Raw genomic sequence first — 57,671 nt, forward strand, 5'->3', positions numbered from 1 at the left:
AAGAAGCCCGTTCCGCTGCGCACCATCGTCGCCGTCTATTCCAGCCCGGTCCATGTCGTGACCATCGCCGGCACCGGCATCGAGAAATTCGCCGATCTGAAAGGCAAGCGCATTTCCGGCGGCGCGCCGGGCAGCGCCACCGAGGCGCAGACCTTCCGCCTGCTCGAAGCCGCAGGCCTCGACAAGGACAAGGACGTCAAGCGCGAACGTCTGTCGGTGGCGGAATCCGCGTCCGCGCTCAAGGATCGCAAGATCGATGCCTTCTTCTGGGGCGGCGGTGTGCCGACGGCCGCGGTGGTCGATCTCGCGGCTACGCCGGGCGTCACCATCAAGCTGATCGATATCGACTACCTGTTAGAGCCGATCGTGAAGAAATACGGCCAGATCTTCGCGCCCAGCGTGATCAAGGCCGGCAGCTATCCGGGCCAGACCACCGACAGCCGTGGCTTCGCCGCCTGGAACCAGATCATGGCCACCGACAAGATGTCGGACGAGACGGCCTATGCGATCACGAAGACGATCTTCGAGAACAAGGCCGATCTCGTCGCCGTCCATAAGGAGGCCGAGAACATCAATCTCGCCACGCAGACACCCGCGCAGTCGCCGGCGCCCTATCACCCCGGCACGCTGAAATATCTCAAGGAAGTCGGCGCGGTGAAATAGTCACCGCGACATCACAGGAAAACTGGAGGAGAGGACAACCATGTTCAAGCGTTTCAGAAAGACATCGATTGCCGTGGCGCTGGTCGCCACGGCAGGCCTTGCAGGCGCGGCCATCGCGCAGCAGAAGACCATGGCGATCGGCACCGGCGGCACCGGCGGCGTGTATTATCCGCTCGGCGGCGCTATCGCCAACGTGCTGTCGAAGGCGCTGCCGAACACGCAGGCCACAGCGGAAGTCACCGGCGGGTCGGTCGATAACCTCAAGCTGATCGCCTCGGGCCAGAGCGAGCTCGGCTTCAGCATGGCCGACGCCGCGCTCGACGCGCTAAACGGCCAGGACAAGTTCAAGAGCGGCAAGGTCCCGCTGCAGACCCTGCTCGTGGTCTATCCGAACCGCATGCATATCGTGACCATTGAGGGCGCCGGCATCGAGAAGATGTCGGATCTCAAGGGCAAGCGCGTCTCCACAGGCTCGCCGGGCGGTGCCACCGAAGTGATGGCGTTCCGCGTCATCGAGGCCGCCGGTCTCGACAAGGACAAGGACATGAAGCGCGAGCGTCTCGGCGTCGCTGAGTCCGTCAACGCCATCAAGGACCGCAAGATCGATGCCTTCTTCTGGGTCGGCGGCGTCCCCACCGCCGCCGTCACCGATCTCGCCGCCACGCCCGGCATGAAGATCAAGTTCGTCGACCACGCCGACCTCGCTGCCAAGATGAACGAGAAATACGGCAAGCTGTATTCGCCCTCGACCATCAGCAAGAGCATCTATCCCGGCATGGACAAGGACAATGCCAATACCGAAGTCTGGAACATCATCGTCACCGGCAACAAGATGAGCGACGACGACGCCTACAACATCGTCAAGACGCTGGTGGAGAAGAAGGCCGACATCGTCGCCGTGCACAAGGAGGCCGAGAGCTTCTCGCTCGACAACCAGGTGCAGGAGCGCTCCCCGGTGCCGTTCCATCCGGGCGCGCTGAAATACTTCAAGGAAAAGGGCATCGGGAAGTAAGACCAGCCCGCCACAAGACCCGACTTAAGGCCGCGCACTCAGGTGTCGCGGCCTTCTTCATGATGTCACAGGTTTAGTCCGCGCTGTGCACTAAGCTGCCTCGGAAGGCCTCTGCCGCGCCACGGCGAGGTCATAGCTCGATTGCAGGTTCATCCAGAACTCACCGGGCATGCCCAGGCGCTTCTCAAGCAACACCGCGGTTTCGGCCGTCATGGCGCGCTTGCCATTGATGATCCCTGTGATGCGGTTTGGCGGCACGCCCAGATCGCGCGCGAGCGCACGTGCCGAGAGATCGTTGGGGAGCATGAATTCCTTGAGCAACATCTCTCCCGGCGCAGTCGGAAGACGGCGCATCTGAACCTTTCTGCGTCGGATGCTCATCAAACTTCCCAATTGGGTGCTTAGCCTAACGTAACCCACCTGCCTGCCAGCGCGGCATCGATAATGTCTCGAATATAAACTTCCCGCGCGAGGTCATCCCGCGGAATCGTCCCGAACCTCCATTTATACGCAACACGCCTGGCGGCGCGCCAAATAATCATCGGAACCTCCCACGGCCAGACTCCCTCGCTGCCGAACCGGGCGCCAAAATCAATGCCGGACATGTCTATGGGAAAAGTTTTTAATATCTCCAAGAAAACAATATCGGCGTCGTCCCCTGTGATGCCGAGGTCGAATATCAACCCTGTGTCCGGGTCAATCGCATCCTCCGAATGCCCCGACAAGCGACCCACGATTTTAATAATGCGGCGCTGGACGTCATCCCGCTGGAGCTGCGTGAAGGTGTCATTGTCAGAAGGCGCGATAGTCACAGCAGGTCCCTCAACGATTGGTGCTCCCACCATTAGCAAAATATACCGCGGAACCGGCGCGCCTTCGCGCCGTTGCCTGCCGGGGCACTGCCGTGCCGTGAGGGCCGCGCGTGCACGACGACGCCAACAGGATCAAGCATCCGCTCGACGCGCTGAACTTCTTTCTTGCCGATGTCCGCGACGGGCTCGGGCCCTATCTCGCGATCTATCTCCTCACGGTCCAGAAATGGGATGAAGCCTCCATCGGCATCGTGATGTCGGTCGCCGCCCTCGCTGGTATCGTCGCGCAGACCCCTGCCGGCGCCCTGATCGACAAGACCGCGGCCAAGCGCGCCATCGTCATTCTTGCCGCCGTCATCGTCACACTCGGCTCGATCGTGCTGCCGCTGTATCCGGGCTTCGTCTTCGTCGCCATGACACAGGCACTGACCGGTGTCGCCGCAGCCGTCTTCGCACCGGCACTGGCGGCGATCACACTCGGCATTGTCGGCCCCAAAGCCTTTGCCCGCCGGATCGGCCGCAACGAGGCGTTCAACCATGCCGGCAATGCGACGGCGGCGACATTGGCCGGCATCTTCGCCTATGCCTTCGGGCCGATCGTCGTGTTCTGGCTGATGGCCGCGATGGCTGTGGCGAGCATCCTCGCGACGCTGGCGATCCCCGCTAATGCCATCGATCATCAAATGGCCCGCGGTCTCGGCGATCTCGACGACACGCACGATCACGATGCCGCCGACCGGCCATCCGGCTTTCAGGTGCTGCTGACCTGCAAGCCGCTCCTGATATTTGCCGCCGCCACCGTGCTGTTTCATTTCTCCAATGCGGCGATGCTGCCGCTGGTCGGCCAGAAACTCGCACTGGTGAACAGCGAGCTTAGCACCACGTTGATGTCGGTCTGCATCGTCGCGGCACAAGTGGTGATGGTGCCGGTCGCCATGCTGGTCGGCCGCAAGGCCGATGTCTGGGGCCGCAAACCGATCTTCGCCTGCGCGCTCGCTGTGCTGGCGCTGCGCGGCGCGCTGTATCCGCTCTCCGATAATCCCTATTGGCTGGTCGGCGTGCAGACCCTCGACGGCATCGGCGCCGGAATCTTCGGCGCGATCTTTCCGCTGGTGGTCGCAGACCTCACTTATGGCACCGGCCACTTCAATATCAGCCAGGGCGCAATCGCCACCGCCGCGGGATTGGGCGGCGCGCTCAGCACGGCCATTGCCGGCGTGATCGTCGTGAAGGCCGGCTACAGCGCGGCATTTCTGACGCTGGCCGCTTTGGCGGGGATCGGCCTCATCCTGTTCATTGTCGCCATGCCGGAGACGCGACCTTCCGACGCACGTCATCAGCCGTTAGTACCGAATGCTTAAGGATGGTATTGCATTGCGGTAGCAACTCGCAGTGCAGCATAGTACCATTCACCCAGTACGTTTCCATGCATGTTGTCCATGGAAACGCCTGATCGGGAGAAGCTGGAAAGACCTGCCGGTTGCGCAGATGAGTCGCAGGAGCGGACCGTCTTCGGGTTCGTTGTACCAGCCGTGCCGGTTCCCACTTGATCCCGGCCTCCCGTCAATGTCTTAAACACCCTCAATCAGATCGCGCGTCGCAGCCGCGCGGCCTGTCCGACATGCAAAAGGACTCTTCGAGATGTCATCATCGATCCGCTTCCCGTCCCGCCGCTCCGTGATCCTCGGCGGCGCGGCTGCCCTCGGCACCCTGCCGATCCTGTCGCGCCGCGCCAGCGCCGCAGAGTGGCCCACCAAGCCGGTGAAGTTCATCGTTCCGTTCGCGGCCGGCGGCACCACCGACATTCTGGCGCGCGTCGTCGCGCAGAAGATGTCCGAAGAGATGGGCCAGCAGTTCATCGTCGAGAACAAGGCCGGCGCCGGCGGCAACATCGCCGCTGACTTCGTCGCCAAGGCCGAAGGCGACGGCTACACCTTCCTGGTCGGCACGCCCGGCACCCACGCGATCAACAAGTTCGTGTTCAAGAACATGACCTATGATCCGGTGAAGGATCTGGCCTCGGTGATCGTGATCGCCAAGGTGCCGAACCTGTTCTCGGTGACCAACTCGCTGCCGGCCAAGAGCGTCAAGGAATTCATCGAACTCGCCAAGGCCAAGCCGGATGAATATTTCTACGGCACGCCGGGTCTCGGTTCGACCGCGCATCTGTCGACCGAACTGTTCAAGTCGATGACCGGCGTGAAGCTGACCCACGTGCCCTACAAGGGCAGCGCCCCCGCGCTCACCGACCTGATCGGCGGCCGCGTCCATGTGATGATCGACAACCTGCCGGCGGCGCAGCCTTTCGCGGAGAGCAACCAGATCCGTGCACTCGCCGTCTCCACCAGCAAGCGTTGGGAGCCGATGAAGGACATTCCGACCATCGCGGAATCCGGCGTCGACGGCTACGACGCCGCCTCCTGGTTCACCATCGCAGCCCCGGCGAAGACGCCGAAGGAGATCATCGCCAAGCTCAATGCCTCGACCGACAAGTTCATCAAGTCGACCGACGGCACTGCCCGCCTGATCAAGCTCGGCGCCGATCCGACCGGCGGTTCGCCGGCCGATATGGATGCCTATGTGCAGTCCGAAATCGAGAAGTGGGGCAAGGTCGCCCAGTTCGCCGGCATCAAGCCGGAGTAAGGGCAGCGCAGGGTTGGCAGGGCGTTAGACGCGCCTGCCTGTCTTGCTCTCTTCTTCAGCTCAACACATCAAGGGCACGCGCTGAAGCGCGTGCCCTTTTTGTCTTTTTGGGTGGTTGGCGCCTGCTTCACATTCGTCATTCCGGGGCAGGACGGACCGCGTAGCGGGCCGGACTGAGCCCGGAATCTCGAAGTGTTTGGCGCTGAACAGGTCGAGATTCCGGGTTCGCGTCCGGCAAGTGCCGCCCGCGCCCCGGAATGACAGCTTGGGGTGGCAAGGCAGGCGCCTAAACATTTTTTCCTATCCTCCGTTGACAGCATCCCCATCAGGTTTATATTCCCCTTCGTCCTGCCCCACCGAGAGGGGCGATCGCGATCGTCACGTTCGCGGGGTGGGATGCGGTGGACGCCGGAGATGCGGCGTCACGCGGTTCATGGGGGAACGTCTGTCTTCGGGCAGGACGGATCTGCGCCAGCACTGCCACTGGCAAGGAGACGGCCGGCCTTCAGATGGACAGACCCTTGGACAGTGTGACGGACGACCAAATCGAAACGTGTCCGGCTTACTCGCTTGAGGCTCCCTTCCCATCGCCTTGGGACTTTAATTCGCGATCGGAGCGTTCGTCGAGACAAAGTGCAAGCAACCGAAAAAACACCGCAGGCGGAACGCTGGGCAATCGCTCGTGCTTCCGAAAGTCCTGATGCATTACCCCATGCGGAAGACCGCATTCGCATCAGGCCCAAGGGTGCAACGGGCACCCGGCGTTCCGCACGCCCTCTCACAGGGGGCAGGGAATGCAGCAGCCGACGGCGCCCCCGCGCCGCAAACAATGGGGGCGATGACGCATGTCTGAAGAGCAGTGATTGTTTGACAGTTGAATCAGCAACGGCGCGACGTAGAAGTCTTGGCGACAAACGAAGGCGTGGATGGCCGGAACAAGTCCGGCCATGACGATCCATAATGAGCGCGCAGGTTCGCCCCGTCCTGAAATTCGCCTACTCGAACTTCATGTCGATGCAGCGCGACACGTCCGAGCCGAGGCCCGAGGGAATCGTGACACAGCCACGAATTTTCTGCTGGGTGTTGTCGCTGACCCACATGGCAAAACCACCATTGCCGAAGAACGAATTGGTGTTCGGCGGCTCGGTTTCCGTGGCATCGAAGGAATAGCTGGAGTCGGTGTCGAACACGCGCGGCTTCTTCACGCAGGCACCATCGCTCTGGACGTTGATGACTTCCTTGGCATCACGCGTCATCGATAGCGACACCGAGCAACGGAAATATTCCGAGGTCTTCGCATTGAACAGATAGGCATAAGAGCGGCAGGTCGCTGTACTCAGCTTGCCTGCGGCAAGCCCACGCCCGCAGGAGATACGCTGGTTGTTGCTGAGCTTGAAATCATCCGCCGCAGCAAGACCGGGCGCCAATACCACCGCGCCAACAACCAAAAGACTTTTCACGATCGCTCGCATTGTCGAATCATCCCCATCGCCGCATTCATCGTGGACCGGCTTAGCCCGAAAGCGAAAGATAGTCGCCAGACCGCGCTTGCGAAATAACAAACTCTGTCGCGACCGCATGTCGTATTGACGGGCTGTCACCGTTCGTGATTTGTTCAAGACAACCGCGCAGCCGCGATGTACTTTCAAAAACACGTTTCGGAGAATTTGGGATGACCGCTCGAGCCTTTACGATGCTGTGCGCCGCCGCACTGATGACATCGGCCCTTGCCGGCCCTGCTCTGGCTCAGGCGCCGACGCCCTGGGTGCTCTCGCCCGACATGGGCTATGGCTACGACGCGTCAGGCAAGACCTTCGCGTACAAGATGGGCACCAACAATGCCAAATTCCTGCTGAAGGGCGCCAAGAAAGTGCCGAAGAACACACTCTTCTTTATCGGCGAGAACGGCCAGCTCTATATGCGCAGCGGTCCGTTCCTCGAAAATGATGGGAAGTTCAAGTTCGGCCCGGGCTAGTCCCGGTTTCGGACAGGATCATGCGCAACCGGACGGGTGCCGCATGACGGAGACATGACATTGCTCCCTTCGCCATGAAGCCCTCTCCCACCACGGTGGCAGAGGTGATACAGAGCGCTTCATCTTTTTACGAAAGCTGAAAGCACTCATGGCCAAGTCGCTGCCCGTCTCCCCCCTCGCCCCGACCGCTGTTCCCGAACTGCCCGCGATTGCAGGCGTGCGCCTCGCCACGGCCGCTGCCGGCATCCGCTATACCGGCCGCACCGATGTGCTGCTCGCGGTGATGGACAAGGGCACGACGGCCGCCGGCGTCTTCACCACGTCGAAGTGTCCGTCCGCTCCGGTGGAATGGTGCCGCGCCGTGCTGAAGGGCGGCAAGGCGCAGGCGCTCGTGGTCAATTCCGGCAATGCCAATGCCTTCACCGGCAAGACCGGCAAGGCATCGACCAAGCTGACCGGCGACATCGCGTCCAAGGCCGTCGGCTGCAAGCCGAACGAGATCTTCCTCGCCTCGACCGGCGTGATCGGCGAGCCGCTCGACGCCACCAAGTTCGACGGCGTTCTCGCCACGCTGGCCGATAGCGCGACGCCCGAGGGCTGGATGGACGCCGCCAAGGCGATCATGACCACCGACACCTTCCCGAAGGTCGCGACGGCCACCGTGAAACTCGGCAAGGCCAAAGTCACCATCAACGGCATCGCCAAGGGCTCGGGCATGATCGCACCGGACATGGCGACCATGCTGTCCTTCGTCTTCACCGACGCGCCGATCAGCGCGCCGGCCTTGCAGGCGCTGCTCAAGGCGGGCGTCGATGACACGTTCAATGCCGTGACGGTCGATGGCGACACTTCGACCTCCGACACCCTGATGATGTTCGCCACCGGTGCCGCCGCGGCCCAGGGCGCACCGAAGATCACCAAGGCCAGCGACGTCAGGCTAAAGCCATTCGTGAAGGCGCTGCAGACGCTGCTCGCCGACCTCGCCGAACAGGTCGCCTGTGACGGCGAAGGCGCCCGCAAGCTGATCGAGATCATCGTTGAAGGCGCAACCACCAAGGCCTCGGCCCGCAAGATCGCCATGTCGATCGCCAATTCGCCGCTGGTGAAGACTGCCGTTGCCGGTGAAGACGCCAATTGGGGACGCGTGGTGATGGCCGTCGGCAAGGCCGGCCAGCCGGCCAATCGCGACAAGCTGTCGATCTCGTTCAACGGCATCCGCGTCGCCAAGTCCGGCGCGCGCGACCCGTCCTATAACGAGGCCGAGGTCTCGAAGACGATGAAAGAGCAGAAAATCCAGATCAAGGTGGCGCTCGGCCTCGGCAAAGCGCGCGACCGCGTGCTGACCTGCGACCTCACCAAGGAATATATCGCGATCAACGGCGATTATCGGTCGTGAAGAGGATCGCCGCGGGCATCGGTCTGGCGGCGATCGTCTTTTCGACGGAGGCCTTGGCCAAGGACCTGCCGGTCGGGCGCATGCGGCGCGCGACCGAGAGCAACAAGGAAGTCGGCATCGGCATTGGCGCACGCTGGAACAATGCCTGCAAGAGCGTCGGCATCCCGCGGGTTCAGCTCGACACCGCACCCGCTCATGGTTTCGTCTGCCTGCGCAGCGGCCTGGTCAAACCGAGCAATGTGTTGTTCGGTGGCGCCAAGCACTGCATGCCGTTGGAAATCGAAGGCGTGGAGGTCGTTTATCGATCCCGCCCGGGGTTCGACGGCACGGACACGCTCGGCTATACGCTGAGATTTCCGCGCGGTACGAAGCCGTTGATTGTCGATATCCGCATCAAGCCCGCTGCAGGCACTGCGCGCAAGGACAATGACCCGACGTTCACGCGCCAACCTCCGGGCGAGATTCCAAGCTGCGCAGCGCTAGTCTCTTGAAGTGAGATATATCCGATGAAAATGGTTCTCGTCGTCGCTTGCGCATTGATCGACCCCGACGGCCGCGTGCTGATTGCACAGCGGCCGGAAGGCAAAGCGCTGGCTGGCCTGTGGGAGTTTCCCGGCGGCAAGCTGGAGCCCGGCGAACGGCCGGAAGCCGCGCTGATCCGCGAGCTCGATGAAGAACTCGGGATCACCGTGAAGGAAGCCTGCCTCGCGCCGCTGACCTTCGCCAGCCATGCCTATGAGGACTTCCACCTGTTGATGCCGCTTTATATCTGCCGGCGCTGGGAAGGCCTCGCGATCTCCAGGGAAGGTCAGAACCTCGCCTGGGTACGCCCCAACAAGCTGCGCGACTATCCGATGCCGGCCGCGGATATCCCGCTGATCCCGCATCTGATCGATCTGCTCTAGGGCTTCAGCCCCTTCACCGCGTCGGCGAGACTTGCTTTCGCCGAGCCCGGCTTCAGCGGCTTCTGCTGGCTCTCATGCGGCGCCCAGCCGGAGAGCCAGATGATGTCGAAGGTCGCGCGGATGCGGCCGTCGGGGTCGGAGAAACGCTCGCTATAGATCTGCGCCATGCGCAGCAGCGTCGCGCGGCGGAGCGGCGCCCGGCGGCGCTCGACCAGCACATTGGTCGCGCCCATCCTGCGCAGATCCTGCATCAGACCGAAGGCGCTGTCGTAGCGCACCACGACGCGATCCACATCGGTCACCGGCAGCGCAAATCCCGCGCGCTGCAGCAGGGCGCCAACATCGCGCAGATCGGCCATTGGTGCGACGCGCGGCGAGATGCCGCCTTCGCGTTCGGCTTCCGCCGCGGCGAAGGACTGCCGCAGCTCGGTCAACGTGTCGCCGCCCAGCATTGCGGCCAGCAGCAGGCCGTCAGGCTTCAGCGCGCGGCGGATCTGCGCCATCACGCCGGGCAGATCGTTAACGAAGTGCAGCCCGAGCGCGGAGATGACGAGATCCAGCGACGCCGGCGCGAGATTGAGGCCATCGCTTTCGACATCGGGCACGTCGGCATGTGTGAGATGGCCGACACGCCCGGCCACAACATCGCGCAGGCGGTCGCCCGGCGTCGCGACGTCAGCGGCACTGTCGAACTGGCGCAGCACTGCCTGCAATCGCTCATCCATGTCGGCGATGACACGATCCAGCAGGAAATTCTCGGCGCCCAGCCGCGATGCACGCGCCTGCCGCGCCCGCAGCAGAGCGCGGTCGAACAGAATAGGTGCGGCATTGGAGGTCTGGGCCATGCGGCTTGGTACGCCGAAGACTGGGGATCTGGCAATCGCGCTTGAGATCAGCGCAGGAGGGCTCTAGCCTTCAACCCATGGACGCCGAGGCGACAGTGTCATGGTCCCTCCCCGCGCAATTGCGCGGCGCGCTGAAGCTTTGCCGGTCTGCATGGACGCAAACCGCCCGTCTTGCGCTCGACATCGCGCTGCCGACGCTCTGTGTCGCCTGCCGGGAACCCGTCGCCGGCGAAGGCGTCTGCGCGGCCTGCTGGGGCAAACTCTCTTTCATCGCGCCGCCGTTCTGCAGCCGGCTCGGCATCCCCTTCGTCTACGATCCCGGCCCGGGCATCCTGTCGATGCAGGCGATTGCCGATCCGCCGGCCTATCAGCGCGCCCGCGCAGCCGTGCGCTATGACGATGTCGCCCGCACGCTGGTGCACCAGTTGAAATATCATGACCGGACAGACCTCGCGCCAATCATGGGTCGCTGGATGGCGCGTGCGGGGAAGGAATTGCTAGCAGACGCCGATATTCTGGTGCCGGTGCCACTGCATTGGCGGCGCGGCTTCAGCCGGCGCTTCAACCAGTCCGGCGCGCTGGCGCGCGAAATCGGCCGGCAGAGCGGCGTGGCGATATCCCGCGACGCCTTGCGGCGAATACGCCCGACCGAACACCAGATCGGCCTGTCGCGCACCGAGCGCGCCAGCAATGTCCAGGGCGCCTTCAAGGTCCCGCCTGAACGCCGGGCTGAAATCCAGGGCCGCCGCGTCATTCTGGTCGACGACGTGCTGACCTCCGGTGCCACGACGGACGCCTGCGCACGGGCGCTGCTGCGCGCCAAGGCGGCCCAGGTCGACGTACTGGTCTTTGCGCGGGTTGTGGAGGCCCACAAGGTCCCCATATAATCAGACACTTCCCTGCGAACCGGAGCACCAGATGGCCGCCGCGATTGAAATCTACACCCGCCCCGGCTGCGGCTATTGCAGCGCCGCGATCTCGCTGCTCCAGCGCAAGAAAGCTTCATTTACCCATTTCGACACCGCGACCGATCCGAAGCTGCGCCAGGAAATGTTCGACCGCACCTATCCCGGCGCCACCTTCCCGCAGATCTTCATCGATGGCACCCTGATCGGCGGCTGTGACGATCTCTATGCATTGGACCGCGAAGGCAAATTTGACGCCATGATCGCAGGCGAGAAGGCCACCTCATGAGCCAGACATCTCCGACGTCCGAGCCCCAGACCTTCACCGCCGCCATGGTGCAGATGCGCACCGGCCTGCTGCCGGAGCCGAGCCTCGAACAGGGCCGGCATCTGATCCGCGAAGCCGCGCTCGCCGGCGCCGACTATGTGCTCACGCCGGAAGTGAGCAACATGATGCAGCTCAATCGCACGGCGCTGTTCGAACATCTGCGCCCGGAGGAAGACGACCTCTCGCTGAAGGCCTATCGCGCGCTCGCCGCGGAGCTGAAGATCTACGTGCATATCGGATCGCTGGCCGTGCTGGCCAACCCCGAACGCGCCGCCAATCGCTCGTTCCTGATCGGACCGGACGGCAATGTCCTGGCGAGCTACGACAAGATCCACATGTTCGACATCGACCTGCCGAACGGCGAGAGCTATCGCGAATCCGCGAATTATCAGCCGGGTGAAACCGCCGTCATCTCGGATCTCCCCTGGGGCCGCATCGGTCTGACCATCTGCTACGACGTCCGCTTCCCGGCGCTTTATCGCGCATTGGCCGAAAGCGGCGCGTCTTTCCTCACCGTGCCCTCGGCATTCACCCAGAAGACCGGCGAGGCCCATTGGCACACGCTGCTGCGTGCCCGCGCCATCGAGACCGGCTGCTTCGTCTTTGCGGCCGCGCAGGGCGGCGTACATGAGAACAAGCGTGCGACCTATGGTCACTCGCTGATCATCGACCCATGGGGCGTGGTTCTGGCCGAAGCGACGGGCGTCGAGCCGGGCTTCATTCTGGCCAAGATCGATCCTGCGAAGGTGACGGAAGCGCGCAAGACCGTGCCGTCCCTGCAGCACGGCCGCCGTTTCAGCGTCAGCGATCCCAAATCGGGCCCAGACTATCTGCACCTTGTCCGGCAAGCGACATGATCCGTTACGACCTACGCTGCGAGAAGGGCCATGCTTTCGAAAGCTGGTTCCAGAGTTCCGGCGCCTATGAGTCCCAAGTGAAGCGCAAGCTGGTGAATTGCCCGAATTGCGGATCGGTGAAGGTCGAAAAGGCCATTATGGCCCCGCGTATCGTGGGCAAGAGCAAGAATCGCCCGGCACCCGCCCCTGACGCCGGTTCCGAGACCACAGCCCCGCTGATGATGGCGCCGCAGGAAGCCGAACTGCGCGCCAAGCTGAAAGAACTGCGCGATCACGTTACCAAAAACGCGGACAATGTCGGTGAAAGCTTCCCGACCGAAGCTCGCAAGATGCATTATGGCGACATCGAACATCGTCCGATCTACGGCGAAGCGACGCCGGATGAAGCACGGTCGCTGATCGATGAAGGTATTGAGGTGACTCCGCTGCCTGTCCTTCCCGGCGATCGGAACTGAGCGCAACCTCCGCTCACCAGCATTCTTGTGCGCGTTTCGACTCATCCAAACTGCGCCGTCGGTACATGATTCCGAAAGCTTCCCACATACGGCAACTTTGTGGCGTTCGAGTCACAGGCGTGCACAATCGCTTTGTTAGCCCTTGAGACATGGCAAAACTCGCCTAACTTATAAGCAAGTGCCTGAATATGAGTCGCGCGCTGCACTCAGATCGCATTGCGCGATTTCGGACCTGGATGTGTCCTGAAGGCTATAGTGCTGATGTTGAGTCGCGATCGGAAAGACGCGTTCCGTTACCACCTTAGGAGCATCGCGACCAACAGGACGGCCGACCAGCAAGGAGAGAGGGATCATGTACAACGATTCTCTGTTCAATGCGTTCGCTAGAAGTTACGAAGCCCGAAGTGAGACGGACATGTCGATGTCCGAGTATCTGGAATCCTGCAGAGGGGACCCGATGCGATATGCGAACGCGGCGGAACGCCTACTGGCGGCGATCGGCGAGCCTCAAATGATAGACACGGCCAAGGATCCACGCCTTGGCCGTATTTTTTTGAATCGTACCATCCGTAGCTATCCAGCCTTTGCCGGCTTTCACGGCATGGAAGATACGATCGAACGCATCGTCGCCTTCTTCCGCCATGCGGCGCAGGGCCTCGAAGAGCGCAAGCAGATTCTCTATCTGCTCGGCCCGGTCGGCGGCGGCAAATCATCGCTTGCCGAGCGCCTCAAGGCCTTGATGGAAGTCCATCCTATCTACGTGCTGAAAGCTGGCGACGAGCTCAGCCCGGTCTATGAAAGCCCGCTCAGCCTGTTCGATCCCGACACGCTCGGCCCGATGATCGAAGAGAAATACGGTATTCCGCGCCGGCGGCTTACGGGTCTCATGAGTCCGTGGTGCTATAAGCGGCTCGAAGCTTTCGGCGGCGACATCTCGCAATTCCGCGTCGCCCGCATTCAGCCGTCGCGATTGCGCCAGATCGCCATCGCCAAGACCGAACCCGGTGACGAGAACAACCAGGACATCTCCTCGCTAGTCGGCAAGGTGGATATCCGCAAGCTCGAAATCTTCGCCCAGAACGATCCCGACGCCTACAGCTATTCCGGTGGCCTCAACCGCGCCAATCAGGGCGTGCTTGAATTCGTCGAAATGTTCAAGGCGCCAATCAAGATGCTGCATCCGCTGCTGACGGCGACGCAGGAAGGCAACTATATCGGCACCGAAAACATCGGCGCCATCCCGTTCACCGGCGTGATCCTCGCCCACTCCAACGAATCCGAGTGGCAGAGCTTCAAGGCCAACAAGAACAACGAAGCCTTCATCGACCGCATCTGCGTCATCAAGGTGCCCTACTGCCTGCGCGTCACCGAAGAACAGAAGATCTACGAGAAGCTCATTCAGGGCTCCGAACTTGCCACCGCACCTTGCGCACCGGCGACGCTGGAAACCCTGGCACGCTTCTCCGTGATGTCGCGGCTGCGCAAGCACGAAAACTCGACCACCTTCGCCAAGATGCGGGTCTATGACGGCGAAAGCCTGAAAGAGTCGGATCCAAAGGCCCGCAGCGTTCAGGAATACAAGGACGCCGCCGGTGTTGATGAAGGCATGGACGGTGCCTCGACGCGCTTCGCGTTCAAAGTTCTGGCCGCAACCTACAATCACGACACGTCGGAGATTGGGGCGGATCCCGTACACCTGATGTATACGCTGGAGCAAGCGATCCGCAGGGAGCAGATGCCTGATGAAGTCGAAAAACGTTATCTCGAATTCATCAAGGCCGAGCTAGTACCGCGTTATGCGGAATTCATCGGTCACGAAATCCAGAAAGCCTATCTGGAATCCTATTCGGACTACGGCCAGAACCTGTTCGATCGCTACGTCGACTATGCCGATGCCTGGATCGAGGATCAGGACTTCAAGGATCCTGACACCGGACAATTGCTCGATCGCGAATTGCTCAATCAGGAACTGAGCAAGATCGAAAAACCGGCCGGAATCGCCAACCCCAAGGACTTCCGCAACGAAGTCGTGAAGTTCTCGCTTCGCTCGCGGGCACAGAACGGTGGAAAGAATCCGACCTGGACGAGTTATGAGAAGATCAGGGAAGTCATCGAAAAGCGCATCTTCTCTCAAGTTGAAGATCTGCTTCCGGTGATCTCCTTCGGATCGAAGAAGGACGGCGAGACCGAGAAAAAGCATGACGACTTCGTCGCACGGATGATCGTTCGCGGCTACACCGAGCGCCAGGTTCGCCGTCTCGTCGAATGGTATATGCGCGTGAAACAGGCCGGCTGACGCAAGGAGCCAACATACGTGGCCATGCATATCGTCGATAGACGCCTGAACCCGAGCAGCAAGAGTCTGGAGAACCGCCAGCGGTTCTTGCGACGCGCGAAAGCTCTGGTTCAGGGAGCCGTCAAGAAAGCCTCCCAGGACCGCGACATCAAAGACGTCCTGGAAGGCGGCGAAGTGTCCATCCCGCTCGACGGGATGAACGAGCCCCGCTTTTATCGCGAAGGCGGCATTCGCGACCGGGTGTTGCCCGGCAACGTGAAATTCGTGGAAGGTGATTACCTTCAGCGGCCGCAATCGAAGAGCGGCAGATCGAACGATGCCGGTGAAGGCGACGGCGAGGATGCATTCCGGTTTGTGCTCAGCCGGGAGGAGTTCGTCGACATTTTCCTCGACGACCTGGAACTGCCGGATCTTTCCAAGCGCAAGCTGGCCGAAGTCGAAAACGAAGGCCTGCGCCGCGCCGGATATACGACGTCCGGTTCGCCTGCCAATATCTCGGTCAGCCGCACCGTACGCTTGGCCATGGCACGACGGGTTGCACTGCAGCGACCGCGACCCGAGGCCATTGCACAGTTGGAAGCTGAACTGGAGCATTGCAGTGACGAGCGCCGCCCCGAATTGCTGGCAGAGATCACGCGACTGAAATCCAAGATGCGGCGGATTCCGTTCATCGATCCCATCGACATCCGCTATCGCCGCTTCGAGAACGTGCCGAAGCCGGTGGCGCAGGCGGTGATGTTCTGCCTGATGGACGTCTCCGGCTCGATGTCCGAGCACATGAAGGATCTCGCCAAGCGGTTCTACATGCTGCTCTACGTCTTCCTGACGCGTCGCTATCGCAAGGTCGAGATCGTCTTCATCCGTCACACCGACCGTGCCGAGGAAGTCGACGAGCAAACCTTCTTCCACGGCCCCGCGTCGGGCGGCACGCTGGTTTCCAGCGCACTGCAGGCCATGCATGAGATCGTGCAGTCACGCTATCGCCCCGCCGACTGGAATATCTATGCCGCACAGGCCTCGGACGGCGACAACTCCTATGCCGACGGGGATCTCTCCGGTCGCCTGCTCAAGGACATGATCCTGCCGGTGACGCAGTTCTTCGCCTATCTGGAAGTGGGCGAGAGCGGCAGCCACCCGTTCGAAATGTCGGAATCCTCGCTGTGGACGCTGTATCAGCGGCTGCGCGCGGAAGGTGCACCGCTGTCGATGCGCAAGGTCAACGACCGCAGCGAGATTTTTCCAGTGTTCCACGACCTGTTTCAACGTCGCCAGGCCAAGGAGAGGGTGGCTCCATGACAGACCGTCTCTACGAAGGCGCGGACTGGGACTTCACCACATTGCAGCGCATCCACGATGCCTGCGAGGAGATTGCCGAAAAGGAGCTCGGCCTCAACGTCTACCCGAACCAGATCGAGGTCATCACCGCCGAACAGATGCTGGACGCTTACTCGTCCGTAGGCATGCCGCTGTATTACAAGCACTGGTCGTTCGGCAAACAATTCGCCCATCAGGAAGCGTCCTATCGCAAGGGCCTGATGGGTTTGGCCTATGAGATCGTTATTAACTCGTCGCCATGCATTTCCTACCTGATGGAGGAAAACACGGCGACGATGCAGACGCTGGTAATTGCCCACGCCGCTTTCGGCCATAATCACTTCTTCAAGAACAATTATTTGTTCAAGCAGTGGACCGACGCCGACGGCATTCTCGACTATCTCGATTTTGCCAAGGGCTATGTGGCGCAGTGCGAGGAAAAGCATGGCCGCGCAGCGGTGGAGCAGACGCTCGACGCCGCGCACGCGCTGATGTCGCACGGCGTCGATCGCTATCCCGGCAAAAAATCGCTGGATTTGCGGGCCGAGGAAAAACGCGCCAAAGAGCGCCGCAATCACGAAGAAACCTCGTTCAACGATCTGTGGCGCACGGTGCCGACCGGGCGGGCGAAGAGTGCCTCACTGCTCAGCGCGGAGCGACGACGCGCTCTGCTCGGCCTGCCGCAGGAAAACCTGCTGTATTTTCTGGAGAAATCCGCACCGCGCCTGAAGACCTGGCAGCGCGAACTCATCCGCATCGTCCGGCACATCTCGCAATATTTCTACCCGCAAGGTCAGACCAAGGTGATGAACGAAGGCACGGCCACTTACGTGCACTATCGCATCATGAGCCGACTGCATCAGACCGGACAGATCTCGGACGGCAACTTCCTGGAATTCCTGCAGTCGCACACCAATGTCGTGTTCCAGCCGAATTACGATGACCGGCGCTTCTCGGGCTTCAACCCCTATGCGCTCGGCTTCGCAATGATGCAGGACATCGAAAAAATCGTCACCGATCCGACCGACGAAGACCGCGCGTGGTTTCCCGATATCGCCGGCAAAGGCGATGCAATGGCGGTCCTGCGCGATATCTGGGCGAACTACCGCGACGAGAGCTTCGTCAGCCAGTTCCTGAGCCCACGACTGATGCGCCACATGCGGATGTTCCACCTGCATGACGACCCGGCCGTGTCGGAAGGCATCCGCGTCGACGCCATCCATGACGAGCGTGGCTATCGCCGCGTCCGACGTGTACTGGCGCGTCAGTACGACGTCGGCCTGATCGATGCGAATATCGAAGTGGTGGACGTCGACCTCGCCGGCGATCGCCGGCTGATGCTGAAGCATTCGGTGCTCAATGGCGCCCTGCTTAATGAGCCCGATGCGAAGCGGGTGCTGCAGCATCTCGCCGATCTCTGGAGCTACGACGTCTCGCTTGCCGAGGTCGATGCTTCCGGCCTGGTGCTCAAGGAACATGTCGCCCATCCCCGCGTGATGGCTGCGGCCGCCTGATCGATCCCTCTCCGTTTCCTCCCGCAAACTCCCCTGCCCGGCTTGTCGCCGGGCGGGGACTTTCGCTCGGACGAAATATAGGGTAGGGGACTACCCTATGTCGCATCTCACCGCTAACAAGACCAAGCTGCTCGCCCGGGTCCGTCGGCTCGCCGGCCAAATGGCCGCCATCGAGAAGGCCATCACCGAAGACGCCGGCTGCGCCACGATTCTGCATCAGGTCGCAGGCGTGCGCGGCTCCGTGAGCGGGCTGATGGATGAACTGATCGAGGACCATGTCCGCGAGCATGTCGCCCATCCCGGTCTCAGCGCCGACGACCGGGCGGCCGGCGCCGAAGAACTCGTCGCCGCTATCCGGCGGTACGCGAAATAAGGACCGGCAGTATGCGCACCCACGACATCGACCACCTGTCCCACGAGCACATGTTTCTTGGCGACAATCATGACGAGAACACCCGCCGCACGCTGTGGGTGGTCGTCCTTACGACGCTGATGATGGTCGGCGAGATCGTTGCCGGCACTGTCTTCAACTCGATGGCGCTGCTGGCTGACGGCTTCCACATGGCGACACATGCCGTGGCGCTCGCCATTGCTGCGGGCGCTTATGCCTATGCGCGCCGCAACGCGCATAACCGCCGCTTTACTTTCGGCACGGGCAAGGTCGGCGATCTCGCCGGCTTTGCCTCCGCGTTGGTGCTGGCGATCATCGCCATCGGCATCGCCGTCGAATCCGTGCAGCGGCTATTCAATCCGTCCACAGTCGCCTTCGGCGAAGCCACGGTGATCGCCGTCATCGGCTTGATCGTGAATATCGCCAGTGCGTTTCTGCTGAGCGGCGGCCATCATCACGACGGTCATGACCACGACCATCACCACGGCGCGCATCATCACGACAACAACATGCGCTCCGCCTTCATGCATGTGCTGGCCGATGCGCTGACCTCGGTGCTCGCCATCGCCGCGCTGCTAGCCGGCCGCTATCTGAACTGGGTTTGGCTCGATCCCGTGATGGGCATCGTCGGCGGCATCGTCATCGCCGCCTGGGCGTGGAATCTGCTGCGCGACACGGCGGCCGTGTTGCTCGACACGTCAGATCCGCATCTCGAACAGGAAATCCGCGATGAGGTCGAGCGCCCCGGCGACGCCCGCATCTTCGACCTCCACGTGTGGCGCGTCGGCCCCGGTGCGCATGCCGCGATCGTCGGCTTTGCCGGCGGAGCCAGCACAGAGACGGTGCGGCAGCGCCTCGCCGCCGTGCATGAATTGCAGCACGTGACTGTGGAAGCGCGCTAGCGTCGGACGCACATCTCCCGCGTTACGAGCCATGCAGCGAAGCGGGTTGGCATTCGCAGCATGGCTGATTAACCTGACGTCATCATCGCCAGCCAAATGGCGGGGCGTGCCGATTGCGGCGCGCAAAAAACGTCTGGGACGGACATGCAAGGACAGATCGCGCCGGACACCTCAACGCCGGCCACCCGCCATGAAGTTCTCTACGGCGAACGCGTCGTCACCTGTTTCTCCGATCGCCCGCCGACCCTCGACGCCATGCTGCGCGCCGCAGTCGCGCGGAAGCCTGATGGTGTTGCGCTGGTGCTCGGCGAAAAACGCGTCACCTATGCGGAGCTCGACCGCGTCGCGGAGAATATCGCTCGCAATCTGATCGCCTCCAGCTTCAAAAGGGGCGAACGCATCGCGATGCTGCTCGGCAACTGCCTGGAATTCATCTTCTGCGCGCTCGGCGCCGTCCGCGCCGGCATGATCGTCGTCCCGCTCAATACGCGGCAACGCGCCCCCGAGATCGACTATGTGTTGCAGCAGTGTGGGGCTTCAGCGCTCGTCTATGACGCCGACTGCGAGGCCAACCTGCCCGCACCACGTGCGAACTTGCGTAATCAGTGGGTGGTCGGCAGCGGCCGTGCGCCATCGTTTGCGGAGCTGACGAAAGATGCGCCTGCCGCTGCGCTTCCCGAACTCCATCAGGAAGACACCGCTTTTCTGCTCTATACGTCAGGCACCACTGGCAACCCGAAAGGCGCGATGCTCACCCATGCGAGCATCATCCATTCGCTGCTCAACTTCCAGCATGGCTATGGCCTGCACGACGGTGACGTCACCATGCTGGCGGTGCCAGCATCGCATGTCACCGGGCTTGTGGCATTGATCCTTGCGACCATCAATGTCGCCGGAACGACGGTGATCCTGCCGACCTTCAAGGCACCGGAGTTTCTCGCTGTCGCGGCACGCGAGCGCATGACCTACACACTAATGGTGCCCGCGATGTACAATCTCTGCCTGCTGCAGCCGGACTTCGAGACCCACGACCTCACGGCCTGGCGCATCGCCGGCTTCGGCGGGGCGCCGATGCCGGAAGCGACCATCACGCGCCTTGCGCAGGTGCTGCCGAAGCTCAATCTCTGCAATGCCTATGGCTCGACCGAAACCACCTCACCCGCGACGATGTTTCCGCCCGGCTCGCCCATCAGCAAGATCAATTCGGTCGGACGCCCGGTAACCGGCGCGCATATCGTGGTTGCTGATGATGACGGCCACGAGGTGCCGGCCGGCCAGGACGGCGAATTGCTGATTGCCGGCGCTATGGTCGTGCCGGGCTATTGGGACAACCCGGATGCGACGCGCACCGGCTTCGTCGGCGGCTATTGGCGCTCCGGCGATATCGGCCGCATGGATGCGGACGGCTATGTCTATGTGGTCGACCGCAAGAAGGACATGATCAATCGCGCCGGCTTCAAGATCTACTGCACCGAGGTCGAAAACGTGATGTCACATCATCCCGCCATCGTCGAAAGCGCAGTGGTGGGCAAGCCGGATCCAGTGCTGGGCGAACGCGTACACGCCTTCGTCTATAGCCCCGATGGCGGCAACGAGGCCGACATCCGCAAATACTGTGCGGAGCGGCTGTCCGATTACAAGGTGCCGGACACCATCACCTTCCTGAAGGAGCCGCTGCCGCGCAACGCTAACGGCAAGATCCTCAAGACCGAGCTACGCAAGATGATGGCGAACTGATCACCAAGCGGCGACAGCGCCATCCGAGCGCGGGTCCGTCGCGCCTTCGAGCACGCCGTTGACGTGCAGCACGATGGCGCCGGCATGGCCCATGGTGCCGGTATAGCTGCCGAGCACCTCGACCACGTGACCGGCATCCCGAAGCTGCTGAATCAATGCGGGATCGAAGCGATCCTCGACCTTCAGCGTGACGCTCTCGTCGCCCCAAGTCTTGCCGAGCAGCCAGCGCGGCGCGGTCACGGCCTGCTGCAGCGGCATACCGAACATGCCGTAGCGTGAGAACACCGCCGACTGCGTCTGCGGCTGACCTTCGCCGCCCATATTGCCATAGACCATACGGCGACCGTCATCGAAGATCGCCATCGCCGGATTAAGCGTGTGGAATGGCTTGCGGTTCGGTTTCAGCGCATTCCAGCCACTCTCGGCAAGCCGGAACGAGGCGCCACGATTCTGCCAACAGATCCCGGTTTCCGGCAGCACGACGCCGGAGCCGAACTCGAAATAGACCGACTGGATGAACGACACCGAACGGCCCTGTTCGTCGATGACGCCGAGCCAGATGGTATCGCCGGGCTTGCGCACATGCGGCCACGGCAGCGCAATCTTGCGATCGATATGGCGCGCCAGTTCGTCCAGCTTGGCGTCGTCGAGGAAAGCCGCAGGATCCACCGTCATGTGATCGGGATCGCCGACATGCTCGTCGCGGACGATGAAGGCCTGCTTGGTGGCCTCGATCAGACCGTGGATGTGATCGAAACCTTCGGCCTGGGTGACGCCGAGCCGATCGAACATCGCGAGGATCATCAGCGACGACAGACCCTGCGTCGGCGGCGCCATGTTGAACAGCTGCGCGCCGCGTACGGTGGTCGATAGCGGCGGGCGCTCAGTGGCTTGATGGCTTTGCAGATCGACAGCGGTGACTGGCGACTCCACCCTGGCGAGATCGGCGGCGATCGTCTCGGCCAGCTTGCCCTTGTAGAAACTCTCGAAGCCCTCGACGGCCAGACGCTTCAGCGTCGCACCGAGCGCCGGCAGCTTCATAATATCGCCTTCGGCCGGCGCCTGCCCGTTCGGCATGAAAGTCCCGGCGAAATTCGGCTGGTCTTTCAGCTCCGCGAATTTCTCAGACGTCAGTTCGGATTGGCTGCGCGTGACGACGATGCCGTTCACGGCATAATAGATTGCGCTGTCGAGCAGGCGTTCGCGCGACAGCGGCTTCTGCCAATGCTTCGAAACATCCAGCGCCTTCTGCCAGCCGGACACCGTGCCAGCCACGGTGTTGGCAGCGAGCGGTCCGCGGAACGGAATCGCTGAAGCGCCCTTCGACGCATAGTAAGCAAGGTCCACCGCTGCGCCAGCGCGGCCACAGGCATCCACCGTGATCGGCGCCTTGCCGGGCTCGGCGATCAGCCAGAAGCCGTCGCCGCCGATGCCGGTCATGTGCGGATAGACCACTGCGAGCGCCGCCGCTACGGCGATCGCCGCTTCCACAGCGGTCCCGCCGTCCTTGAGCACATCGAGACCGGCCTGCGACGCCAAGTGATGCGGCGAGGTCACCATGCCCCGTCGCGCGCGCGGTGTTTCAAGCATTCGTCGTCTCCAGAACTCGTGGCATGCCAGCTTTGTGTGGCGCAGTCGTAACGCGTCCAGCCGATGATTCAAGCCTTTCGGGCGACGATCTCGCCGTCCCGCGCAACCAGCCGGCCGTTCTTGTAGACCGCGCGGCGCTTTGGCAGATCGACCACGACCTGCGGCACGTGCGGTGCATCGATGGCGACGAAGTCGGCCTTGGCGCCGACGCGGAGGCCGTGATCTTCCAGCCGCAGCGCTTTCGCACCACCGGCCGTGACGATGTCGAAGGCCAGCATCAGATCTTCATCGGTGTTGAAGCCAGAGCGATAGCCGATCATCATGGCCCGGCCGAGCATGTCGCCGTCGCCATAGGGCCACCACGAGTCGCGGATGTTGTCGCAGCCGCCGAACACCGTGACGCCGGCAGCGCGCAACAGCTTCACCGGTGGAAACGGCCGCGCACCCGGCGCATTGGTCATGATGGCGACGCCGCTCGCTGCCAGCAACTCGGCTGTTCGCTGCACGACATCTGGAGCGACATCGCCGAGCGAATAAGCGTGGCTGACGGCGACGTGGCCCTGCATGCCCAGCGCCTGCGTGCGCGAGCAAATCTGTTCTATCTCGAAAATGCCGAGCATCGAGGGATCGTGCAGATGGATATCGACATCAACGCCGCGGCGCTCGGCGATGCCGAACACCACATCGAGATGTTTCTCGACATCGCGGTCGAAGCCACCGGGATCGAGACCGCCGATCACGTTCGCACCGAGATCGAAAGCAGCATCGAGCAGATCCGGCGTGCCCGGACTGCGCAGGATGCCACTTTGCGGGAACGCGACAAGCTGGATATCGATGAGGTCGCGATGCGCCTCGCGCACGGCGAGGATGGTCTCCAGCGATGTCAGGCCGACCGAGCCATCGACCATCACATGGCTGCGCATGCGCGTGCTGCCGTGACCGAGGCAAAGCTCAAGCTGGCTCCGCGCGCGCTCGGCCATCGGCGCGGCCTTGGCCATGTTGTCGGCCTGGATGGCGACGCGCTCCTGCACGTTGAAGCCGTTCGAATAGGGCACATGCGGCCGCCAGACGTCGCCGTATAAACTGGTGTCGAGATGGATGTGACCTTCGACGAAGGACGGGATCACAAGCGTGCCGCCGAGATCGACGGTCTCTGCGGTTGTCGGTGCTGGATCGCTGCCGGATATGATCTCGGTGATCAGACCGCCACTGACGGCAATCGTGTTGAGGCTGCCGTCGGCGAATTTCGCCCGCGTAAAAATTTTGTCGATGTCGCTCACGCCAACCTCTCGGACTGATCTGCTGCCGCGAGGTTACAGGAGGACGACACAGCATGCACCCGCATGCCGGCCACTGCATGGCCGATACGCGGGTCAGCTCTCGCGCGCAGCCTTGATCAGGTTGTCGCGCAGCGTGGCAACGCCCTGCTGCATTTTCTTGAATTCGTCGGGCTCAAGACCGGATGCCTTCACGAGATTCATGGTCAGCCCCTTCTCGCGCAGCCGCCGGCCTTCGTCGGTCAGGCTGATCACCACCTGCCGCTCATCCCCGGGATCGCGCTGCCGGCGCAGATAGCCCATCGCTTCGAGCTTCTTCAGGATCGGCGTCAGCGTGTTGGACTCCAGAAACAGCTTTTCGCCGAGGCTGCCCACGGTCTGCCCGTCCTCCTCCCACAGCGCCACGATGGCGATGTACTGGGTGTAAGTCAGACCGAGCTTTTCGAGGATCGGCTTGTAGGCCCGGCCATAGGCCAGATTGGCTGAATAGATCGAAAAGCAAAGGAAATCCGACAGTTTCGGCCCGGCCTGCTCGGATTTGACCGATTTTAGCTTGCTTGATGACATGTCCGCACTCCCGTCAGGACACGAGAACGTGACCTATCGCATCCATATATATCGGATGCGATTAAATCGGAAGAGTTGACAGATGGATCGGAGCCGTTATTTGTATCGCGCTCGATTACATCGCGTACGATACAAATAGGAGCTACGACCATGACCTCGACCACCATCGAAAAGGTTCTCTATACCGCCCAGACCCACACCACCGGTGGCCGCGATGGCGCCTCGCGCAGCTCTGACGGCCGGCTCGAGGTCAAGCTGTCGCCTCCCGGCTCGGCCGGCGCCGGCACCAATCCCGAGCAAATGTTCGCGGCCGGCTGGTCCGCCTGCTTCATCGGCGCCATGGGGCGCGCCGCCGGCAATCTGAAGGTCAAGCTGCCGGCCGACGTTGCCGTCGACACCGAAGTCGACCTTGGCACCACCGGCGGCGACTTCTTCCTGCAGGCTCGCCTCAATGTCAGCCTGCCCGGCCTCGCGCCGGACATCGCGCGCCAGGTGGTCGATGCCGCGCATCAGATCTGCCCTTACTCGAAGGCAACGCGCGGCAACATCAATGTCGCGATCAACCTGATCTGACCCTCACCTTCTTCCGCGGACCGTCAACCGGTCCGCGGATCGCGGCGCTCCCCCGAATGGTCGCCGGCTTCACTCGTGTATTTTTGGAGATCACCGTGACGCTCTTCATCCTCGCTTATGCAGCCGGCCTGCTCACCATCGCATCGCCCTGCATCTTCCCGATCCTGCCGATCATTCTCGCCCGCGCGGACCAGCCGTTTCGCCGCAGCGGATTGCCCTTGCTGATCGGCCTCACACTGACTTTCGCGGTGGCCGCCAGTCTCGCCTCTGTCGCCGGCAACTGGGCGATCGAGGCAAATCGCTATGGTAGAACCATCGCCCTCATCGCAATGACGCTATTCGGCCTGGCACTGCTGTTGCCGACTCTGGCCACGCGGCTGATGGCGCCGCTGGTGCTACTCGGTGTGAAGCTGTCCGGCTGGGCCGGCCAGAATGATACAAACGCCAAACGCACACCGGTCGCTTCGCTGCTACTCGGCATAGCGACGGGCCTCGTCTGGGCACCCTGTGCCGGACCGGTGCTGGGCCTGATCCTCACCGGCGCGGCACTGCACGGGCCGGGAATCGATACCGTGTTGCTGTTGCTCGCCTATGGTCTTGGTGCGGCAACGTCACTCGCCGCCGGCATGCTACTGGGCGGACGCTTGCTCGCCAAAGCGCGCGAGCTGATGCCATGGAGCGACGGCGTGCGTCGCGCGCTGGGTGGCGCAGTGGTGCTCGGCGCTATCGCGATCTGGGCCGGACTGGATACGCGCCTGCTGACGCAACTATCTCTGCCGTCGACGACGGCGTTTGAAAGCAAGCTGATCGACACGCTGCAGCCCGCGCCATCCGCGCAGGCCGGAACGTCCATCGGCAATGCCACACCCCATGCGTCACTGTCTGGTCCGCTCGCATCGATCGTGGGCAGCAGGCAATGGCTCAACACGTCGCCGCTGAAGGCTGAAGACCTGCAGGGCAAGGTCGTGCTGGTGAATTTCTGGACCTATTCCTGCATCAACTGCCTGCGCGTGCTGCCGCATGTGCGTGCCTGGGCCGAGAAGTATCGCGATCAGGGCCTCGTCGTGATCGGCGTGCACACGCCGGAATTCGCCTTCGAGAAGAACGTTGGCAATGTCAGCACTGCAACAACGAAGCTTGGCGTCGGCTATCCCGTCGCGATCGACAACGACTTCCGGATCTGGCGCGCCTTCAGCAACAATGCTTGGCCTGCCCTCTACTTCGTCGGTGCCGATGGCCACATTCGTCATCAGGCGATCGGCGAAGGCAATTACGCGCTGTCAGAAAAGCTGATCCAGCAATTGCTCGCCGAGGCCGGCCACGAGCCAACCAACAACGCCGCAACCGTGACAGCCGAAGGCACGCAGGTTGCGGCGGACGAAGTCCAACTCCGGTCGTCGGAAACCTATCTCGGCTATGGACAGGCTACCGGCTTCACCTCACCGGGCGGCGCACGTGAAGACGTGCCGAACCTCTATCGCGGCATCGACATGCTGCCGCTAAACCGCTGGACGCTGGGCGGCACATGGACCATCGGCCGCGAATATGCGCAGCTCGATGAGGCGTCCGGCCGTATCGCCTATCGTTTCCACGCCCGCGACCTGCATCTGGTTCTCGGCCCATCACGGGACGGCAAGCCGGTGCGCTTCCGCGTCACCATCAATGGCGCAGCACCCGGCGCCAGCCATGGCACCGATACCGATGCCGAGGGATATGGCACCGTGACGGATGCGAAGCTGTATCAGCTGGTGCGGCAGGCTGGCGACGTCACCGACCGTACATTCGGAATCGAATTCCTCGATCCGGGCGTGCGGGCCTATGCCTTCACCTTCGGCTGATGACGACGGCTATTGATAGGTCGCCACGATATCCGCGACGGCGCGCTCGAGTTGCTGCGCCGTCGCGCATTGGCGCACGACATTGCAGAAGGTCGCATAGCGCGGCATTTCGGAATCGCCGAAGCCCCAGCCCATCCGTCCTTCCGGATTGAGCCAGACCAGCCGCTTCGAACGCTCGCCGATGCGGCGCAAGATGTCGGCGCGCGGATCGAGATTGTTGCTGCGGGCATCGCCGAGCACAATGACCGTGGTCTGCGCCGTGATCGCGCTCATGAAACCCTTCTCGAAATCGACGAAGGAGCGACCATAGTCGGACGAGCCGTAGCCAACCGACGACATGATCTGCTTCATCGCCTCTTCAGGTTTGTTTTTCTCCAGGACTTCGCTGACTTCGATCAGGTTGCCGGAAAAAGCGAAGGAGCGCACATCGGACACAACTTCATGCAGGCTGTGGATCAGCAGCAGGAAGAAGTCGGAGACCTGCGCAACCGAGCCCGAGACATCGCAAATAGCGACGATCTTCGGTTTGTCACGATGACGGCGCTTCCATGCCGTCATGAACGGCACGCCGCCCCAAGCAGCATTGCGGCGGATGGTGCGGCGGACGTCGAGATGGCCACGGCGCTGCCGTTTGCGCGGCTTGCTGAAGCGTTCGCGCAGCCGCCGCGCGATCTGCCGGATCAGAACGCGCATTTGCGCGATCTGCCGCTGTTCCAGCCGCGCCATCGGCGCATTGCGCAGGATCTCATTGCGCAGCGCCTCTTTCTCCTCGCGGCCATAGAGCAGCAGCGCCTGCGCGACCATCTCGCTGACGGTCTCGCGCAGACTACCGAGCGCCGTTGCAAGCCGTTCTGCATCTGCTGGATTACGGATCGTGAGCGCGTCGATGTCGTCGCGCAGTTGCGCGATCCCGAGCTGCTCGAGCACCCGGCTAGCAAACAGCCCCCGCTGGGTGAAGACACGGATGTCGGTCAGGCCGGCGGCATTCGATGCGTTTGAAAGCGCAGCGGCAATGGCGGCGCGGTCCTGCGCCAGCAGCATCTGCGCGAGCGAACCGAGTTCGGTCGAATCCTGTGCCGACGCGGTACCTGCCGCGGCGTCGGTCCCGCTCTCGCTTGCCCCCTCGCCAGTCTCGTCGTCGTCATTTGCCGCGGACGGCGCGTCGAAATCAGGATGGGTGAAGAACGTATCGAAACAGGCAGCAAGCGCCGCTTTCTCTTCGCCGGACTTCGCCATGGTCAGCAGCAGCGCATCGCGCAGGATGCCGCGATCGGAGGGACCGACCTCGGCGACCGCGCGCATCGCATCGATACTTTCGGCGGGCGAGATTCTCACCCCGGCGCCGCGCGCCGCCCGAAAGAACCGATGCAGCGTATCGCGCATGGCTAACCGAACGCGCCCTGCCGGTCGGCCTTGGCAACGAAGCCCGAGACCTGCGGCAGTGTCGCTTCGATATCGCCTTCATATTTCAGCAGCACGTTGAGCGTATCCTTGACCATCTCGTGGCCGAGTTCGGATGCGCCGAGCAGCACCAGCACCTTGGCCCAGTCGATGGTCTCGCTGACCGACGGCAGCTTCTTCAGGTCCAGCGTGCGGACCTGATTGACGAAACCGACAAGCTGCTTGCGCAGTGTCGCGGAAACACCGGGCACGCGGGTTTCGACGATGCGCTCTTCGAGCTTCGGTTCGGGGAAGCCGATATGCAGATGCAGACAGCGGCGCTTCAACGCGTCGCCAAGATCACGTTCGCCGTTCGAGGTCAGGATCACGGTCGGCGGTACGATGGCTACGACGGTGCCGAGCTCGGGGATCGTGACCTGGAAGTCGGACAGGATTTCGAGCAGCAGCGATTCGAATTCGGCGTCGGACTTGTCGATCTCGTCGATCAGAAGCACGCAGCCCATCGGCTGTTCCAGAGCGCGCAGTAACGGACGCGGCTCGACGAACTCCTTGGAGAAGAACACGTCGCCGAAATCGTGCAACTGGTCGAGCGCCTTGGCGAGCGTATCGGCCCCGCCCAGCACTTCGCCGAGCTTGTCCTTCAGGATCTGGGTGTAGAGTAGCTGTTTGGCATATTTCCACTCGTACAGCGCCTTGGCCTCGTCGAGGCCCTCGTAGCACTGCATGCGGATCATCTCGAGGCCGCGCGACGCAGCGATCGCCTTGGCGAGTTCGGTCTTGCCGACGCCGGCCGGGCCTTCGACGAGGATCGGTTTCTCGATTTTCTCGGCGAGATAGACAGCGGTGGCGATCTGCCGGCTGGCAATATAGCCGGCAGAGGCCAGGCTGCGCTCAACGGCTTCGATCGATGCTGAACTGGTGTTCTCGGCCACGCGCTTCACTCCGGATTTCGCATACTGGAATAAGCCCCTTAAACAGGTTTTGGGCGCACGCGCCCGGCTCATTTCGGCGTCCTGATTTGCTACGTGGTTCAGCCCGCGGCGTCCAGCACCACCGGCTCATCGCTCAGTTGCGGCGACTGGGGGCCTGACAGTTGAGCGCCTTGCGGTAACCCGCGGCGCGGGCGTCGTCCTCGCTGCAGAACCAGCGATCCGGCTTCGGCTGGGTCGCGTAATTCTGGCATTGGGGAATGAGATAGACGCCAACATGGCCGGTAAACTTGGCGCGGCGGACCTGTTTCGCCCGGATATTGCAGCCCGACGGCATCGCGAGATCGGTGGGAAATAGCGCCGCGCGCAGCTCCTTGTCCTTGTCGCTCCGACAAGCCGAGCCGAGCAATGGGCTGTCGCTCGCCTTGCCGCGGAACTCCGCGGGCGTCACGAAGCACCCGCGCCACAGCCCCTGGCGCTTGTCCTTGGCCGCCGTCTCATCGGACCTGAAGCTGGTCTTGGCGCTTGCCTTGTCCGACGGTTCGATGCTCACCGCATAGCCCGATTGGATCACCGCCTGATTGAGGCTACTCGTCTCGCCAACGACACTGCAGAGACCGGCGCGACGGTTCTTGTAGATCTTGTCCTCGCCAAGGTCCTCGCAGCGAACCTCGCGCTTGCCGATCAGTTTCACCAGCTGGTCCCTTGCCTCGATGCCGCAGGCCCAGTTGTCGGCATGTTCATCGACACAGGGCTGATCCACCTCCGGCGCGTCCAGGCCGGCAAGCTTGTAGGCGACATTGCCGATCTGGATCGTGTCGCCGTCCTTGACGATGGCTTCAACCGCCGAGGCCGGGTTGGCGACAAGCAGCAGGAAGAGCAGGGACAGGATGCGCATCAATCTGGTCTCGGGATCGGCACGGGGAAGGCTGCGATCAGTCCTATCGCAGCAGGCGCGCCCACGAAAGAGACATCACGCGCACTGCGCCGTCACACCGCAACCAGCATCGCCACGCCGACGACAATCAGCGCGATCCCCGACAATTCGCGAGCGGACAACGGCTGTTTGAACGAATAATAGGCGACGGCCTGCGCGAACAACACCTCGACCAGCGCCAGTGTCCGCACATTGGCGGCGGCCGTAAGTGCAAAGGCCAGGAACCAGAATTGCGAGGCGGCTGCGCCCATGAAGCCGGCCAGCATCGATGGCTTCCATAGGCCGAGGATGTCGCTCAACACCTTGGGGGCACGGGCCAGCAGACAGATGGTCAGGATCAAGGTCTGCACGAATAGTGCCCAGACCAGCGCATAGGACGCCGCCGTGACGAAACTGACACCGGGCACCGTGATGATGGCGCCGCGAAAGCCGACGGCCGACAGCGCAAAAGCCGCCGCCGCGACCAGCCCGAGGACGGTCGGCCGGATGCTGGCGATGTTGCGCGTAGCACCGGGCCGCAGCGCCGTGACGACGACTCCGATGGTCGCAATCAGGATCGCCGCGACCTTCAGCACCGTCAGATGATCGCCGAGAAAGACGAAACCGAAAATCGCGGTCTGGATCGCCTCGGTCTTGAGATAGGCCGTGGTGACCACAAAGGAGCGATCATTCATCGCTGCCAGCATGAGCCCTGTGGCAAAGATCTGGCTCAGCGCACCGAGTAGCAGCCACGGCCAGAATTCGGCTGATGGCCACGGCACCTTGTCGCCCGTCGCCAGGATGATCACCACGAAAAAGACGATCGAAAACGGGAAGCCGAACAGAAAACGGATGTTGGTGGCGCCCCAGGTCCCGAGCGGGCCGGTGAGCGAGCGCTGCATGGCATTGCGCGCCACCTGCCCCAGCGAGGCGATGATAGTGAAGGGGATCCAGAGCGAGGCGATGGTGAACATGAGGCAGGACGGGTCCGCGAGCGATGGCGCGGAACCTGACTGCGTCACGCCGCAGGGTCAAGCGGCCTGCGCCCATGCCTGCGATGCGATCGCGACCGCCTCGGACGTGGCTTACCAGACGAAGCGCACGACGCCCTTGCCGGCATGGCTGCGGGTGAGGTTGGAGAACTCGCCCTCATACGTCGCTGCGACCGACAGCCCGCTGCCGAGCATGACCTCCGCACTCGCGCTGGTCAGTGCCGCATCGGGCGCCATCGCCGCGCCGTTGACGACGAAGCTCGCACCAGGCAGCGACTGGAACGAGGCCTGCGCGACGCGATCGTGGTTGAAATCATGCGCCCAAGCGGCGCGACCACGCAGCGTGAGCAGCGTGCCATCCAGCGCAAAGGACTTGTCGGTGCGGAGACCAAGTTCGCTACGCATGGCAGTGACGTTGCGTCCGGTGTAACTGAGCGCAAAATCATTGCCGCCGGAGACAAGCGTCTCTGCATAGGCTGGCAGGTCGATATTCGTAACCTGGCCCGCGGCATAAGGCGTCAAACCCACGCCGCCAAGCCACGGCAGCACGCTCCGACGGCCAGCTTCGGCGCGCGCCGAGAAAGCGTGCGCGGTGAAGTTCGCGCGCAGCCGGTCTGCATCGACGATGGTCACCAGCCGTTCCGTAGTGATGTTCTGCCATCCGTAGGCGAGCGCAGTTGTGATATAAGCAGGGCCTTGGTGATGGCGGATGAAGCCACCGATCTGGAACAGGTCCGAATGACCTGAACCGAGATTATCCGACAAGCCGAAGCTGGTGCCGCCGCCAGCCACGGCGAAGCCGGCAAGCGTCTGTGGCGACAGCCAGGTATCGGCACCGACGGCAATGCCGCCGATCCGGCTACTGCTATTGTGCGAACCAACGACCGTATTGCCGTCGGTCGCCTGACCACCACCGAAGCCCGCAGCCCAGACGTTCCAGCGCGCTTCGAAGCTCACCGCCACAGGTGGCGCTTTGGTGATCGCACCGTAGGCGTCGCGCCAGTGCGTCGGTGAACGATCGGCCGTCGCGAAGGCATTCGAAGCTGTGTTCACGGTTGCGAGGCCGCGATTGGCAGCGAAGGGATCGGTCAGCACGCCCACGAACTGCGTCATGGCCTGCACGGTGTTCTGTTGCACGCCGGTCGAGAGTTCGCCCGACGATTGCGTCAGATCTTCCGGCGCCATCGCGCCGAGCGCATAGGGGATGCCGCCATGGCTGCCAAAATAGGCATTCAGCGACGAGGCGATGTTGTTCTGATTGATGTTGAGACCAGTCAGCTTCAGATCTACATTGAGATAGACGTTTTGAGCATCGTAGCTCAGCGTCGTGATGAACGAGGGTGGTTCGTCGCTGACGATATTCGGGCTGAACGTGCCCGTCATGCCGCCTGCGGCGTTCAAAATGGTATAGCGTTCACGCACATAGGCCGCGGGATCGAAGCTGACGCGAACGCCTGCATTGTTGAGCGACGCGGTGCCTGTGACATTGGTCCGATCCGCCGCCGAGCCAGATACTTCGACCATGTAGCTCGAAGCCGCGGCAAATGTCAGATTGCCTTGTACTGACAGCAGCCCGACCGAATTGCCCGGCGACAGCATGCCGCCATCCTGGATCTGCGTGGTGCTGACGATGCCGTTGCCGCCGAGCGTCGCGCCGCGTTCGACACTCACCATCGACGACGCGGCGATCGAGCCGTTGACGCTGAGCGTTCCGGCCTTGACGTCGGTGGCGCCCGTATAGCTATTGAGTCCGTCGAGGCGCGTAATGCCCAAGCCGCTCTGCGTGAATGAACCGCTGCCGGAGATGGCACCCGCCAATGTCAGCAGACCGTCGCGCTTCGCGACAAGTTCGCCATTGTTTATGACATTGCCGATGATCGATCCTGTGAAACCACCATCACCGATCTGCAGAATGCCCTGCGTGATCTCCGTACCACCGCTGTAAGTATTGTCTGCCGTCAGGACCATCGTGCCGGTGCCGACATGCCGGAACATGCCGATTCCCGTGATCGTGCCACCGAATGTGTAGACATCGGAACGGAAAATCTGGAACGTGCCATTATTGATGACATCGCCAATGATAGAGCCCGCTGTGCTGCCAGTGCCGAGCTGCAGCATACCGGCAGAGATCAACGTGCCACCGCGGTAGGTGTTATCATTGCTAAACACTGTAAGGCCCGCCCCGACCTGGATGAAAGCGCCGGGACCGGAGATGACGTCATTATAGGAGAAATTATCGGATCGGTTGAATGCCAGAATACCATTGTTCGTGACGTTGCCGGACAGTGTGCCGGTGGTGCCGCCATTGCCGATCTGCAGCGTGCCGGCATTGATCGTCGTGCCGCCGCTGAAAGAGCTGATGCCTGCCAGAACCAACGTGCCCCAGCCATCCTTGGTCAAGGCGCCGGCGCCCGAGACGCTTCCTGTAGTCGTGAATGTCGTACCGAACAGCGTCTCGATTGTGCCGCTGCCGGAAAGCACAATACTTCGCACGGACGTGATATCGGCCAGCGTCAGCAGCGTGCCACCCGAGAGCGTCAGCGTGCCCGTGCCGAGATTGGCGTCCGCGAGAACTGCAACGGCGCCGCCGGAAACTGTCGTGCCGCCCGTGTAAGTATTCGCTCCAGACAACAGCAGCGTGCCGCTGCCGGATTTCACGAGGCTGCCGCCGACACCGGTGATGGTGCTTGCGATGACCGTATCGCTTGCCTGGTTGAGCGTCAGTTGTGCACTTGCAAGCGCAATCTCACCACCGAAGCCGATCAGCGAATGCGTCGTGGTATTGTAACCGTTGAGATCGAGCTTGCCGCCATAGACGATCACGTCACTGTCGTTGGGCAGTGCACCGGAAGCGCCAAGCTGCAGCGTGCCAGCTTCGAGTAGCATGCCGCCAGTCCAGCTGTTGGTATTGGCCAACATCAGAGTGCCGTCGCCGGCCGTGATCAAGCTGCCGGTGCCGGACACCGTACCGGTGAGCACCAGCGCCGTTGCGGCGTCGGTATCGATCTCGCCTATGCCGAGTAACGATACGTTCCGCGCTGAGGCGATGTTTGCAGTCGTATGCAAGATGCCGTTGTCGAAGGTGAGACCGCCGGTTGCAGCGCCGAGATTCGCATTCGACGAAATCTGCAGCGAGCCTCCGCTGATGGTCGTGCCGCCAGTATAGGTACTGGTGCCGGCGAGCACGAGCGTGCCGCCACCCGTCTTGTTCACACCACCAGCGCCTACAATCGGAGCCGAAATTGTCGCCGTCTCGCCGGACAGAACACGCAGCTCACCAATACCGTCCGAACCGCCCAGCGCGGTTGGCCGCAGTTCGCCAGTGCCTTGAACAAGGTTGTAGAGACCGCCGACGAATTGCAGTCCATAGAATTTCTGCGATCCATCTATCGTGACCGTGCCGCCCGGGCCATTGAAGACGCCATAAATGGATCCCCACTGGGTATTGGCAACGCCGGCCAAATCAAACCAATTGTTGTTGAGCGCATTCCAGGTTCCGCTGCCACCCGCGGTGCCGCTCGACGCATCATCCCAACGTTGAAGGATATCGGTGCCGTTGGGCGAAGCAATGAGATCGACCACATGCAGCCGCGAGCTGTCGATCGAATAGGTGACGGGAAACAGTCCCGAGATCGGGGGCGTCGTGCCGATGGTCAGTCCGGAGATTGACGAACCGCCGGTGTAGTTGATCATACGATAGTAACCGACCGCAGGCTCGCCCGTACCACTGATATTGAACGTCACGTCGTGGAGCGAAACATCGCCATTTGCAAAGACGCTCGCTGACCTCGTCGAGGCTGCGCCGTTCGAAAAATGGCCGAGGTTGAAATCAAAGGCGCTGCCGGCGAGCATCGACAGGTTGCCGTTCACCGTCAGACGACCCGTGCCGTCAGGCGCGAGCGTGCCATCATTGAGCACCGTGGTTGCTCCGACGGAGCCATTGCCGGTGAGGCGTCCGCCCGCATCGACATTAACCGTGCCGCCGAGTTGTCCGGTCACGCCAAGCGTTGCGCTCAGGATTTCCGTGGTGCCCGTGAAAGCAGCACTGCGGCCGGACAGGATCGTGGTGCCTGACAGCACATTGATCGCGCCATTGCCGGTGATGAGATTATTGAAGAGATAGTCGCCGCTCGTATGGTTGAAATTGAGCGTGCCGCTTTGTGCGAGTTCAACCGGGCCTGTCACAACACCAGGCGCCAGAGCCGCCGCCCCGGGCTCGGATCCGATACTCAACGCACCGCTGACACCAGAGGCGCCTACTTGAATCGTACGCGCTTTCGCAACGCCCCCATTACTCACCGTCAGCGCGCCGACGGACGCTGCGCCGATCTTCAGGGTCTGGGCATCGAGCGTCGACCCGATGCCATCAACCCTCACCGTGCCATGCGTGACATAAGACGCATCGTTGCCAATTGAAGCGGTCGCTGCAGTCACATGCATGCCATCGGCAATCAGGAGCGAGCCGTTGCCGCGATATCCGACGAACAGATTGGTATTGAGCCACGATGCGCCTGGGCCAGAGACGGTGACATTGGCATCGGTACCGCTGTCATAGCCAATATAGCCATTGGCCGTCGTCAGTCTGGCGTCGCTGGCGAAACTCAGTGTGCCGGCATTGGCGCGCAGATCACCGGCGAAGGATGTCGATATGCCCGAAAGTGTCCAGCCAGCGTCGCCATTCTTTTCCAGCGCCGAGAAGCCACGATACTTGGTGCCGAGCGCGGAGAGATCAAAAGTCCCGTCCTGAGAACCACCCAGCGCAAAGATATTGGGATTGCTCGCATCCGGGCCGACGACGACATCGCCTGTAATGTTCGCGCCGGACCATAGCTCCAGCCTGTTGCCGCCGCCGGTGAACAGAATCGCCGCAGCGCGCGATCCGTCGACGTTTCGGCCGCCCTCGATCGTCCCGGCCGCAACGACCGTTATGCCGGCGCTCTGCCCAAGGATGGCGACTCCCGCCGTTCCATTCGCACCGGCGTGACCACTGCTTCCACTGCCGAGCTCCCAGCCGCCGCCGCCCGGACCGGCTGTCCCGCCCGCTCCGGCATCGCCGCCCTGCACCAGTCCGCCATTCTCGACGCGCACAGTACCGGGGCTCACCAACACGACGCCGGTGCCGCCAGTACCACCAGCGCCGCCATTGCCACCATTGCCGCCAGAAACGCCTTGGCCGCCCGATCCACCCGCCCCGCCGGTCCCGCCGATCCCGCCGAATACCGAGGCGCCGCTTCTAATGACGGTCATGCGCGCGCTTTCGACGACGATGCCGGCGCCGCCATTGCCCCCATTGCCACCACTGCCGCCATCGCCGCCGACGCCGCCGTCGGTCGCGGTGGTGATGCAGGGCGGCTGTCCGCCCGGGCAATAGTTACCGATACTATCCGGCGCGCCCGTGCCTCCATTGCCGCCGGCGCCACCCCAACCGCCCGAACCGCCTTTGATAGCGGACGCGAGCGATTCCAGGGTTTGTCCGGATGCGTAGAGTCCTATTCCACCGCCGCCGCCACCTCCTCCTCCGCCACCGCCGCCGCCGTAGCCGGGGGCCATGAAGGTTCCGTAATACGCCACAACACCATCGCCACCATCGGCGGCGGCGGCGCCACTGCCACCTGCGCCGCCCGCAATGAACTGGTTGCCGGGAACGAACGACCCGCTGAATATCCCGCCGGTGCCGCCACCGCCGCCACCGCCGCCACTGCCGCCGTCATGGCCCATTCCATGAAACCAGTTGCTGCCATCTCCACCCTTGAGCCGCTGGGGACGCTTCCCGGGCGATCCCGCGCCTCCCTGGATTTGGCCGCCCGGGAGTTGCGAACCGTTGAAGCCCAGGTTTCCACCCTGGCCGCCGTCTCCTCCTCCACTGGCATGTGCACCACTGCCCCCCTTACCGCCATTGCCGATATAAGCGTTCTTCAGCGACTCGTTCTTGGCATTCCTGCCGCCGCCACCGCCGCCGCCGCCTCCATTGGCGGGGTCGATCACACCGCCTATTCCGCCCGCTTTCGGATTGCTAGATGCATGCGCTCCGCCATTTCCGCCGACGCCCGAAGCCTGCGCATGAACCGCTTGCGACGAGGCAATCGCCGCGACCATCAGCACCGGACCCGCAAGCGACAGCAACGACAGCGTCATCGCTGTCGACGACATCAATGTGTTAGCACGGCGCGCGCCGGTGCCGCTGCTCGTACTCGAGCCGCTGCGGCACGCTGCGCTGACGACTGAAAATACCGGGAGCTTCACGATCCAACTCCAGCTCGCAGATCCACGCGAGCGAAGTTCCATGAGACACGCGATCGCATGACGAGTCGCAATCAAAGATCGACGAATCGACCTATAGGTTCGACGAACGCCCTGCAGGTTTTTCGCGTGTTGAAACGTAGCAACACACAACGCGAAAAATACTCAACACACTGACGTCGCTAACGGTTTGTTAAGTCGTGATCAGCATGCGATTGATAGCAATCGGCACGTGGAATGTGAGTCGCTAACGTGCTCGCATTCATCTCGCTTGGTGTCGTTCAAACGCCAAGGTGCGCACGTAGCTCAGCTCGGCCGGCGCGCGACACCGGCCAATGGTCTTCATAATCATGCAAGCGCAATTGCCATGCCCCGCTCGACCGGCGCACGACCTCGCGCACGAACTGATGATTGACGACGGCCGTGCGATGAATACGAACGAACCAGCCCGGCGGGATCAGGCCCAGCCACTGTGTCAGCGGCCTTGGATCGAGCACCATCGCGCCATCTACCAGCCACACCTCGGTATAGTCTCTCGACGAGCGCAGGCCGACGATTTCGGTTAATGGCGTGCCGAGAATGCCATGCGCGCGACGTAGGTAGATCAGCGCGGGATACGCAGCCTGCGAATCTTCCACACCAGAGGTGATCGGCGACCGGCCATAGCGCGCCGCCGCGATGAGATCGGCACAACGAAACAGATCAGCGATTTCATCCGACCACCGGCGCGGCGCCTCGACGGCATCGAAACCGATGCAGGCGACGAGCCTGCCGTTATGAAACACCGGCACGCTGAGTACGCTTTTGTTGTTCTGCCTGATAAACTCAGCGCGCAACGCACCGGCGCTGCGCGGCAGTGCCTCGATGTCATTGACCATCACAGCCTGCCCCAGGATTAGCCGTTGATGCAGCCAGCCGATCATTGTGACCGGCACATGCTGTAAATCCTGCACAAAGGATCCGACTCCGCCGCGACTCCACTCATGGGTGTTGCGAAAGCGCAGATGGTCGGCATCGTATTCGAACATCCATGCGCGATCTGCTTCGGCCTCCACGCCTATGACTTGGAGTATCTCGGCAATCGCCGCATCAAGTGGCCGCGTCAGCAGCAGCATCGCAGTGTCAAACACCCAACCCGATTGCGACGCCGCAACACGATCATCGCGGCTGACGAATTCCCAGGGCTGGGCTGAATTGGATGACAACTGCAATGCTCACGGTAGTGATCACAAGATCTACCCAACCATCTTACCTTAGACAACGTGTCAATCCCTGCAGCGTGGCGACTATTCCATCGCGGCACCCGGGCATCCACATCGTGCGATGCGCCGCGATCTTGGGCAGTCTCCGGCGCCACAACCAGCATTGCAGCGTCCGCTTTTGGCGATACATTGAAGCAAAGCGCATTCGGAGACTGCCGCATCATGCTGCGATTTCTGCCTGTAGTCCTCGGCACCCTGACTTGTTGGGCAATGAGTTGGGTTGTTACCCCAGCACTCGCGCAAAATGCCCCGCGCGGCAGTGAGTGTCTGGCAATGGCCACACGGCCACCACTCGCAATTCCAGTCAGTTTGCGTCGGACTGCTGCGAAGGCCGATGAAGTCTCCATCACCTATGCCGGGCACTCCACCTATTACATCGACACACCCGGCGGCGTGACTATCGCCACCGACTATAACGGCATCTACAAGCTCGATCGCGTCCCGGATGTGGTGACGATGAACCGGGCCCACAGCACCCATTACACGCTGTATCCCGACCCGCGCATCAAGACGGTATTGCATGGGTGGGGCGAGAGTGGACAGCCGGCGCAGATCCATGAGCGCATCGGCGATGTGCTGATCCGCAACGTCACGACGGACATCCGCCGCTATTATGGCGATGACGCCGGCGGCGAGATGGTGAAGGACGGCAATTCGATCTTCATCTTCGAGGTTGCCGGCCTGTGCATCGGCCATCTCGGCCATCTGCATCACAAGCTCGACGAGAGCCACTTCGCCGCGATCGGCCGGCTCGACATCGTGATGGTGCCGATCGATGGCAGCTACACAATGTCCCTCGACGGCGTATCCGAGATCACCAAGCGGCTGCGCGCCTCGGTGGTGCTGCCCATGCATCGCTTCATGACACCGCTCAGCGACTTCATGACAAAGATCGGAAAGGATTTCGAAATCGACCAGCGCAGCGCCCAAACGCTGACAATATCACTCAATGCGCTGCCCAAGGCACCGACGGTGATTATTCTCAACGGGGTTTGACGCGCCGGCGAGGCTGAAGCAGGCAGAAGCTGAAACGCTACACCTCTTCCGCGACCACCATATAGTTCACGTCCATATCGGACGACAGCGTCCAGCGGTCACCGAGCGGATTGTAGACCACGCCTGACTGTTCGGTGATTTCCAGCTTGTTGCGCGACAGATGATGCGCGAGTTCGTCCGGCGTGACGAACTTGTCCCACTGATGGGTCCCGCGTGGCAGCCAGCGCAGCACATATTCGGCGGCGACGATGCCGAGCGCAAAGCTCTTCCAGTTTCGATTTAGCGTCGAGACCACCATCAGGCCACCGGGCTTCAGCATCGACGCGCAGCGATCGAGGAAAGCACCAACATCGACCACATGCTCGATCACTTCCATCGCCAACACGATGTCGAAGCGCTCACGCACGTCCATCTCCTCGACGGTGGTGCAACGATAATCGATCGACAGATGCCCCTTGTCTGCGTGCAACTTGGCGGCGGCGATATTGGTGGCGGAGGGATCGATACCGATCACCTGTGCGCCGAGCCGCGTGAACGGCTCACACAGCAGACCAGCCCCGCAACCGATATCGAGCATGCGCAAGCCACTCAGGCAATTGAGACTGCGGACATTGCGATCGAACTTGCGGCAGGCGGCGTCGCGAATATAGGTCAGGCGCAGCGGGTTGATCTTGTGCAGCGGCGCCATCTTGCCGCGCGGATCCCACCATTCCTCCGACAGCTTCGAGAATTTCGCGACTTCGCTGGCATCGACGGAGGATGCGGAAGCATCGGAATAGCTGGATTGCATGGCCATTGTGGAGCCGTTGTCCTATCGCGCTGTGATGTGGCTGCGAAATGCGAGTGGCGACGCGATCATCTTGATGACTTCTTCATCATCACCCATGTTCTCGATGGCGATGTCACCATAATTCAAGATGCGTCCCAGAATGCTCTGATTGACGCTGACGCTCGCGACCTTGTCGATACTGATCTCGAAAGTCTTGCGCGTGATGAAGCCTTCCTTGTGCACGACCCGCAGCGTGGTGACATCCGTCTCGGTCGTCCAGCGCTGGAACCAGCCCTTCATCGACCAGTACAGCGCCGCGAAGGCCACTACGGCCGAAGATGCCAGGCAGAGCAGAACAAGGGTTTCGTTGATCGCGTAACGCGTCAGGACCAGCAAAGCCGCGGAGACAATCCAGGCCGCGATGGCCGGGACATAGACCACCCAGTGCAAGTTGCTGGAATACAGCACCTTCTCGCCCGGCTGCAGGATATCGTCGATATAGCGCCCCATAAACCGTCCAAAATGCCCTGTCTCGGTGCGTTCTAAGGGACCGGGAGCCCGGGTTGCTTGCCCCCACCCTCGCCGCTATGTATACGCGCGTTTTCGCCCGCGTGCGTAGTGCGCGGTATCTTTACCCACTGTCGTCAGGGAATGCACCACTCGTCATGGGCCGGCTCGTAATGAAATTCGGCGGTACGTCCGTCGCCAACATCGACCGCATCCGCAACGTCGCGCAGCACGTCAAACGCGAGGTCGATGCCGGTCATGAGGTCGCGGTCGTGGTGTCGGCGATGTCGGGCAAAACCAACGAACTGGTGGCCTGGTGCACCGAAGTGTCGCCGATGCATGACGCCCGGGAATACGACGCCATCGTTGCGTCCGGTGAGCTCGTGACCGCCGGCCTGCTGGCGATCGCACTGCAGACCATCGGCATCCAGGCCCGCTCCTGGCAGGGCTGGCAAATCCCGATCAAGACGTCGGACGCCCATGCCTCGGCCCGAATCGACGAGATCGACGGCGACAAGCTCATCAAGCGCTTCAAGGAGCGCAAGGAAGTGGCCGTCATCGCCGGATTCCAGGGCATCCATGCCGAGACCGGCCGCGTCACCACACTCGGCCGCGGCGGGTCCGATACCTCGGCAGTGGCAATTGCCGCCGCCGTCAAGGCTGACCGCTGCGACATCTATACCGACGTGGACGGCGTCTACACCACCGATCCGCGCGTCGTGCCGAAGGCACAACGCATGAACAAGGTGGCGTTTGAGGAAATGCTGGAACTGGCGTCGCAGGGCGCCAAGGTCCTGCAGGTCCGCTCCGTGGAACTCGGCATGACCCACAATATGCCGATTTTCGTGCGCTCAAGTTTCGACAAACCCGAAGACATCGACCCGCACGGCACCCCGCCGGGCACGCTGATCTGCAGCGAGGAGGAAATCATGGAAAGCCACGTCGTTACCGGAATCGCCTTTTCCAAGGACGAGGCCCAGATTTCCGTCCGCCAGATCGAGGACAAGCCGGGCGTCGCCGCCTCGATCTTCGTGCCATTGGCCGAAGCCAACATCAATGTGGACATGATCGTCCAGAACGTCTCCGAAGACGGTAAGACCACGGACCTGACCTTCACCGTCCCGGCCACCGACTATGCCCGTGCCAAAGAGACCATCACGGCGGCCAAGGCCAAAATCGGCTATGCCCGCATCGACAGCGCGACCGATGTCGCCAAGGTCTCGGTGATTGGATCGGGCATGCGCAGCCATGCCGGCGTCGCCGCGCAAGCCTTTGCCGCCCTTTCCGAGCGCCAGATCAATATCCGGGCAATCACCACGTCCGAGATCAAGTTCTCCGTCCTGATCGATACAGCCTATACGGAACTGGCGGTTCGCACCCTGCACACGCTGTATGGTCTCGACAAAGCGTAGAAAATTTTTCCTGAAACATCCGTTATTTTGATGTGAACGGTGTGTTTCTTGTCTGGCAGGTGTTTTGCTTGGCAAAACTCGCCTCAATTGGCTATACGGCCTGCATGGGCAGCCGTCGCGGCTGAGGGCGCCGTTTCGGACAATCTGATACGGTTCTGTCGCTGCGCCTCTTGTTGCGCGGCGGTGCAAATTCTATTGTTTTCTGAGGCTTAGCGTCGGCGCACGGCTTTTGTCAGGTGTCGGCCTCGTGGGGAGGGTGTCGGCACATGCGGAGCGCGTCGGGTGGCCCCCGAGTCTTGCTGAGACGGCTCCGCGAAGTGATGGCGGAGCAGGTCAGCGCTCAGGAACGCCTCGACAAGATCGTGGTGCTGATCGCCGCCAATATGGTGGCGGAAGTCTGCTCGACATACGTGCTGCGCGTCGACAATACACTCGAGCTCTACGCCACCGAAGGCCTCAACCGCGACGCCGTCCACCAGACCGTGCTGAGCTCCCATGAAGGCCTGGTCGGTCTGGTCGCCTCCGAAGCCACGCCGCTCAATCTCAACGACGCGCAGAGCCATCCGGCGTTCTCGTTCCGCCCGGAGACCGGCGAAGAGATCTATCACTCGTTCCTAGGCGTGCCGATCCTGCGCGCCGGCAATACGCTCGGCGTGCTGGTAGTGCAGAATCGCGCCAAGCGCACTTATGTCGAGGAAGAAGTCGAGGCACTGCAAACCACCGCCATGGTGCTGGCCGAGATGATCGCCTCCGGCGAGCTATCGGCGCTGGCGCAGCCGGGCGCCGAGCCCGCTGCGCGGCATTCCCTGCACAAGACCGGCGCTATCCTTTCCGATGGTATCGCGCTCGGACATGTAGTGCTGCACGAGCCGCGCGTCGTCATCACCAATTACATCGCCGAAGACCTGCCGAAGGAAATCAAACGGCTGGACACCGCGCTGACCAAGCTGCGCTCGGACCTCGACCGCATGCTGGAACGCGGCGACGTCGCCGACGGCGGCGAGCATCGCGATGTCCTCGAAGCCTATCGCATGTTCGCCAATGACCACGGCTGGTCGCACAAGCTGCACGAAGCGGTCGCCACGGGCCTCACCGCCGAAGCCGCCGTCGAACGCGTGCAGTCGGATACCCGTGCGCGCATGCTGCGTTCCACCGATCCCTATCTGCGCGACCGCCTGCACGATCTTGAAGATCTCGGCCATCGCCTGATGCGGCAGCTGGTCGGCCAGGATCACGCGCCGTCGCGCGAACAGATGCCGGACAATGCGATCCTGATCGCACGTGCGATGGGCCCAGCCGCCCTCCTCGACTACGATCGCAAGAAGCTGCGTGGCCTGGTGCTGGAGGAAGGTACGGCTAATTCGCATGTCTCGATCGTGGCGCGCGCGCTCGGCATTCCCGCGATCGGCGAAGTCGCAAATGCGCCGGGCATTGCTGATCCAGGCGACGCCGTCATCGTCGATGGCACCTCGGGCTCGATCTATATTCGGCCCTCCGCCGAGATCGAATCCGCTTATGCTGAACGCGTGCGTTTCCGCGCACGGCGACAGGCGCAGTATTCAGCGTTGCGCGACCTTCCCTGCGTAACCAAGGACGGCCAGAAGGTCGACCTGCTGATCAATGCCGGTCTGATCATCGACCTGCCGCATATCGACGATACCGGCTCGGCGGGCATCGGCCTGTTCCGCACCGAACTGCAATTCATGGTCGGGGAAAGCCTGCCCCGCTCCAGCGATCAGCTGGCGCTGTATCGTGCGGTGCTCGATGCTGCCGGCCCCAAGCCGGTGACGTTCCGCACCCTCGATATCGGCGGCGACAAGGCGCTCCCCTACATGGAGACCATCGTCGAGGAGAACCCGGCGCTAGGCTGGCGCGCGATCCGTCTTGGCCTCGATCGACCCGGCTTGCTGCGCGGCCAGATCCGCGCATTGCTGCGCGCCGGCGGCGGGCGTGCGCTGCGCATCATGTTCCCGATGATTTCGGAAGTGGCCGAATTCGATCAGGCCAAGGCAATCATCGAACGCGAGCTGACCTATCTGCGCCAGCACGGTCATGCCCTACCCGAGCGAATCGATGTCGGCACCATGATCGAGGTGCCTGCGCTGGTCTATCAGCTCGACGAACTCCTGAAGAAGGTCGACTTCGTCTCGGTCGGCTCCAACGACCTGTTCCAGTTCCTGTTCGCTGTCGACCGCGGCAATGCCAAGGTGTCGGAACGCTTCGATACGCTGTCGGCGCCGATCCTGCGCGTACTGCGTGAGATCGTGCAAAAGGGCGACGCCGCCAAACGTCACGTCTCGCTGTGCGGCGAGATGGCCTCGCAGCCGATCGGCGCGCTGGCGCTGATTGGCATGGGCTATCGCTCGCTGTCGCTGTCGGCCACCGCGCATGGCCCCGTGAAGGCAATGATTCTCGACCTCGATGCCAAAAAGGCCGAGGCGCTGATGACACAACTGCTCGACGCCCCCTCGGGCAGCGTCTCGATTCGGCAGAAGCTCACCGAATTCGCTGAGGCCGAGGGACTGTCGTTGTAGCGAGGCTCTTGCCCGCACGACGCACCTTTCCCTTTCTGCGATCTCCGAGACGTCCCCATGTCCATGCTGCCTGAAGCCAAACTCGACGTTCTCCTCGCCCATCATGCCTCGCTCGAGGCACAACTGATGGGTCAGGTCAGCGCTGAGAATTATGTGAGGATGACGCGCGAGCTGTCCGAGCTCAATCCCCTAATCGACGCGGTGAAGACCTATCGCGGTGCGCTTACAGAGATCAAAGATATCGATGCGATGATCGCCGATACTTCGACCGATGCGGAGATGCGCGAGATGGCGCAGGCCGAGCGCCCGGCGCTGGAAGAACGCATCGAGGCGCTGGCGCAGGAAATCCGCGTGGCGCTGTTGCCGAAGGATGCGATGGACGAGCGCAACGTGGTGCTGGAAATCCGTGCCGGCACCGGCGGCGACGAGGCTTCACTCTTCGCCGGCGACCTGTACCGGATGTATGAGCGTTTTGCGGCACTGGCCGGCTGGAAGGTCGAGGTGATTTCGGCGTCCGAAGGCACCATGGGTGGCTACAAGGAAATCATCGCCGAGGTGAAGGGCCGCGGTGCTTTCGCCAAGTTGAAATTCGAATCCGGTGTACACCGCGTGCAGCGCGTGCCCGATACGGAAACTCAGGGGCGCATTCACACGTCGGCGGCAACGGTCGCTGTCATGCCCGAAGTCGAAGAAGTGGATATCGACATCAAGCAGGACGACCTGCGCATCGACACGATGCGCGCCCAGGGCGCCGGCGGCCAGCACGTCAACAAGACCGAATCAGCGATCCGCATCACGCATATCCCGACCGGCATCGTGGTGATGATGCAGGACAGCCGCTCGCAACATAAGAACCGCGCTTCGGCGATGAACATCCTGCGCTCGCGCATCTATGACGCCGAGCAGCAGCGTATCGATTCCGCCCGCTCGGCCGAGCGCAAGGAGAAGGTCGGCTCCGGTGACCGCTCGGAGCGCATCCGCACCTATAATTTCCCGCAGGGCCGCGTCACCGACCACCGCATCAATCTCACGCTCTACAAGCTGCCGCAGGTGATTGCCGGCGAAGCATTGGACGAACTGGTCGATGCGCTGACGACAGAGCATCAGGCTGCACAACTCGCTGCCCAGGGCGACGCGGCGTGAGCGCCGGCGACATGTTCGCCGGACAGAGCGTCGAGGACGCACGACGCTCATTGACCAATCTGCTCCGCACCCACAGCATCGATTCCGCTGAACTCGACGCGCGCTTGCTGACAGGCGACGCGCTCGGACTCGATCTGACCGGGTTGATCTCGGCTGCGAATCGCATCTTGACGTCCAATGAAGCGGCCCAACTTGCCCGCCTCGCACAGCGCCGCCTCGATGGCGAACCCGTGGCCCGTGTCCTAGGCGTGAAAGAATTCTGGGGTCTGCCGCTGCAGCTATCGCCCGACACGCTGGTGCCCCGTCCCGATACCGAAACCCTCGTCGAGGCGGCGCTCGAACTTCTCGATGCGACAGGTCCGCGTGACCGTCCGCTTGTGATCGCCGATCTCGGCACAGGCTCCGGCGCAATCCTGCTGGCGCTGCTTTCGGAGTTAACCAACGCCACCGGCATTGCGACCGATATCAATCTCGACGCCCTGCGAACGGCTCGCTCCAACGCTGCGCAACTCGGCTTGATCGAGCGCGCCCATTTCGCTGTCTGCGACTATGCCTCAGCCCTGACCGGCGGCTTCGACCTAATCGTCTCCAATCCGCCCTATATTCCCTCGGCCGACATTGCCGACCTCGACATCGAGGTGCGCGACCACGACCCGCTCCGCGCCTTGGATGGTGGAAAAGACGGACTAAATGCCTATCGAGCCATCGCCCCCGAAGCCGCCCGGTTGCTGGTGCCCGGCGGCCTCCTGGTGGTCGAGGTGGGCCACGACCAAAGCGACGATGTCGCCGGTCTGATGACGGTGTCCGGGTTAACCCTGCCGGTGCCGGCCAAAGCCGATCTGGGCGGCATTCGCAGGGCGGTATCGGGACAAAAAAAGCCCCGATAAAGCCTTCTTGCGACAGAAAAAACCACTTGGAATATCCCCGGGGAGCGACTACCTTCCCGTCACAACATCGGTTCAGGGTTGGCTCGCCCCGTAGATTTACGGCAGGAAGCCAGAATTCTCGCTAGAGAGCCCGTCCGGGTGAAAGGTTCCAACAGGCAGGTTTGGTTGAGCGCGATGGCTGAGAGAGCTGCGCTGCTCGCGACCGCAAAGCGAACGAAAGCCTGATATTGCGCTTTAAACTTCACGCACAGAAGCCTGACCTTGTTTCGGCAGGTGGGTGATTTGGTCCGGCTGGCATGGTCAGCGGGCGGTTGGGGAACGCGTCTTTGTTGAACGCGAATGACGGCAAGATCGATGCAGCAAAGGTCTGCACGACGATTCGGGCGCTTCACGCGTCCGCATCCCGCAATGTGCTGCGGCAATCATCTCTTTGAAACATAGCTCTGTGACACTCTGGATCGATAACTGAAGGCGACACATGCGAAACGGTCAGAACAACAACAACAAGCGGATGCGGAACAACAACAACCGCAACAACAATAATAATAACAACAATAACAATCGGCGCGGCCAGAACCCGATGACCCGGGTCTTCGAATCGAATGGCCCCGACATCAAGATCCGCGGTACCGCCTCCCACGTCGCAGAGAAGTACGTCCAGCTCGCCCGCGATGCACGCAGCTCCGGCGATCCCGTTGCTGCCGAGAACTACTATCAGCACGCCGAGCACTATTTCCGCCTGATCGCCGCCGCGCAGGAGCAGTTCCGGCAGAATCAGCCGCAACCGCGCACCGAAAACGAGATGCCGCCTGAGGACAACGATGACGAGAGCGAGAGCTACTCGAACTTCGGTGCCGAGCCCGGTTTCGTGCCGGTACAACAGCAGCCCTTTGCGCAGCGCGAGCAGCCTCCGCAGCGTGAGGGTGGTCAGCCCTATCAGCAGCGCGGCGAACAGCCCTATCAGCCCCGCGAGAACAATAATCGCGAACACCGTCAGCCGAATCAGCCGCAGGGCCAGCCGCAATATCAGCCGCAACCGCAGCCGATGATGCCGGTCGGCGATGGTGTCGATCGTCTGCCTTCTTTCATCACGGGTGGTGCGCAGCCTCAGCCGGGTGCTGCTCCAGGCGGCTTCGAACAGAATGCTGGTGGAGAGCGCTTCCCGCCGCGTCGTCGCCGCCGTCCGCACGGTCCTCGCCCCGACGTTGCTGCAGCTGGCGCGCCGGCAGAAGCACCAAGCGACGATTTCAATCCAGGCAACTCATAAGCCCAGCCGCTCTCCGGCGAGAGAGCGCACATCACAAGGCTTAGATTGGCCGTGGCTCAAAAAGCCGCGGCCAATTCTTTTGCGCCTGGCAGATTGCTGTTGCTGTCCATTCGCGCATTGGTAACTGCGAGTAGCTTGGCCACGGTATTGTGGCGGATCGCCACCGGATTGCGCTCATACCCGCCACGCTGGAAGAAGTTCGCCGTCGGCACCTGTTCACGCATCGCCAGCGGCATGGTCAGCATATCGAAGCCGTTGCCATCGCCAGTGAGATTCATCATCTCAAGCTCGGCTGCGCTGAGCGGGCGATCAAACCCGCGGGCGCGGGCAAAATTCACTGACGTCAGTAGTTTGTGGACCTGCAATTGCGGGCCGACATCCATGTCCAGCACCAGCGCGTGCATGGCCCAGCCCTGCGGGGTCGTGCCAAGCTTCTCAAGAGCGCTCCAGTTTTGCGGAACAGTGCGCACAGTCGCCTGCATGCGCTTGAAGACCGCAATCTTGTGATCCATCGCCTTACGCTGCGGGCCCGAGAGCGCCGATGCCTTCTCGGTCAGAACTTTCAAAATCTGAGGCCCCTGTTCGGCAACGAGCGTCGTCGTATTGGCTGTGAGCAGCTGATTGTAGCCGATAGCGGTGGAGATCGCGCGAGACCCCGGACGTGACGGGTTCAGGCCCGACTGCATGTCATGGCCGCCATTGCCACCGGTCTCGAAGGAATAGACGCGTACCGCAATGTCGCGTGTCAGCCCGGCCTGCAGGGCGGCACGAGCATAAGCGCGCTTGAACTCCATCTCATTGGCAGGCCGCTGCGGCACGAACTGAAATTGCTCCCTCGCCGCCGCGAGGAAATCCGCCACCACCGGAAGATCCTTGCGGACGCGCGGATCGCTATCCTCGGGCTCCGGATTCACCGGACGTTTTGGTCCTTCATAAAGCGGCGCCTGTTCCAGCACGTAGTCATTCAGCGTGATCTGCTGGCGGTCGCGGCGCTTGGCATTGCGGATTTTTCGCTTCTCAGAGATTGCATCCCAATAGGCACCGGCCTCCTGATCGAAGGCCGCGCGCGCTTCCTGATATTCCGCAAGCTTGCGTCGGTATTCTGCGACGGCCTGCGGCGAGGCGCCCTGCGCCATCGCATTGGCAACGCCTGCCGGTAATTGGGCGGAATCCAGCGCATAACCGACCGGCATGAACAAAAATACCGCGAGCGGGACAGTGGCAGTAAAGGTGCGAATCAAATGAGACATGAGACCTGTCGAGATGTCAGCCGGCATAGCCGGCCATGCAGAGGAATGAGGCGGGACGCCGCCCCGCGCCCGTCCCAGGCGGGTCAAACATACCCCGCTTAAAATGACGTTGGATGAGTTTGGTGAACAATGTCTTTCCAAGGCCGGACACTGCCTGCGCTGACACGTCGCGCCGGGGAGCAGAATCACTTCCAGGCGAAGACCGGCTGCTCCAGCTCGGCCACACGGGTGGTGCGCCCCGCAAGAACTTCGCTGAACTGATAGATCAGCGCGGCGGTTGGCGCGTGAATAAAGTGGCCGAAATGGCTGTAGCGGATCAGGCGCCGGTCGCTCTCGGGAATGGCAACGAAATCGAACGCCTGCGGCCGCGCGATCTGCGACAGCGCAATGCGATGAACCGAGGCGACCTCATCGGGGTTCGGCATCAATTGAACGCTGTCGTGCGCCCACATGACGACAGGCGTGATCAGATAGCCGGAGCGGGTCGGGTAATCGTCGAGGACGCCGATGACATCATCCTGCGTGAGCTGCAGACCGAGCTCCTCACGCAACTCGCGGATTGCCGCCTGCACGGGTGTCTCACCAGGATCGCAGCGACCGCCAGGAGGCGCCCATTGATTACTGTGAGCGCGCAGACCGGACGCGCGTAACGTCAGCAACAGCGAGGTCTCCAATTCGGTCGCCGCTTTAACCATCACAAGGGCCACCGCCGCATGCTTCAGCCCCGAAGCGTACTGGCCCTTGTCGATCCGCGTGAATGCGGCCAGGCGCGTCTCGATCATTGTTCGGGTGGCGGCATTGAACGGCAGGATCATCCGCAATTGATAGCACAATCGCGGATGATCCAACAAAGCCGTACAAATTCAGCGCATCAGGCCAGTTCAGATGCCGCGCGCTGCATGTTGTCCGACATATCACTGGTCACAGTGCTCTGCTCTTCGACGGCCGCCGCCGTCGAGGTCACGAACTCGTTAACATGTTCGATCGCCTGCTTGATCGAGACCAGTGCGCCAACCACGTCACCGGAGATACCGTTCAGGGCCTCGATTTCGCTGCTTATCTTGTCGGTCGCCTGCTTGGCCTGGTTGGCCAAATTCTTGACCTCCGCGGCCACCACCGCAAAGCCCCGCCCCGCCTCACCGGCGCGAGCCGATTCGATGGTCGCATTGAGGGCGAGCAGATTGATCTGGCCGGTGATGTCGCCGATGAGCCCAACGATGCCTCCCATGGCATGTGCAGCCGAGGTGAGCCGCTGCGCCTGGATGTCCGCCGTCTCCACCTGTTGCACCGCGGATTCTGCCGTCTGCCGGGACTTCACCATCGTCTCGGAGATTTCGCGGATCGATGCATTCATCTCTTCGCTGCCGGCAGCGACCGACTCGATCAAGGAACGAGCGCGCTCAGCTTTCAGGCGGGCCATGGCCTGCGCCGTAATATCGGCAGCGTATTTAACCACTTTGAACGGCCTGCCGTTGAGATCGAAAATCGGATTGTAGGATGCCTGGATCCAGATCTCCCGGCCCCCCTTTCCGATGCGTCTGTATTCCGCGGCCTGATAGGTCCCGCGATTGAGGCTCGCCCAGAATTCCACATAGGCCGCGCCAGATCGCTCTATCGGATCGACAAACATGCTGTGATGCCGGTCCCGGATTTCGTCGATCGTGTAACCGACCGTATCAAGGAAATTCTGGTTTGCCGTCAGGATGGTGCCATCCATGCGAAACTCGATGACCGCCTGCGACTTGCGAATAGCCGCCATCTGACCGTTGCTATCAGCGGCCAGCAACTTTTGTTGGGTCACGTCGGTCGCGAATTTCACAACCTTGAACGGCTTGCCGGCATCATTGAGAATCGGATTATAGGTCGCGAGAATCCAGATTTCCTTGCCACCCTTGCCGACGCGCTTGTATTCGGCCGCCTGATACTCACCCCGGCCGAGCCGCGCCCAGAAGTCCCGGTAGGCTGCGCCATCGCGTTCACCGGCTTCCACGAACATGCTGTGATGCCGCCCCTGTATTTCGGACAGCGCGTAACCAAGCGTGTTCAGGAAATTCTCGTTTGCGGTAATGATAGTTCCGTCAAGATTGAATTCGATAACCGCCTGCGCACGGCTGATCGCGATCACTTTTCCGGAAGCTTCGAGGCTTTCGAGTTTCTGCGCCGTGATATCTGTAGCGAATTTGATGACTTTGAACGGCTTACCACTCTTGTCCATGATCGGGTTATAGGAGGCCTCGATCCAGATCTCCCTGCCGCCTTTGGCGACCCGCTTGAACTGCCCTGCCTGAAATTCGCCCCTGTTAAGGTTACCCCAGAACTCCCGATAAGCGACACTCTCGTGTACGGCAGGCTCTACAAATATACTGTGGTGCTTGCCCTTGATCTCATCGAGCGTGTAGCCGAGCGCCTTGAGAAAATTCTCATTCGCTTTGATGATCGTGCCATCGAGATTGAATTCTATGATGGCCTGGGAGCGACTGATGGCGGTCGCTTGCGCCAACGCATTCTGCAAATCAGTCTTGCTCTGTCGGTTAAACATCTGTCGCTCCGTGGCCAAAACGGCCGTTGTCGTAAAATAGTCGACGAACGACGTCGCGCGGCACTGCGCGTCGTTTTCTCAAATCAAATAAACTGGAAGGTTCGAGCAGCTGACCTAGTCGACCAGCTGCTGATTCTGTGATCCCTCACGCCCCCAATAGGCCGCCACCTTTTCAGCCAGCTGGTTGTGGTTGTCATGGGGCTTGGCATTGCTGCTCGCCGTCGGTTGATCGGCCGTACCGGCTGTCAAGCTGCGTGCAGCAATCTGCTGAAAATACTCGAGCACAGCGATACGCAGGTTGGATGATAGATTTGGTGTTTCGCGCTTGCGCTCAATCTTCTCGATATAGTGCTCGATAGTGGTATTCTCCATGCGAACGATCGCTTGCAGGCTGGCCCAGAAGCTGTCTTCCAGGCTGACGCTAGTGCGTTTTTTCGAGACGACAACCGAGCGCTTGCGATTAACGTTGGGGCGGTTCATTGCGGCTTCGTATCCCATTTTATCAGTCCTCTTCTGTTAAAGCTGGCATTGAAGTTCACGCGTTACTGATTCAGTTCACTAACACTGCGCCGTCACAGCGAATGCCGGATACCCACACATCGGCCTGTCCAATTCCGACGCCGAGACTTGCCAACGTTGCCGCCAGCAATTGATCGATTGAACTGGTTGCCCCGCTGATGATGCTGGTGACGAGTCCACCAAGACCCGGGATCGCCAAACCCAGTCCAAGAACACTGATGTTGAGGTCGCCAAGCAGACTGCCCGTCAGGGACGACGTGAAGTTTGTCGTGTTTACGGTCTTCTTCGTCTGCGACGTGATATCCGAATAGCTGAAATTGACGCTGACCGGCGTGGTGTTGCCCATGCCCGCATGGGCCTTTGCCGTCACAATTGGAATACCCAGGAGATTCACAAGCGGTGCCGGCCCTGGATTCGGCTTGGTCGCAACATTGTTGAGGTCGGCTACAGTAACGTTACCTATCCATGCATCGACAATGCCCGGCGTAACGCCAAGCGTGACGCTCGATGTATTGACGTTGGGATAGCCGCAACTGACCTTGTTCAGCGTCGCTGTGCCCGGCGCGACCTCTACATAAACCGGTAGATTGACCAATGACGCCGAACCACTTCCGATCAACTGGATGGATAGCAGCACACGTGTCTGAGCTGTATGAACACTGACGCCCTGCGTGCCCACGGCAATCCAGCCGGATCCCTGTGGCCGTGCGCCAATGGTCGCCGTCAGTGATGCGCTGGCAATGCCCGGCAGACCTAGATTGACGGATGTGGCGATCTGGTTGGTGCCGTTAGCGATTCCAGCTGTTGCCTGTAGCAAATCGTAAAGCGAGATGCTCACACCGTCTTTCGGCTTGACGCCCACGATCAGGTTCGCGTAGGGGCCCGCATCGATCAGCTTGCCAGGCGCAATCTTGGTCGTCACGGATGCCGAAGCCTGCGATATCGTCGAGAGTGCGGTGGTCGCGGTGCCGCTGCCATTGGTAGCCTGCTGCGCGCTCAGCGCCGCGGCAAGAACGTCCCCGATCTTGATGTTCGAATTCAGCAGCGTGTCATAAGTCACACCGGTCAGACCGACGCGCGTCGCCAGCGCTGAGAGGAAGGTGAAAGCATCAATGCGCGCGCCAAGAAGCGCATTGTAGTCCATGACTGACAGCGACAGGGTCGTGCCCAGCATTGATCCGAGAACACTATTCAACAAACCGCCATTTAACGATGCCAATCGCGAACCGATCGAGAACGACGCGATGGCCGTCGTTGTTGCGGTCGCCGTTGTCTTGATGGTGAAATTGTTGCTGCCGGTAAAGAAATGGCTGAAGTAGAGGGGCGTCGCCGTCTGAAGACTGACCCGCGCCGCATTGGCTGTTCCAGTCGCTGGCGTGACAAAGCGGCTTTGCGCAGCGACGGCGGAATTGGTTGTGTAAGTTCCGAGTTCTACACCGACCAGAGCGCTTGCTGGATAGTTATTGCTGGTGACCGCCGCCTTTGCTGCGTTTGTCGCATTGCTTAAGTTGCTGGCCGCAACGATCGCGGCGAGATCCGTGGCAGCCTGCGTCTTGCGACGATCGGCGGCAATGGTCCCGATATCGACACCCAGTGCAGCACAACAAACGGCCAGGATCATGCCGCCCGCAGACATGATGGCAATATTTCCGCGCTGGTCGGCGCGAAACCTCTTGAGAAGTGCGCGCATCGGTTCCATCGCTCAAAACCCTCCGTAGGGAATGGCGGCAGATCGCGAGACTTGCGATGGAGGCATCGGCACGAAAGGAAGTGAATAGATGAACATGGTCGACGCGTCGTAGTTGACCGTGACCACGAAGACGTTCGCGTTCGACGACGATGTCGCCGCATTGACGCTCAGCTTTGACGCATTGATCAGCGGATAAGTCGCGGCATTCGACGTGACATAGATCGATGCGATCGAGCCACGTTCGGTCTCGGTCAGCCCGGCGACAGAGGAACGTGCTGCCTCGGCAGCAAGCTGCTGAACACCGTGAACGACTGCAAAATATGACCCGAAGACGACGATGCCGAAAACGATCGACAGAAAGACGGGAAGCAGCATCGCGAATTCGACTGCGGAAGAACCGCGTCGACACGATAGGAGTTTTTTCATGCCGGCATCGAATCTCAACATGCGCTGAGCTTCGCAAGACCACGTGAAAACTACCTATACAACTTCTGCTACCACTTGGTGGGATCAATCATCTCCAATGCCTGCATTGTGTTGGATGATGGCATTGGATTTGATGAGGTGATCATGTTTTCTGATACGCGCGCTGATGAGAGAACTATATACCGAAGAATTTAACGTGTAGTTCCTCTATTAGAATGCTGTGTTTCTTGCGAATACCCTCGCGCGCGCATAGCACGAGTTTGGGTATCGCCAGCTTTGGAAGATAATACTCATTGGCCGCCAAGAGCGACGCCGGGATCAGAACCGTTGGCAGCAGGGTCAAACCGATGCCCGCCTTCGCAGCCTCGATCCGTGCATGATAGTCCGGGCTGGAAAATGCGATACGATAGATCATTCCCTTGCGCTCAAGCGCCTGAATCATGACGTTATGTACGATCTGCCCCGGCCAGGTCAGCAACGGAATGGGCGCGCCAGGGCTTAACGTAAAATCCCTGGATCGAACCCAAGTCAATTCATCGTCGCGCTGCGCGATGACATCGATGGCCGCATCCCCGGGTATTTCGGAGATACTGAGGAACACGCCGACATCGACGTAGCCGTCGAGCATGCTTTTCGCGATCTCGGCCGAATTATCCGAATAGATGCAGACATTGCTCATCGCCGCCTTGCTCATCCCTTCCATTGCGCGTTGCGAATAGAAATTGGTCAGGCCAAGCCGGATGGTCTGATCTTCGGGCGAAGCGCCACGCAGCAAGAGCAACTGGTCGTTCGCCTCCAAAATCTTCCTGGCCTGGATCAGAACGAGCTTTCCGAGTTCTGTCGTCGATGAGCCGTTGGCAGACTTCTGGAAGATACTGCCGCCGACCGCGTGCTCAATGCGCTTGATCTGCGAGCTGATGGCCGGCTGGCTCAGGCCGAGCAGCTTCGCGGCCTTGGTGATGCTGCCGGCTTCGGAAATACCGACAACCGATCGCATGATTTCGGTCGGGATGCTCGAATGCTGGTACCGCCGATGCATAATACGTTGTCCTTTGAGATCGACGTCTTCTCCACGCAACGGAATTGTCCGCTTCGAGACGTCACACCAAAGTCATCGGCCATCTACATCAATCTGGCCGAAACGTTTCTTGGGCTCGTCCAAATTGTAGACGCCACGGCATACACCTTCCTTCAAGTTGTATCGGTGTCTTTTTACACATGCCAAGTACTTTCACGACGAGGCATGTGTGATTTCTGCCATTAGCAATCTCAAAGAGGGGGCGCGGGTAGAACGCTACCGTGTTTTTTTTAAAGCCGCGAGATGTAAAGCATCGAGATAGCGCTTCACAGGCTGGAACTCAGCAACCGCGATTCGCGGAAAAGCTGACGTACCTCAGTGAGGCAGTTCAGGTCATTCTCAACCTAAGGTGATAAATCGCTTTAAGGTCTGATGGAGCGCGAGCGATATCCCGATGCCGGTGACGCCACCTGCAAGTTTGACCAGCGCATCCCGCACCTCGCCGTGGCGGTCCGGCGTCAGATGTTGCAGCACCTCCAGCCCGACTGCCGCCCCCCCAACGAGCGTCAGAACAAGCCAGAGATGGCGGGGATAGGCGAGACCGAACAAAAGGCCCACGAGTGCGAATGCGCCGAAGCGCTCAAGGCTGACGCCGCCAAAATGCGGCCGCAGCCCGATCGGTGACAGAGTCGCAAAAGCAATCAATGCAAGTGTAGTCCACGCGACAACAATGATGGTTTTCCGATACATCCAGCAGTCATATCCCATGCAACCGCAGGAGCGGCAATTTCTCACCTCTGACGGTTAATCGAACGCGCAGAGAACTACCACCGGCATTCCGACGCACTCCGCGGACAAAACCTCCCTCAGCGGGGGTTGCGGAGTTGCCAAGTGTCTAAACTGTCAGGTTTGATCTCGAACCGATCTTGCATCCGTGCATACATGGTTCCCGCGATGCGTGCGACCGGAAGATAGTGATCATAGTCCGTACGCAAGGTGACGGGGTCGACAACACCATCGCGAACCTGAATGCCCAGGACCTCTCCGACCAGTAGGTCGCGTTCTGCGCCAAAGTTCATCATTGTCACTTTTCGGCATTCCAGTGCCGCAGGCGCCTTCGCCAAATGCGGGACCGGCACATTGATGCCAGCCGTCATTGGGAGCTGCAAGGCATCCAGTTCACCGATGTCAGATGGAAAGCTGATCGAACAATCGACCATATCGTTGGCGAGGGCCTCATCCACCATGTTGATAACAAACAACCCATTGGCACGCACATTGCGGGTCGTGTCCTTGACCGACAGGTCGGGCCTGGCCTGCAGACCGACCACCACCAGCGGCGGCTTCTCGGAGAACACATTGAAGAACGAAAACGGCGCGGCATTGACCACACCAGCCTCGGAAATGGTTGTGATCAACGCAATCGGTCGCGGGACAACGAGACCACAAAGCAACTTGTAGCGCTCCGGCGCGCTAAGCTTGGCGAAATCAAAGTGGATCGTCATCGCAGGTTTTGCCTCTTGTGCCGCACCTTGCCGCAACGAGGCAGGAGCTTATCCGATCTTGAACAGCCGGCTCGCATTGCCGAACAGAACTTTCTGACGATCAGTGTCCGATAGCTTGGCCTTGTTGACCAGCCCCACCGGGTCGGGGTCCCCCATGTCAAACGGGTAGTCCGAGCCCATCATGACGCGATCCACACCCACCGTCTTGACGAGATTGTCGATCAGCTCCGCAGAGAACACGCAGGTGTCAAACCAGAGCCGCTTGAGATAGGTCGACGGCGCATCTGCCGTGAGCCGGCGTACTTCCGGACGCACCTTCCAGGCGTGATCCAGTCGGGCTGCGTAGAATGGGTAGAAACCACCGCCATGGGCGATAACCACGTCGAGATCCGGATGCCGGTCTAAAATGCCGCCCATGATGAAGTGGGCGATCGCAATGGTCTCCTCGATGGGCTGGCCGACGCTGTTGACCATGAAGAAATCGCCGAGCCGCTGGCCATGGGAGAAACCCAGGGGATGCACGAACAACGGCATGCGCAGTTTGGCAAGCCGCGCATAGAGTGGATCGAAGACGGCATGGGACAGTTCGAGGTTTTCGACGCGGGTATCGATCTGGAAGCCGCGCAGGCCGAGCTGCTCGACTGCATGAACCGCCTCCTCCACCGCACGCCCGG

51 protein-coding genes (2 of these 51 only partly in view) are annotated in these 57,671 nt (G+C 61.4%); 26 read left to right on the forward strand and 25 right to left on the reverse strand.

What is annotated here, in order from left to right:
• Positions 1-663: the 3' portion of a TAXI family TRAP transporter solute-binding subunit gene (locus AC1DUY_RS23210; RefSeq protein ID WP_309942516.1), read on the forward strand. It extends 309 nt beyond the left edge of the window; 663 of the gene's 972 nt are visible here — the last part of the coding sequence; the start codon falls outside the window, past its left edge; its stop codon occupies positions 661-663.
• A gap of 40 nt (positions 664-703) precedes the next feature.
• A complete protein-coding gene (locus AC1DUY_RS23215; RefSeq protein WP_068729346.1) occupies positions 704-1,675 on the forward strand; it encodes a TAXI family TRAP transporter solute-binding subunit in 972 nt (323 codons plus the stop codon).
• Positions 1,676-1,765: 90 nt separating this feature from the next.
• Here AC1DUY_RS23215 and AC1DUY_RS23220 read toward each other — a convergent pair whose 3' ends face one another.
• Positions 1,766-2,029 carry a HigA family addiction module antitoxin gene (locus tag AC1DUY_RS23220; RefSeq protein ID WP_478117422.1) on the reverse strand — a complete coding sequence of 88 codons (264 nt, stop codon included), beginning with the start codon at positions 2,027-2,029 and terminating at the stop codon, positions 1,766-1,768.
• Between the two features lie 47 nt (positions 2,030-2,076).
• A complete protein-coding gene (locus tag AC1DUY_RS23225) occupies positions 2,077-2,487 on the reverse strand; it encodes a hypothetical protein (protein ID WP_478117424.1) in 411 nt (136 codons plus the stop codon).
• 110 nt (positions 2,488-2,597) lie between these two features.
• On the opposite strand from AC1DUY_RS23225, the gene AC1DUY_RS23230 reads away from it, so the two are divergent.
• Positions 2,598-3,848: an MFS transporter gene (locus AC1DUY_RS23230; protein ID WP_478117426.1), complete on the forward strand. Its 1,251-nt coding sequence runs from the start codon at positions 2,598-2,600 to the stop codon at positions 3,846-3,848.
• A gap of 280 nt (positions 3,849-4,128) precedes the next feature.
• A complete protein-coding gene (locus AC1DUY_RS23235; protein ID WP_309942508.1) occupies positions 4,129-5,130 on the forward strand; it encodes a Bug family tripartite tricarboxylate transporter substrate binding protein in 1,002 nt (333 codons plus the stop codon).
• A 995-nt stretch (positions 5,131-6,125) separates the two neighbouring features.
• On the opposite strand, the gene AC1DUY_RS23240 is transcribed toward AC1DUY_RS23235, so the two are convergent.
• Positions 6,126-6,602 (reverse strand): hypothetical protein, encoded by a 477-nt coding sequence (locus tag AC1DUY_RS23240; RefSeq protein ID WP_089267692.1) that lies wholly within the window; start codon positions 6,600-6,602, stop codon positions 6,126-6,128.
• A gap of 200 nt (positions 6,603-6,802) precedes the next feature.
• On the opposite strand from AC1DUY_RS23240, the gene AC1DUY_RS23245 reads away from it, so the two are divergent.
• From AC1DUY_RS23245 to AC1DUY_RS23260, 4 genes are all read left to right on the forward strand, one after another.
• Positions 6,803-7,105, forward strand: a complete 303-nt coding sequence (locus AC1DUY_RS23245) for a hypothetical protein (RefSeq protein ID WP_478117428.1) — start codon at positions 6,803-6,805, stop codon at positions 7,103-7,105.
• Between the two features lie 148 nt (positions 7,106-7,253).
• The gene (gene argJ / locus AC1DUY_RS23250; RefSeq protein ID WP_478117430.1) at positions 7,254-8,501 is read left to right on the forward strand and encodes a bifunctional glutamate N-acetyltransferase/amino-acid acetyltransferase ArgJ; all 1,248 of its coding nucleotides are present in this window, start codon (positions 7,254-7,256) and stop codon (positions 8,499-8,501) included.
• Positions 8,498-8,992: a hypothetical protein gene (locus AC1DUY_RS23255; RefSeq protein WP_478117432.1), complete on the forward strand. Its 495-nt coding sequence runs from the start codon at positions 8,498-8,500 to the stop codon at positions 8,990-8,992. The genes argJ and AC1DUY_RS23255 overlap by 4 nt, the downstream gene beginning before the upstream one ends.
• A 15-nt stretch (positions 8,993-9,007) precedes the next feature.
• Positions 9,008-9,406, forward strand: coding sequence for a (deoxy)nucleoside triphosphate pyrophosphohydrolase (locus AC1DUY_RS23260; RefSeq protein ID WP_374725597.1), 399 nt, complete (start codon positions 9,008-9,010; stop codon positions 9,404-9,406).
• On the opposite strand, the gene AC1DUY_RS23265 is transcribed toward AC1DUY_RS23260, so the two are convergent.
• Entirely contained in the window at positions 9,403-10,251 is an 849-nt protein-coding gene (locus AC1DUY_RS23265) for a methyltransferase domain-containing protein (protein WP_478117434.1), read from the reverse strand. The two genes, AC1DUY_RS23260 and AC1DUY_RS23265, sit on opposite strands and share 4 nt — an antisense overlap.
• Before the next feature lie 77 nt (positions 10,252-10,328).
• Here AC1DUY_RS23265 and AC1DUY_RS23270 point away from each other — a divergent pair, with 77 nt between their 5' ends.
• The 10 genes from AC1DUY_RS23270 to AC1DUY_RS23315 all read left to right on the forward strand — a co-directional run bounded on the left by AC1DUY_RS23270 (position 10,329) and on the right by AC1DUY_RS23315 (position 20,950).
• The gene (locus tag AC1DUY_RS23270; RefSeq protein WP_478117436.1) at positions 10,329-11,138 is read left to right on the forward strand and encodes a ComF family protein; all 810 of its coding nucleotides are present in this window, start codon (positions 10,329-10,331) and stop codon (positions 11,136-11,138) included.
• 31 nt (positions 11,139-11,169) lie between these two features.
• Entirely contained in the window at positions 11,170-11,445 is a 276-nt protein-coding gene (gene grxC / locus AC1DUY_RS23275) for a glutaredoxin 3 (RefSeq protein ID WP_439083942.1), read from the forward strand.
• Entirely contained in the window at positions 11,442-12,341 is a 900-nt protein-coding gene (locus tag AC1DUY_RS23280) for a carbon-nitrogen hydrolase family protein (protein ID WP_120287340.1), read from the forward strand. Before grxC ends, AC1DUY_RS23280 begins: the two co-directional genes overlap by 4 nt.
• Entirely contained in the window at positions 12,338-12,796 is a 459-nt protein-coding gene (locus AC1DUY_RS23285) for a DUF1178 family protein (RefSeq protein WP_439074488.1), read from the forward strand. The genes AC1DUY_RS23280 and AC1DUY_RS23285 overlap by 4 nt, the downstream gene beginning before the upstream one ends.
• A gap of 352 nt (positions 12,797-13,148) precedes the next feature.
• A complete protein-coding gene (locus AC1DUY_RS23290; protein ID WP_089267701.1) occupies positions 13,149-15,092 on the forward strand; it encodes a PrkA family serine protein kinase in 1,944 nt (647 codons plus the stop codon).
• Positions 15,093-15,116: 24 nt separating this feature from the next.
• Entirely contained in the window at positions 15,117-16,388 is a 1,272-nt protein-coding gene (locus AC1DUY_RS23295) for a YeaH/YhbH family protein (RefSeq protein ID WP_170849644.1), read from the forward strand.
• Positions 16,385-17,920, forward strand: a complete 1,536-nt coding sequence (locus tag AC1DUY_RS23300; protein ID WP_120287342.1) for a SpoVR family protein — start codon at positions 16,385-16,387, stop codon at positions 17,918-17,920. The genes AC1DUY_RS23295 and AC1DUY_RS23300 overlap by 4 nt, the downstream gene beginning before the upstream one ends.
• A gap of 97 nt (positions 17,921-18,017) precedes the next feature.
• Positions 18,018-18,293: a metal/formaldehyde-sensitive transcriptional repressor gene (locus tag AC1DUY_RS23305; protein WP_231078968.1), complete on the forward strand. Its 276-nt coding sequence runs from the start codon at positions 18,018-18,020 to the stop codon at positions 18,291-18,293.
• Positions 18,294-18,304: 11 nt separating this feature from the next.
• Positions 18,305-19,213, forward strand: coding sequence for a CDF family Co(II)/Ni(II) efflux transporter DmeF (gene dmeF / locus AC1DUY_RS23310; RefSeq protein ID WP_478117440.1), 909 nt, complete (start codon positions 18,305-18,307; stop codon positions 19,211-19,213).
• Between the two features lie 144 nt (positions 19,214-19,357).
• On the forward strand, positions 19,358-20,950 hold the full coding sequence (locus AC1DUY_RS23315; RefSeq protein WP_478117442.1) for a class I adenylate-forming enzyme family protein: 1,593 nt from the start codon (positions 19,358-19,360) through the stop codon (positions 20,948-20,950).
• Here the strand turns inward: AC1DUY_RS23315 and AC1DUY_RS23320 are convergent, their stop codons facing one another.
• From AC1DUY_RS23320 to AC1DUY_RS23330, 3 genes are all read right to left on the reverse strand, one after another.
• Positions 20,951-22,540, reverse strand: coding sequence for a gamma-glutamyltransferase family protein (locus AC1DUY_RS23320; protein WP_478117444.1), 1,590 nt, complete (start codon positions 22,538-22,540; stop codon positions 20,951-20,953).
• A gap of 68 nt (positions 22,541-22,608) precedes the next feature.
• Positions 22,609-23,820 carry an amidohydrolase family protein gene (locus tag AC1DUY_RS23325; RefSeq protein WP_478117446.1) on the reverse strand — a complete coding sequence of 404 codons (1,212 nt, stop codon included), beginning with the start codon at positions 23,818-23,820 and terminating at the stop codon, positions 22,609-22,611.
• Positions 23,821-23,913: 93 nt separating this feature from the next.
• Positions 23,914-24,384, reverse strand: coding sequence for a MarR family winged helix-turn-helix transcriptional regulator (locus AC1DUY_RS23330; protein ID WP_231078961.1), 471 nt, complete (start codon positions 24,382-24,384; stop codon positions 23,914-23,916).
• Between the two features lie 150 nt (positions 24,385-24,534).
• Between AC1DUY_RS23330 and AC1DUY_RS23335 the strand changes: the two genes are divergently transcribed.
• Both AC1DUY_RS23335 and AC1DUY_RS23340 read left to right on the forward strand, forming a co-directional pair.
• On the forward strand, positions 24,535-24,957 hold the full coding sequence (locus tag AC1DUY_RS23335; protein ID WP_231078959.1) for an organic hydroperoxide resistance protein: 423 nt from the start codon (positions 24,535-24,537) through the stop codon (positions 24,955-24,957).
• A gap of 95 nt (positions 24,958-25,052) precedes the next feature.
• Positions 25,053-26,795 carry a cytochrome c biogenesis protein DipZ gene (locus AC1DUY_RS23340; RefSeq protein WP_231078958.1) on the forward strand — a complete coding sequence of 581 codons (1,743 nt, stop codon included), beginning with the start codon at positions 25,053-25,055 and terminating at the stop codon, positions 26,793-26,795.
• Between the two features lie 9 nt (positions 26,796-26,804).
• Here AC1DUY_RS23340 and AC1DUY_RS23345 read toward each other — a convergent pair whose 3' ends face one another.
• The 6 genes from AC1DUY_RS23345 to AC1DUY_RS23370 form a co-directional block, all read right to left on the reverse strand.
• Positions 26,805-28,178 (reverse strand): VWA domain-containing protein, encoded by a 1,374-nt coding sequence (locus AC1DUY_RS23345; RefSeq protein ID WP_478117449.1) that lies wholly within the window; start codon positions 28,176-28,178, stop codon positions 26,805-26,807.
• A 2-nt stretch (positions 28,179-28,180) separates the two neighbouring features.
• Positions 28,181-29,128: an AAA family ATPase gene (locus tag AC1DUY_RS23350; protein WP_478117451.1), complete on the reverse strand. Its 948-nt coding sequence runs from the start codon at positions 29,126-29,128 to the stop codon at positions 28,181-28,183.
• 133 nt (positions 29,129-29,261) lie between these two features.
• Positions 29,262-30,023 carry a thermonuclease family protein gene (locus AC1DUY_RS23355; RefSeq protein ID WP_478117453.1) on the reverse strand — a complete coding sequence of 254 codons (762 nt, stop codon included), beginning with the start codon at positions 30,021-30,023 and terminating at the stop codon, positions 29,262-29,264.
• Between the two features lie 92 nt (positions 30,024-30,115).
• Entirely contained in the window at positions 30,116-31,015 is a 900-nt protein-coding gene (locus tag AC1DUY_RS23360) for an EamA family transporter (protein ID WP_478117455.1), read from the reverse strand.
• Positions 31,016-31,126: 111 nt separating this feature from the next.
• Positions 31,127-37,276: an autotransporter-associated beta strand repeat-containing protein gene (locus AC1DUY_RS23365; RefSeq protein ID WP_478117457.1), complete on the reverse strand. Its 6,150-nt coding sequence runs from the start codon at positions 37,274-37,276 to the stop codon at positions 31,127-31,129.
• A gap of 278 nt (positions 37,277-37,554) precedes the next feature.
• Positions 37,555-38,388, reverse strand: coding sequence for a LytTR family transcriptional regulator DNA-binding domain-containing protein (locus AC1DUY_RS23370; protein ID WP_478117459.1), 834 nt, complete (start codon positions 38,386-38,388; stop codon positions 37,555-37,557).
• Positions 38,389-38,697: 309 nt separating this feature from the next.
• On the opposite strand from AC1DUY_RS23370, the gene AC1DUY_RS23375 reads away from it, so the two are divergent.
• Positions 38,698-39,531: an MBL fold metallo-hydrolase gene (locus tag AC1DUY_RS23375; protein WP_478117461.1), complete on the forward strand. Its 834-nt coding sequence runs from the start codon at positions 38,698-38,700 to the stop codon at positions 39,529-39,531.
• A 37-nt stretch (positions 39,532-39,568) separates the two neighbouring features.
• Here AC1DUY_RS23375 and ubiG read toward each other — a convergent pair whose 3' ends face one another.
• On the reverse strand, positions 39,569-40,327 hold the full coding sequence (gene ubiG / locus AC1DUY_RS23380) for a bifunctional 2-polyprenyl-6-hydroxyphenol methylase/3-demethylubiquinol 3-O-methyltransferase UbiG (protein WP_175368066.1): 759 nt from the start codon (positions 40,325-40,327) through the stop codon (positions 39,569-39,571).
• Between the two features lie 15 nt (positions 40,328-40,342).
• Positions 40,343-40,810 carry a PH domain-containing protein gene (locus AC1DUY_RS23385; protein WP_120287359.1) on the reverse strand — a complete coding sequence of 156 codons (468 nt, stop codon included), beginning with the start codon at positions 40,808-40,810 and terminating at the stop codon, positions 40,343-40,345.
• Positions 40,811-40,965: 155 nt separating this feature from the next.
• On the opposite strand from AC1DUY_RS23385, the gene AC1DUY_RS23390 reads away from it, so the two are divergent.
• The 5 genes from AC1DUY_RS23390 (at position 40,966) to AC1DUY_RS23410 (ending at position 48,050) form a co-directional block, all read left to right on the forward strand.
• Positions 40,966-42,219 (forward strand): aspartate kinase, encoded by a 1,254-nt coding sequence (locus tag AC1DUY_RS23390; RefSeq protein WP_089267720.1) that lies wholly within the window; start codon positions 40,966-40,968, stop codon positions 42,217-42,219.
• A gap of 266 nt (positions 42,220-42,485) precedes the next feature.
• Complete coding sequence (gene ptsP / locus AC1DUY_RS23395; protein WP_089267721.1) at positions 42,486-44,753, forward strand: phosphoenolpyruvate--protein phosphotransferase; 2,268 nt, start codon at positions 42,486-42,488, stop codon at positions 44,751-44,753.
• Positions 44,754-44,810: 57 nt separating this feature from the next.
• A complete protein-coding gene (gene prfA / locus AC1DUY_RS23400; RefSeq protein ID WP_478117465.1) occupies positions 44,811-45,896 on the forward strand; it encodes a peptide chain release factor 1 in 1,086 nt (361 codons plus the stop codon).
• 11 nt (positions 45,897-45,907) lie between these two features.
• Positions 45,908-46,783, forward strand: coding sequence for a peptide chain release factor N(5)-glutamine methyltransferase (prmC, locus tag AC1DUY_RS23405; protein ID WP_478117641.1), 876 nt, complete (start codon positions 45,908-45,910; stop codon positions 46,781-46,783).
• Positions 46,784-47,261: 478 nt separating this feature from the next.
• Positions 47,262-48,050, forward strand: a complete 789-nt coding sequence (locus tag AC1DUY_RS23410) for a DUF4167 domain-containing protein (protein WP_478117467.1) — start codon at positions 47,262-47,264, stop codon at positions 48,048-48,050.
• Positions 48,051-48,106: 56 nt separating this feature from the next.
• On the opposite strand, the gene AC1DUY_RS23415 is transcribed toward AC1DUY_RS23410, so the two are convergent.
• The 10 genes from AC1DUY_RS23415 to AC1DUY_RS23460 form a co-directional block, all read right to left on the reverse strand.
• Positions 48,107-49,243 carry a hypothetical protein gene (locus tag AC1DUY_RS23415; protein ID WP_478117643.1) on the reverse strand — a complete coding sequence of 379 codons (1,137 nt, stop codon included), beginning with the start codon at positions 49,241-49,243 and terminating at the stop codon, positions 48,107-48,109.
• Between the two features lie 242 nt (positions 49,244-49,485).
• Positions 49,486-50,115 carry an NUDIX hydrolase gene (locus AC1DUY_RS23420; protein WP_093757488.1) on the reverse strand — a complete coding sequence of 210 codons (630 nt, stop codon included), beginning with the start codon at positions 50,113-50,115 and terminating at the stop codon, positions 49,486-49,488.
• Positions 50,116-50,171: 56 nt separating this feature from the next.
• Positions 50,172-51,839, reverse strand: coding sequence for a methyl-accepting chemotaxis protein (locus tag AC1DUY_RS23425; protein ID WP_439059976.1), 1,668 nt, complete (start codon positions 51,837-51,839; stop codon positions 50,172-50,174).
• Between the two features lie 114 nt (positions 51,840-51,953).
• Positions 51,954-52,337: a ribbon-helix-helix domain-containing protein gene (locus tag AC1DUY_RS23430; RefSeq protein WP_439059977.1), complete on the reverse strand. Its 384-nt coding sequence runs from the start codon at positions 52,335-52,337 to the stop codon at positions 51,954-51,956.
• 52 nt (positions 52,338-52,389) lie between these two features.
• The gene (locus AC1DUY_RS23435; protein ID WP_478117470.1) at positions 52,390-54,048 is read right to left on the reverse strand and encodes a TadG family pilus assembly protein; all 1,659 of its coding nucleotides are present in this window, start codon (positions 54,046-54,048) and stop codon (positions 52,390-52,392) included.
• Positions 54,049-54,060: 12 nt separating this feature from the next.
• On the reverse strand, positions 54,061-54,495 hold the full coding sequence (locus AC1DUY_RS23440) for a TadE/TadG family type IV pilus assembly protein (protein WP_478117472.1): 435 nt from the start codon (positions 54,493-54,495) through the stop codon (positions 54,061-54,063).
• 154 nt (positions 54,496-54,649) lie between these two features.
• Positions 54,650-55,552 carry a LysR family transcriptional regulator gene (locus AC1DUY_RS23445; protein ID WP_478117474.1) on the reverse strand — a complete coding sequence of 301 codons (903 nt, stop codon included), beginning with the start codon at positions 55,550-55,552 and terminating at the stop codon, positions 54,650-54,652.
• A 339-nt stretch (positions 55,553-55,891) separates the two neighbouring features.
• The gene (locus AC1DUY_RS23450) at positions 55,892-56,242 is read right to left on the reverse strand and encodes a VanZ family protein (RefSeq protein ID WP_478117476.1); all 351 of its coding nucleotides are present in this window, start codon (positions 56,240-56,242) and stop codon (positions 55,892-55,894) included.
• Between the two features lie 116 nt (positions 56,243-56,358).
• Positions 56,359-56,997 carry a flavin reductase family protein gene (locus AC1DUY_RS23455; protein ID WP_120287366.1) on the reverse strand — a complete coding sequence of 213 codons (639 nt, stop codon included), beginning with the start codon at positions 56,995-56,997 and terminating at the stop codon, positions 56,359-56,361.
• Positions 56,998-57,045: 48 nt separating this feature from the next.
• Positions 57,046-57,671 carry the 3' portion of an amidohydrolase family protein gene (locus AC1DUY_RS23460; RefSeq protein ID WP_478117478.1) on the reverse strand. 364 nt of this gene lie beyond the right edge of the window, so the window shows 626 of its 990 coding nt (coding positions 365-990); its start codon lies off the right edge, out of view; it ends in the stop codon at positions 57,046-57,048.

The organism is Tardiphaga sp. P4_G1 (genome assembly GCF_056401215.1).

Bases quoted from the DNA above. Each gene is read 5' to 3' on its own strand.
- AC1DUY_RS23345 (WP_478117449.1), bottom strand. From the start codon at position 28,178: ATGCGCGATACGCTGCATCGGTTCTTTCGGGCGGCGCGCGGCGCCGGG.
- AC1DUY_RS23215 (WP_068729346.1), top strand. From the start codon at position 704: ATGTTCAAGCGTTTCAGAAAGACATCGATTGCCGTGGCGCTGGTCGCC.
- AC1DUY_RS23330 (WP_231078961.1), bottom strand. From the start codon at position 24,384: ATGTCATCAAGCAAGCTAAAATCGGTCAAATCCGAGCAGGCCGGGCCG.
- AC1DUY_RS23220 (WP_478117422.1), bottom strand. From the start codon at position 2,029: ATGCGCCGTCTTCCGACTGCGCCGGGAGAGATGTTGCTCAAGGAATTC.
- AC1DUY_RS23415 (WP_478117643.1), bottom strand. From the start codon at position 49,243: ATGCCGGTCGGTTATGCGCTGGATTCCGCCCAATTACCGGCAGGCGTT.
- AC1DUY_RS23265 (WP_478117434.1), bottom strand. From the start codon at position 10,251: ATGGCCCAGACCTCCAATGCCGCACCTATTCTGTTCGACCGCGCTCTG.
- AC1DUY_RS23450 (WP_478117476.1), bottom strand. From the start codon at position 56,242: ATGTATCGGAAAACCATCATTGTTGTCGCGTGGACTACACTTGCATTG.
- AC1DUY_RS23360 (WP_478117455.1), bottom strand. From the start codon at position 31,015: ATGTTCACCATCGCCTCGCTCTGGATCCCCTTCACTATCATCGCCTCG.
- argJ (WP_478117430.1), top strand. From the start codon at position 7,254: ATGGCCAAGTCGCTGCCCGTCTCCCCCCTCGCCCCGACCGCTGTTCCC.
- ptsP (WP_089267721.1), top strand. From the start codon at position 42,486: ATGCGGAGCGCGTCGGGTGGCCCCCGAGTCTTGCTGAGACGGCTCCGC.
- prmC (WP_478117641.1), top strand. From the start codon at position 45,908: ATGTTCGCCGGACAGAGCGTCGAGGACGCACGACGCTCATTGACCAAT.
- AC1DUY_RS23280 (WP_120287340.1), top strand. From the start codon at position 11,442: ATGAGCCAGACATCTCCGACGTCCGAGCCCCAGACCTTCACCGCCGCC.
- AC1DUY_RS23375 (WP_478117461.1), top strand. From the start codon at position 38,698: ATGCTGCGATTTCTGCCTGTAGTCCTCGGCACCCTGACTTGTTGGGCA.
- AC1DUY_RS23245 (WP_478117428.1), top strand. From the start codon at position 6,803: ATGACCGCTCGAGCCTTTACGATGCTGTGCGCCGCCGCACTGATGACA.
- prfA (WP_478117465.1), top strand. From the start codon at position 44,811: ATGTCCATGCTGCCTGAAGCCAAACTCGACGTTCTCCTCGCCCATCAT.
- AC1DUY_RS23440 (WP_478117472.1), bottom strand. From the start codon at position 54,495: ATGTTGAGATTCGATGCCGGCATGAAAAAACTCCTATCGTGTCGACGC.
- AC1DUY_RS23335 (WP_231078959.1), top strand. From the start codon at position 24,535: ATGACCTCGACCACCATCGAAAAGGTTCTCTATACCGCCCAGACCCAC.
- AC1DUY_RS23385 (WP_120287359.1), bottom strand. From the start codon at position 40,810: ATGGGGCGCTATATCGACGATATCCTGCAGCCGGGCGAGAAGGTGCTG.
- AC1DUY_RS23425 (WP_439059976.1), bottom strand. From the start codon at position 51,839: ATGTTTAACCGACAGAGCAAGACTGATTTGCAGAATGCGTTGGCGCAA.
- AC1DUY_RS23315 (WP_478117442.1), top strand. From the start codon at position 19,358: ATGCAAGGACAGATCGCGCCGGACACCTCAACGCCGGCCACCCGCCAT.
- AC1DUY_RS23455 (WP_120287366.1), bottom strand. From the start codon at position 56,997: ATGACGATCCACTTTGATTTCGCCAAGCTTAGCGCGCCGGAGCGCTAC.
- AC1DUY_RS23300 (WP_120287342.1), top strand. From the start codon at position 16,385: ATGACAGACCGTCTCTACGAAGGCGCGGACTGGGACTTCACCACATTG.
- AC1DUY_RS23420 (WP_093757488.1), bottom strand. From the start codon at position 50,115: ATGATCCTGCCGTTCAATGCCGCCACCCGAACAATGATCGAGACGCGC.
- AC1DUY_RS23240 (WP_089267692.1), bottom strand. From the start codon at position 6,602: ATGCGAGCGATCGTGAAAAGTCTTTTGGTTGTTGGCGCGGTGGTATTG.
- grxC (WP_439083942.1), top strand. From the start codon at position 11,170: ATGGCCGCCGCGATTGAAATCTACACCCGCCCCGGCTGCGGCTATTGC.
- AC1DUY_RS23370 (WP_478117459.1), bottom strand. From the start codon at position 38,388: ATGCTGCTGCTGACGCGGCCACTTGATGCGGCGATTGCCGAGATACTC.
- ubiG (WP_175368066.1), bottom strand. From the start codon at position 40,327: ATGGCCATGCAATCCAGCTATTCCGATGCTTCCGCATCCTCCGTCGAT.
- AC1DUY_RS23270 (WP_478117436.1), top strand. From the start codon at position 10,329: ATGGACGCCGAGGCGACAGTGTCATGGTCCCTCCCCGCGCAATTGCGC.
- AC1DUY_RS23355 (WP_478117453.1), bottom strand. From the start codon at position 30,023: ATGCGCATCCTGTCCCTGCTCTTCCTGCTGCTTGTCGCCAACCCGGCC.
- AC1DUY_RS23295 (WP_170849644.1), top strand. From the start codon at position 15,117: ATGCATATCGTCGATAGACGCCTGAACCCGAGCAGCAAGAGTCTGGAG.
- AC1DUY_RS23320 (WP_478117444.1), bottom strand. From the start codon at position 22,540: ATGCTTGAAACACCGCGCGCGCGACGGGGCATGGTGACCTCGCCGCAT.
- AC1DUY_RS23285 (WP_439074488.1), top strand. From the start codon at position 12,338: ATGATCCGTTACGACCTACGCTGCGAGAAGGGCCATGCTTTCGAAAGC.
- AC1DUY_RS23410 (WP_478117467.1), top strand. From the start codon at position 47,262: ATGCGAAACGGTCAGAACAACAACAACAAGCGGATGCGGAACAACAAC.
- AC1DUY_RS23290 (WP_089267701.1), top strand. From the start codon at position 13,149: ATGTACAACGATTCTCTGTTCAATGCGTTCGCTAGAAGTTACGAAGCC.
- AC1DUY_RS23305 (WP_231078968.1), top strand. From the start codon at position 18,018: ATGTCGCATCTCACCGCTAACAAGACCAAGCTGCTCGCCCGGGTCCGT.
- AC1DUY_RS23430 (WP_439059977.1), bottom strand. From the start codon at position 52,337: ATGGGATACGAAGCCGCAATGAACCGCCCCAACGTTAATCGCAAGCGC.
- dmeF (WP_478117440.1), top strand. From the start codon at position 18,305: ATGCGCACCCACGACATCGACCACCTGTCCCACGAGCACATGTTTCTT.
- AC1DUY_RS23235 (WP_309942508.1), top strand. From the start codon at position 4,129: ATGTCATCATCGATCCGCTTCCCGTCCCGCCGCTCCGTGATCCTCGGC.
- AC1DUY_RS23260 (WP_374725597.1), top strand. From the start codon at position 9,008: ATGAAAATGGTTCTCGTCGTCGCTTGCGCATTGATCGACCCCGACGGC.
- AC1DUY_RS23435 (WP_478117470.1), bottom strand. From the start codon at position 54,048: ATGCGCGCACTTCTCAAGAGGTTTCGCGCCGACCAGCGCGGAAATATT.
- AC1DUY_RS23390 (WP_089267720.1), top strand. From the start codon at position 40,966: ATGGGCCGGCTCGTAATGAAATTCGGCGGTACGTCCGTCGCCAACATC.